Source organism: Clostridium sp. CTA-17 (genome assembly GCF_054767895.1).
Window position 1 is genome coordinate 1 of sequence record NZ_BAAABF010000010.1, and the last position, 57,671, is coordinate 57,671.

Consider the following 57,671-nt stretch of genomic DNA (forward strand, 5'->3'; position numbering starts at 1 on the left):
GTGTGGGAGAGTAGGTGGTCGCCAGGTTTTTCTTTTATGGCTCGATAGCTCAGTCGGTAGAGCAGAGGACTGAAAATCCTCGTGTCGCTGGTTCGATTCCTGCTCGAGCCACCAAAAGCTTAGTGAATAATTCACTAAGCTTTTTTTATAAAATTAAATTATGATTTTAAATAATATATTAATTATAAATAGTATAATATGATTATAATTTAAATTAATATTTAGGTTAAAAAAGTAAAAGGAATATTTATAAAATTTATTTATATAAATAAATTTTATAAATATTCCTTTTTAATTTTAAATCCACAATAAGTAGTTTCTTAGTTCCTAAAAACAAAAGGGGAAGTGATTAAGGATATATTATTGGGGAAGTATCGTTAATTATTTTAAAACTAAGAATTATTCTACTTATTAAGTGTGGATATTTTAATTATGGACAAATATCAGATTAATATACATAAATTGTAAAAAATAAATGAGAATAAATAAATATATAAATTAATATCATTTAATAAGTGAATTAATATTATGATTTAATCAATAAAATAGTTTTAATATAGATCTTTAAATAATTAATGAGGTGTTTAAATGAAGGATATTGTTATAATTGGAACTGAAAACATAGGAAAAGAGGTTGTTAAAATAATAGAGGCTATAAATTTAAAAAGAAATACATGGAATGTATTAGGATTTATAAGTCGCAAAAAAGATGAAGAAGGAAGTAGTGTTGAAGGATATAGCGTTCTTGGATCTATAGATTCAATGTTCAGTTATTTTGAAGGTAGAAAAAAAGATAAATTTTATTTTTTTAAGAAATTAGAAAGTCAAAATGAATTATTTACGATTATAGCAATAGATAACTGTCAATTAAAAAAAGAAATAGAAAATAAGTTAAAAAACAAAATAAAATTTGCTACGATTATTCATCCAGATGTTAATTTTATTAATAAACAAGAAGTTGGAGAGGGGACTGTAATATATCCAGGATTAATTAATGTAGGAAAATTTAAGTTAGGCAAACATATTATTTTAAAACAAAAATGTTCTTTAGGGAATAATGTTGAGATAGGTGATTATTCTTTTATATCTTTTAATAGTAATATTGACAGTAACGTAGTTATTAAAGACGAAGCTTATATTGAAGCTAACACTACAATCTTAGCAAAGAATAATATAGATAAAAATACGTATATAAAAGAAGGTACAATATTGTATTAGAATTATTATATTTTAATAAATATTTTGGAGAGAAGATTTATATTAGATTTTAATGTAAATCTTCTTTTATTTGAATATCATCTTTATACTTATTAAAGATGATATACTTTATGTTTCTTAATTTGAGTATGATTTATGAATAATTTTATTAATTAAATGTTAAATTTGTTAACAAAATATTCAAAAAATATATTGACATTAGGAACGTGGAAGAGTATTATATAATTACAGACACCCAGTGGGGGTTGTATGTGAAATATATAGGGAGCGATGAGCATGAATTCAGAAAAAAAGAAAGCATTACAGTGCTTAAAGACAGCAAAAGGACAAATTGAAGGAATAATTAGAATGATTGAAGATGAGAGATATTGTATAGATATTTCAAATCAAATAATGGCTTCCCAAGCATTATTAAAGAAGGCCAATAAATTGATATTACAGCAACATATGCATAATTGTGTCAAGAGTGCTTTCGATAATAATGAATCTAAAGACGAAAAGATTGAAGAAATATTAAGTGTACTAAATAAGCTAATAGATAAATAAAATATATAATTTTCTAATGGTGTATTTAATTTTATTATAATATAAGGTAATTTAAATCTGTTGTTTTTAGAGATTCAATTTATTTTTATTGAATAGTTAAAAGCAAATTTAGAATGTTTTATATTGCTATATTATTCTAATGATTTATTTAACTTTATTAATGTAAAATTATTTAGATCTGTTGTTTTTGGAAACTCAAAGCTTATATTTGAGTGGCTTAAAGCGAATTTAGAATAATTAATTTAATATTTTTAGCTTATAGAATATAAATATAATATTGGTCTAATGATGTGAATTATTTTATAAAGAATATAAAATAATTTGGATCTATTGTTTTGAAGGGTTTAAATTAATTTACATCTTTAAGCAATTCAAAGTGATTTTAGGGCAATAAGAGATAAATTTTTATATATTAATCATTTTAAATACATAAGTAATTTTGTAGAAAATATAAAATAATTTATATTTATTTGTTTATAAGTTCAAAGTTCATAAAGAAATTTAAAGAGATTTATAAGAATATATACTTTTATTATAAAAATCGAAATTCTAATGATGTTTATAGTTTTATAGAAAATATAAGATTATTTAGATCTGTTGTTTTTTAGGATTCAAAATCTAATTTTTGAATAATTTAAAGCGAATTTAGAATTAAATGAAGTTTTAAGCTTAGAGAATATAACTTCATTTGTAGTTTAAATTATAGTAAAGAGAAATTAATATTAATTTATGATAAAAATAATATTAATTTAAAACAAATATGATAGAATTAGATTATTATATAAAAATAATACTAAAGAAGAAATGTTTAAAGTAAAAGGGATGATTTTTACATCATATAGGTTTAGATATTAAAAAGATTTATTTAGTAAGGCTTGAAAGAGTAAACTTGTAAAGGTAAATCTTGTTTTATATACTTTAAATGTTGAACTTAATATAAATAGGATTTTCTTTGAGGATATTAATAATAAAGTTAATAAATTAGAATTTAAACTTGATAAATTAGAATATAGACTTAAAGAGGATAAAATAATTTGACTTATAAGATAGAAGGAATGATATTTGCATTCTGTGCAGCAGCCATTGAAAAAGAGTTAAATAAAATGGACGGTGTAGAGAATGTAAGTGTAATTTTTGAGATTTAAAAGGTTACCTTCAACTATGATTCTAATAGGGTTGAAATAAGAGAAATTAGAGAGAAATTTAGAAGTTAGGACATAAATTTATAAGTCAAATAAGAAATATTAAGATAAATAATTAAGAGAAGTTGTATCAAATTACTATATTTTTGATACAACTTCTTTTTTATTATTTATGTAAAATATTTACAATTAAATTCAAAATGAAAGAAAATGAGATTTAATTTTATCTAATTTGAATAAATGGGCTAAAATACGATTTTATTTTTGGAGTAAAAACGTATATACTAATTATATGGTAAATATTTACAAAAAGAGTCGAAAATATAAATAATATATAAGTGAAAAATAATAAAATATAACTAATAATTAAAAGTATAACATTGATATTTATGAAGTCTAGTTAATAGAAATATAGTTATAACTAATAAAATAATAAGGATATTTGAATGTATAGAATATGTCAGTTTTGATAAGAGTATGGTTTTTATTAGTTAAGTTGAAAATGTGCATAATACCAGCAATATGTTAAGTTGTTATTAAAAGTAGCGTAACTATTAGTAAAATTTAGGGGGATTTAAAATGGAGAATTTATTAAAGGATTATTCCAATGAAGAGGTTTTAAAAGCGCTTAAGATAGTAACTGAGTTGAAGTTAGAAAGAGAACAAGGGGGCTTACCTGAATTTATTAGGGGGAGGGTTTCTGAGGTTTCTGAAGAGGATTTTGATTTAATACAAGCATACAATTATTATATGAGAGAATTGAGAAGGGGATCAGTTCTTTTAAGTGAGGAAGAGACAGAGAAATGCGGATTTAGTAGTAGGTTAGCCATAGATGTTGAGTTAAAGGATTTAATAATCTTTTTAAATACTCAGCCTAATATAAAAACTTTATATTCTTGTTCTGGACATCAATTTGTAAGGGGACAAATAACCTTTGAAGGACTTTTAAAATTCCCTCAAGTAGATGATTTTAAAATTGAATATGCAGATGAAAGAGATGAGACTAAAGTAAGTTTTGATATACCAGAAAGAAGTTATGATTATTTAAATAAGCTAAGAAAGTTATACAATTATTTTTATTTAATTAATTATAATAATTTAAAAACACTAACCAGAGATGAGGTTAGTGCAATTAAGATAAAAGAGAATTGTACTGCATAAAAAAGATTACCCCGTTAAGTAGAGTTTAAACAGTCTTGTATACTGTATTTACTTAATGGGGATTACTTTAATATGATACAGCTTTTAAATTTATAACAAATAAATTATTTTAAAAAAGTTATTTTCATAAATATTTTATTAATGCACCTCATAAATATCAGAAAGCTCTAATTCTATGTTTTTATCATCTGTTATATAATCAACTAAATTATTACTTTCTTCTATGTAGTTTAATTTTACATTTGGTAACCATACTATAAATTCTGATCCTTTTATTCCATCACTTATGAGTTCAATTTTTCCATCATGTAAATCTGTAATAGATTTTACAATACTAAGGCCTATTCCACTACCTTCATTTCTTCTTTTTAAGGATTTATCAGCTTGAACAAATCTGTCAAAAATTGATGCTTGCATTTCTTTAGGTATACCAATTCCATTATCTTTTATACTTATTTTAACCCAATCTTTTGAAATGTTTAAATCTACAAATATTTCACCAGCATTTGGTGTGAATTTTATTGCGTTTGAAAGTAAATTAAGAATCAATCTTTCTATTTTTATAGGATCACATTTTATTATGTTTTCTTCAACATTAGTATCAAAGATTATATTAATATTTTTATTCTCAGAATGAGGAATGACTAAAGATACTATGTTTTCTACAAGAAATACTATATCTCGATTAGTAAAATCAGCTTTTAAAAATCCAACTTCAATTTTACTAACATCAATAAGATTATTTATAAGTCTAAGCATTCTATAACAATTTATCTTAAGCCCTTGTTTATATTTATCATAGAAATTAGTAAAGTCTTTAGGATCATTTTCATGCTTAGAATTTAATAACTGTATTGTAGAATATATAATGTTAAGTGGTGTTCTAAGCTCATGTGATATGTTGGCGAAAAATTCATTTCTTACTTGTTCATAAGCCTTGGCTTCTTTAAATTTTATAGCTAAGTTTTCAAGACGCTTTTTAGAAGTTAAGTTTTTTGCAACTATAACTTTTCCATAAGGAATTTCATTATTATCTTTTAAGGTTCTAATTATAGATTCTACATATACAAAGGAATGTTTACCAACAAGTTTACATTTAATACTATCTTCCTCATCTTCTAGTTTTAATTGATTTAATATTTCATCATTTTTTCCTAAGAGATTTATTATAGGCATTCCTAAAACTTCACTATATGTATAATTTAATGTTTTTAACACAGAATCATTAACATATGTAATTAAACCATTATTATCAACACTTATTATTAAATCTTGTATATTATTATTTATACAGCTTAATAATTGTTCATTTCTTTTAATATTTTTTGTCAGTGTATATTCTTCAGTTATATCTTTTAAATTCATAGCAAAATAATTTTTATTTTCAACATTTAATATTTGTATATATGCACTTACTATTTTTCCGTTTTTTAAAATAAGTTTACCTTCCCAGTTGCCCTTATCAAAAAGTGATTTAGTAGCATTTTTTTCAGTGTCATCTATAAAAATTGAATCTACAAATAATTTTTCTACTTCCTTAAGTTGATCTTTCAATTTAATTGATTTGCAGTAGCGTTCTCTTAGTGTCTTGTTTGTATATATAACTTTCTTTTTATTATCATATAAAATTATAGAACTACTAGTATTAAATTCAACTAAATGATAAAAAACTTGAAGTTCATTTTGTAATAAGGTACTTCGTTTATTTTTGGTTGTAATTTCATTAAAAACTCCACTTATAGCCAATAAAAATGATAATATTGTAAAAAGAAGAACAACATTATTTGTTTTTAAAAGAGTTAGGTTTGGAAGAAGTACTTCACAAATCCAATATAAGCCTCTAAGGGCTATTAGGAGAATGCTAGCAATTATAAATGAATATATCAATTCACAATCATCTAAACATTTTTTTGATAAGAATATACAAGTAATTATATAAAGAATAATAATTATAGTCATTAAAGCAGCATAAAAATAAATATCTTTAGTAAATAAATTGTTAGAAAAAATTCTATAGTTAATCATAGGTGTTATTATAGAAAATAAAAAAACTATTATTGATGTAATTATTTTATGTTTAGTAATAAGAGGAGATATTCCTTTCTTATTAAATGCCACATAAAAAAGCAAAACTATTCTAAATATTGAGTGAATAAAAATAAATTTATCAAATATTATTAGGTTATGTCCTTTAGTAATTAAAAGCTCTACGGATAAATTCATATATATTAAAGAGATTATAAAGAAATCATCTTTTTTTGTGCTTGAATAGTATATTAATGAGCTTATGTATGCCATTGTTCCTAATATTAATGATAAACTTAATGAGAAACTTGGCATAGAATTACCAGGAATAAACTCTATATTTTTTCTAATAAGCACTTTATATACTAAATCTATTATTAGTATGGAAAATATAGAGAAAACTATAAAGATGGAAAGTTTTATTGTCCTTTGAGTTTCTAATTTATTTTTATCATTATTAAAAATATGAAAAAATATCTGATTATCCATGTTTTAAATCTCCTTAATATAAGAGTTATTAAAGTTCTATTTTATAGCATATATTAGATTTTAACATACATATATGTATATATTCACAAAAAAGTTAAAAATATAAAGTTAAAAATACAATATAATTAAAAATAGTATAATATTAGGTTGTTTTTAATTGTAAGATTTATATATTTAATTATAAATTTATATTGAGTTTAAACTTAATTTAAAATATAGAAGTATTATATTAAGTATATATAAAGATTAATATATGATTTTTAGATTATAATTTTTAGGATATATTCATATTTATATAAATTATGGGAAATATAAATATGTGGTAATATCTATATTAGACTAATGATTAAAGTAGGAGAAATAATATGAATACTGTTTTAAAACAAAAGAAAAGATTAGATTATTTAGATGTTGCAAAAGGCCTTCTTATAATAAGTGTTGTATTATGTCATGCGCCTTTTGAAAATGCTCAATATCTTTATTGGTTTCATATGCCAGCTTTTTTTATAATAAGTGGTATGTTATATAAAAGAGGAATGAACATAAAAGAACAAGCATTAAAATTTTTTATTCCTTATGCTATATTTTCACTAATAGATATAAGCTTTAATTATATTATGTATTACCATGGAAATTTTTCCTTAAATGATTTAATACATGAAATACTTAAGTATGCATATAGTGGAAAGGCAACATGGGGAGTATTTTGGTTTATACCTGTAATGTTTGTTACAAAGGTAGTATTTGATCAATTAAATAAGAGATTAACATCTAAGAAGTTAGTTTTTGTATGTATATTAAGTTATATATTAGCTCATGTATATTCTACTAGTTTTATACCATCAAGTATAACTGAGATAACTGAAAATCAATTTGTATTTTGGAATTTAGATACTGTTTTAATAACATTACCATATTATGCATTAGGATATTACATAACTAATTTTAATATCCAAAAGGTGTTTGGAAAAATCTCTACATTAATTCTATCAAGTATAGGGGTAATAGCTTTATTTATACTAAATAATAAAATGGGAATTTATTATTATTTAAATATAAAATATTCTTATTATAAGGATCCTATTTTTGATATATTAATGCCAGTTACCATAACATTTTTTGTACTTTCTTTAAGTTATCAGATTAGCAAATTTAAGTATAAAAAATTATTTACTATAATTGGAGCTAATTCTCTTGTAATAATGTATTTACATAAGCAGATCGCCACTTTATTTATGGATATATTTAATTATGGATATATAATGTTTACTGTAATTGGAGTGTGTTTACCACTTCTTATGATAGTACTAATAAATAAAAGTATTGTTAGCAAATTTTTATTTAGTGGAGATCTTACTTTCTATAGAAAGATTAAAGATATTAGGGATATAGAACCAAAGGATATAATTATGGAGAATAAATAGTTATTTAAGACTTAGAAAAGTTTTTTTCTAAGTCTTTTTTGTAATATTTAATATTAATGAATAATATAATCTTAAAACAAGAAATATATAATGGAGGGTTATATATGCTAAGAAGAGAAAAAGCATGTATTAAGGAGTTTTATCTAGACAATAGAAGAGGTTTAGTAGATACTAATGGTTGTGTGTATTTAGATGGTAGATACGCAGGAATTTTAAAACCCAGTGGAGTTATATATGTAGAAGGAAGAAGAGGGTTCATAAAGAAAAATGGAGATATATATTTAGATGGTATATTAATTGGAACTTTAAATAATTATAGTATTGTATATTAATGTTTAAAAGTTATGAGATATGTAATTATTTCATAACTTTTTTATATTCTAAATGTTTTAACCTAAAAATTAAAGGTATATAATATAATAAGGAATTCACAAAATATTTATAAAATAAGTGTGAATGGAGGTGTTGCCATGATAGCGGAAAGAAAAAATTTTAATAATTATAAGGAAGTATCCCTATTAATAATGTTAATTCCAATGCTGTTTATTTTAATAGATACCTTAGGTAGAATGAATTCTAAAATAAATAATAAAAATTTATTTGAAATTATATTTAATGAGATATTTTTATATAGAGAAGTTATAGTTAAGTTTATAATGGTCATAGTTGTGATATTTGTTATATCAAAGATAAAAATTATCAAAGAGAAATTTATACTTGGCGACTTTAAAATAATAATAGGTTATACCACACTGGGAGTAATAAGTTATAAATTTTTTGGAAGTGAATATGGACTTTCTAAATCATTAGATGTATATGTTATGTGTATAATATCTATGATTTTTATATTGTCAGGAATAAGAGAGATTATGTCATCTATAGACAATATAAATGTTAATATTGAGGAGAAAAGTAACTTTGAAAGGTTAGTATATACAAGGGTTAAGTATTTAGGAATAATTTATTTTATAATATTTGCAATATTAATAGCTATAGAAAATTTAAATGGTATAATGTCTAGTGATTTTATAGTAGATTTAATTAGCAATTATAATCAGCATTATAATAATATGGCTAGAGTGATTTCGGTATTAGGTGTGGTTTTAATAGTGGCTCTAATACTTATAATTAAAAAATCATTTTCTAACTTAAATTTATGTTATGAAGAATATATTTACATAATAAAACATAAAACTGTTACTGAAGAGATTAAAAAAGATATAGACTTTGTTAATCTTAAAGTTGAGGCTAATAAAAAATACATTAATAATAAATTTAAAAAACTTGAAGACAAAAAAGCTCAAGTATTATTAAAAGGTATTTTTGATTTATTTAAAGATAACAAGCATTAAACAGTATATATGCTTAGAGGGGAAAGTATGGAGAGTAAAAAAAGTACAAATTTTGATTTTATATTAAAAACAAGTGTTGAAGGCTATTATGATTTATTAAAAAATGCTGAAAAGGCATGGGAGACCCATGCCGCTTTAACATATATCGCATTAAGAATGGTTGTGGAAGACTTATTAATTAAGTTAGAAGAAAAGTATGAAATAAAGAGAGATAAGGAATCTAATTTTAAGAGCACCTTAAATAATTTAAAAGAATATGTTCCAAGTTGGATAATTGAGTATGGTGAATATGTAAGAATTAAAGGTGAGAAAAGTGCTAATAAAGAAATAGATAGTAATTTAGAAGAAAATAGTACATTATTAGCACTAAAGAAAGTGCATGAAATTTTAATATGGTACTTAAAAAATGTAACTAAAGAGATTAGCTTAGATGCCGATTATAGTTTCATTACTCCAGAAAGCATAAAAGAGAGTGAATGTGACTTAGCAATAGATAAAAAGGTTCTTGAAAATAAGGAAAAGTTTATTATAAGCTTAGAAAAACAAATAAAAACTAATAGGGATGATGAAAAAAAGCAGGAAGAGCTTGAGGAACTTTTAAGAAATGTTAAGGAAGAAAAGAAAGAGCTTACAGAAAAACTAGAGAAAAAAGAGGCAGAGCTTCAGGAGGTTTTAAATAGTTTTAAAGAGCTTCAAGTTAAACTTACAACTTACATGGAGAAGGATCAATTCATTGAGGGAGGCAATAATAAGTATCCAGATTTTTATAAGGGATTTTTATCATTACAAGGATATGAACTTAGGGTTGCTTATGCCTTTTTGAAGAGTTTAAGTTTAGGTAGTATTTTCTTAAATAAATCTAAAAGTATATTTTTAAAATCTCAAAGGAAAGAATTTTTAAAGTTTATTGAAAAAGAGGTAGAGGACTTAAAAAAATATTCTGACGGGATTTTAAAATTAAAGTTATATTATATTTTATTAAAGCTTACTAATACTCCAGTGGCCTCAGTTTCAGATAAGGAAACCTTTGATAAATCTTTAGATAGTATAGTTGAGAAGGCTTATTTTATAATTGAAAGCCGTAATGGATTTAATGGGAAGGTAGATAAATTAGAGGCTATAATAAATTATTACTTAATAGTAATAATGAATAGTTTGTCCTCTGAAATAAATCATGAGGAAGATAACAAAGACAAGATTTCTAATATAATTTATGAAGTTCTAAGAACAATACCTTTAGATGAAAGAAAGATAATATTAAATAAGATGAACTTTACAGATATATCTGAAGGAGCAATTAAGGAAAATATAAGACTAAATCAAGTAGAATTTTTAAAAGCTGCCTTAGATTGTGGAGTAAGTGAGAGTTCTGAATTTGTCATAAGATCAGTTTTTTCAATTTATGTGGCCTTTCAAAAAGATTTTGATTTTTATGAATTTAGAACTAGACATGACATGTTAAGAGCTTATATAGGACCATTATTACTATTAATTCTTTTAAAGGAATTTAAAATTTCAAGAGAAATTTTAGTACCTATTTTTGTAATGGAAATAAGTATATCAAATAAGATATTAAAAAAAGAAAGAAGAGAAAAAATATACTATAATCAGTTAGTTCAAGTTTGGTTAGAAGAAAAAGAGAAATATGATAAAATACTTTCAGAAAAAAATAATTTAGAAAAAAACCTTAAGGAAGTGCAAGAGGCAAGGGAGTTATTATTAACGAACGAAAGAAAATTCGTAGCTGAAAAAGATAATACTGAAAATGCTATCAAATCTCAATGGGACATGTTTAGAGAAAAAGTTCTTCAGTCTGAAGAGATTAAATCATTTAATTCTTATGAAGAGTATAGAAGAGCTGTTAACCAAAAAAATCTTATAGAGGTGTCAGAAGAGCATAGTCTTAAGGATAGGGGTATCATTAAAAACTTCTTTTCATTAGATACATGGAAGTATAAGTTAAATAAATTAGAAATAAATAAAAATATAAAATTGTTAGAGCAAAAACTTATTGATGAATCAAAAGAATCTGGAATATTTGAAAATGAGCTTTTAACCATAAGAGAGTTGGAAAAGATATTAGCAGATAAAGAGAGTGGATTAGAAGATATAAGAGTTGATTTAAAAGAAAATTCAGCTGAAAATGAAAAATTAGATAGATTAATAAATAACAGCAATAAACTTATGGAGAAGTTTAAAGAAGATAACTTTGATTTTGCTAGATAAAAAAAAGCTGGTATAAGATACCAGCTTTAAATTTATAAATTATGCTAATTTTTCGATATTATATTATTATTTGGACAAATAAATTTTGTTACAATTCTCATAAAGGTGAAAAAGAACAATTTTTGATACTTTTTAGACTAATTAGCATTATCTATAAATTTTACTTAATTATAACACAAAATTAGTTATAAAAATATAACTTCTTTTTTATATAATAAACTTTGTAAATATATACAATAAATAGCTAATTGGGGTTAATATAAGAATAATATTTGCAGTTGAATAAGTGTTTTGACATAGTTTAGGTTAATATTGTTTAATATAAATTACCTTAATTTACATAATAAGAATAATAATACCGTTGAAAGTAGTTATATAGAATATTATAATAAAATTTTAAGATTTAAAGAAACTAAGGGGTTAAAAAACAATATAAAGATACAAAATAGATAAGTGAGGGATAAAGATGAAAAGATTCCTAGCTATAGGAATAATAGGTGTTTTAGTTGCTGGAATATCAGTGATTGGAATAGAGGAATTTAAGCATAAGAAAGTTAAAAAATTAGAGGCTAAGGTGTTTCAGGCCAAAACTTATATTAATCATGGTGATCTAGGAAATGCAGAGATTATGCTTAACATAATAAAAGAAGAAAACGATGATTTAAAAGATAAAAATGTTCAAGAAGATATAGTAGAAATAGAAAATAGTATATCTTTAAATAAGAATGAAAATAATCTTAGTGATAAGTCAAGAAAGAATTTAGAGGACTTAAGTACAGAGCAAAAAAAAGTAGAACTATTAAATCTTTATTTGGAGAATAATGAAGTTTCACCAGATGTTCGTAGTATTGAGTCAGCAGGTAAGGAATACTATAGCCAGTTTAGAAAAACTAAAAATCTTCCTTATGATGAGAGTAAGGATTTTAGTAATAAAAAAGGGTATATTTTAAAACCTATAAGAATCTCAAAAAGATTTTTTGAAGATACTTGCTTAATATTCGATGTTGAAAAACCATATTATATAAATAAAAATATATATTATAAGTTTGTTGAAATGCCTGTAAGTAGTTATTTTGGTGAAGAAGATAAAGAGATATGGTACTTTGCTGATCTGAACTTTAACATAATTAGCAAAGAAAATTTAAAGTTTTATATGGATAATAAAGAGGTTTTTGATAGTAATAATAATGTTTTAAATAATTATAATTTAACTAATTATATAAAAGATGAATATTTATATTAAAAATATTTAAAATAATTTTTGTCAATATTTTGAAAAAATATATTGACAAAACTCTTTGAAAACGTTATTATAAAATTAAGATAATTATTTAAGATTTAGTGTGGTAGGATTGATAAAAGCCTAAATTAAATGTTCTTATATGTTCATTTAATTTAGGCTTTTTATTGTTCTATTATATTTTATTTAGTTAAAGTTACATCCAGTTGAGGATATGGAATAGTTATATTTTCATCATCAAATCTTAATTTAACTTCTTCTAATAAGTTAAAATGAACCTTCCAATAATCTTCTTGCTTAGTCCAAACTCTAACAGTAAAATCTATAGAGCTTGCAGCATGTTGGCTTATACCTACAAAAGCTTCAGGTGTTTTTAAAATTAAATCATTTTTATTTATAATATCCCAAAGAACATTTTTTACCTTTATTATGTCATCATCATATCCAACGCTAAATACTAAGTCAACTCTTCTAGTATCCTTTGATGAATAGTTTATAAGGCTTCCATTAGCTAGTGTACCATTTGGAATAAGTATTTCCTTATTATCTGGCGTTACTAGATGAGTGTAGAATACAGTTATTCTTTCAACTGTTCCAGCATATCCTGATGCTTCTATGAAATCATTAACTCTAAAAGGTCTTAATAGAAGAATTATTACTCCACCAGCAAAGTTAGATAGACTTCCTTGTAAGGCAAGTCCAACTGCTAAACCTGCTGATGCTATAAGAGCTGCTAATCCAGCTATATCAAATCCAACATAACTCATTAAAGTTATAACTAGAAGAATTTTTAAAGACACTTCTGAAAAAGCTTCTGCAAATGATGTTAGGGTAGGATCTACATTTCTATTTTTTAGTATGTTAGCTAAAATCTTAATTACTTTATTAATAAGTTTCCATCCAACATAAAGTAGAATTAAACCAATCACTAATTTAAATCCATTAGTTGTAATCCAAGATAAAAGCTTCTCATACATCTTACTAAGATCAAACTTCATTAATAAACCTCCTATAAATTATTACTTATTACTAAAGCAAAATATATTATAAAATTTCTTTCTATAAATATCAACTAAAAAGAAAAAATGTCCATAGATAATAATTTATGCTTTGGTAATATATACTATTCTTAAAAACATATTTTTTAGTAAATAAATTAACTATTAAAAATATAAATAAGTTTATGTTTATAAATTTTAAAATTAGGGAATTATATAAGGTGAAAAGACCTTATAAAAAACATAGTTTATGGGCAGAACTATGGCATTACTAGGGGAAGAGCTATGGATTATCCATAGCTCTAATTTTATATAATATTTAGATTAAAAGAAATATGAAATTAAAGGATAAACTCATATAAAAAAGGGGTTATATCAAAGTAACTTAGTAACAAAACTTATAAAAGTATCTAAAGAATTTTTATGATTTAAGCTATTCCATAGTGTATTTAACATTGGGAGTAAGCACTATAGATTTTAAATTTAATAATTCTCAAGATATTTATAAGTTTTATATTTAAGTTTTTAATACAATCCCTTTTTATAATATATTTTTAGGAGTATAAATTATCTATTAAATCTTATAAAGTCTAATTCATTTGAAATTGCTATGTTATAAACGTAAGAATTAGCAACTTCATTTATGAATCTTTCTTTCATTTCTTCATTTAATTCAATATTGTTAAGTTTATTATGATAGTTCATAACAAAACCTTTCATTTCAGGTCCATCACTTAAAGTATCATATTTGTAGTAATTTAATCCTTCTTCATCTATTTTATATAAATCTTTCACCATTCCATAAATTGTTCTTCCACCAAATAAATCAGCAAGATATCTAGTATAAGCATGAGCTACTAAAAGTTCGGGAGCAGCTTCACCTATGTCATTTATTCTAGCAACATAAGCTCTTGTAGAAGCTAAGGGTTTAATTGTATTTAAATTTTCTCCTAATAAGAATTTTAAATCTTTAAGTATAGCTTCAGCACGATAAATTTCAGGAAGTACAAAGTCTTTAACTACTTTGTTATCTTTACATTTTTCTAAGTTAACTTCTATTGCGTTATAAACTTCGTAAAGATTATAAAGATATTCAGCGTAGCTTTCAGTAGAAGCTTTTCCTTCTAATAATCTTTTTAAGAATCCTGTTTTTTCAGCTACAGCATGTAAATCGTTACTGTTATTTTTTATATCCATCATAAATGAGTTCATTAAAATCACCTCTTAAATCTATTAAAAATTTTAATATATTAAAGTTTTCAAAATCTTTTTTATAACTTTAATATACTCTTTAAAAATATCATCATCAAATAGGATATTTTACGAATTATGTTCATAAAATAATTCTTTTTTATACAATTTAATAATAAAATATATATTTTTTTGAAAGTTCAGCTAATAATTATTTGAGAATAATTATTATTAATAAAAACACTAGAATATTATAAAAAATTAAATTAAAAATAATAGTTTATACTATAAAATATTTAGCAAAATCTTATTAAATATAAATTGGGTTTAGTATAATATTTATAACAGTTAAATTAGAAATAATATTATTAAAAGAAAAGTTTCTATTAGGGATAAGCATTGATTTTTAGATAGTCATTAAAAGAAAACTAAAAATCACCATTAATTTTAAATAGATGTGCAGGAAAAAAGAAAATAGTATAAGCAGATACTATAGGATTAGGTATGTTTTATTAGAAGATAATTTTTAGCTACAAGAATAGTAATGGATTTAATAGATAGTTAGATAAAACATGGCCTAAAATTTAAAAAAGGTGTTAGGAGAGATGTGGGATGAGGATACTTCACACTGCTGATTGGCATTTAGGAAAAAATTTAGAAGGATTAAGTCGTATGGATGAGCAAGAACGATTTTTAGAGGATTTTGTTCACATAGTAAAAGATAATAATATAGATTTAGTTATTATAGCAGGGGATGTATATGATTCTAGTAATCCTCCAGCTAGGGCAGAAAAAATGTTTTATGATACCTTAAAAAAGATATCAGCTAATGGAGAGAGGATGACTTTAGTTATTTCAGGGAACCATGATAATCCAGAAAGATTAGTGGCTGCAGGGCCCTTAGCAAGAGAACATGGAATAATCATGGTTGGAACTCCTAAGAGTATAGTTGAAGTAGGGGAATATGGAAGAAATAAAGTTTTAAATTCAGGAGAAGGATTTATTGAATTAGATATAAATGGAGAAAAGTCTGTAATATTAACTGTTCCATATCCAAGTGAAAAGAGATTAAATGAAGTTTTATATGGTGCAATGGATGAAACTGAAGACAGAATAAAAAGTTATAGTGATAGAATAAAGCTTTTATTTGATTCCCTTAAAGGAAATTTTAAAGAAGATACAATTAACCTAGTAGTATCTCATCTTTTTGCAACAGGAGCAGAAAATACTGGTTCAGAGAGAAATATAGAGCTAGGAGGAAGTTTCATTGTTGATAAGGAATGTTTTCCAAAAGAAGCCCAATATATTGCCTTAGGGCATATACACAAGCCTATGATTCTACCAGGAACTAATAAAAAGATAAGATATGCAGGTTCACCACTTCAATATAATAAAAAAGAAATAAGCTTTGAAAAAAAGTGTTTCATTGTAGATGTTAAAGCAAATGAGGAAGCAAATATAGATGAAATAAAATTTGATGTGTACAAGCCTATAGAAGTTTGGAAGTGTGATAGCATAGATGAAGCCATTTACAAATGTGAAGAAAATAAAGATAGAGAATGTTGGGTTTATTTAGAAATAAAAACAGATAGATATATAAGAGAAGATGAAATAAAGGCTATGAAGAAGCTTAAAGGGGATATTATTGAAATTATTCCTAAGATAACACTAGATGAAGAGGAGAATGATGAAAGAAGTTTTTCAGAAAAATCTTTTCAGGAATTATTCACTGACTTTTATGAAAAGGAAAGAGGAGTTAAGCCTCAAGATGATTTATTAGAGCTTTTACTTAATATAGTTAAAGAGGAAGGGGATGAAGAAAATGAAACCAATTAAGCTAGAGGTTAAGGGATTAAATAGTTTTATAGATAAGCAAGTTGTTGAATTTGATAAGTTAACAGAGAGAGGGCTTTTTGGTATTTTTGGACCTACTGGAAGTGGAAAATCTACAATTCTAGATGGAATAACCCTTGCTTTATATGGCGATATTGCAAGAAAAAGCTCAAACTATATAAATACTAACTGTGATGGTGTTTATGTAAGTTATGAGTTTCAAATAACAGGTAATGAAGTAAAAAGGTATAGAGTTGATAGAGAATTTAAAAGAGATAATAAAAGTGGTGGAATAAGAAATAAAAGTTCGAAAATAATTGATATAACAGGCGGAGTTGAAAATGTACTAGAGGAAAAGGCAAAGGCTGTAACTTCAAAGTGTGAGGAAATTATAGGGCTAAAATTAGATGATTTTATGAGGACTGTTGTTCTGCCACAAGGGAAATTTAGTGAGTTTCTTAAGCTAGAAGGAAAAGAGAGAAGAAATATGCTTGAGAGATTATTTAATCTTAGAAAATATGGTGATGATCTTTCTAGTAAGCTTAGTTTTGAAATAAGAAAAGAAAAAGATAAGATGAATGTCTTAGAAGGACAATTAAAGGGGTATGAAGGAGTTAGTGAAGAAGCTTTAAAAGCAAAGGAAGAAGAAATTAAGGAAATTAATTTAAATATTAAAAGTAAAGAAGAGTTATTAAATAAGATAAAAAAAGAATTTGAGGAAGCGGAAAAAGTTTGGAATACTCAAAAAGAACTTTATGATAAAAGAATTGAAGAAGAGAGTTTAGTAAGTAGAAGTGAGGAAATAAAATCTTTTAAAGAAAGGGTTGAAATTTCAAATAAGGCAGATAAGGTAATAGTATTTATAAATAATCTTGAAGACATTTTAAAGGAAATAAATAAAGAGAATTTAAAATTTAATGAGTTAAATAAGAAATTAGAGGAACTTATAAATTTAAGAGAAGAAAATAAGCTAAAGTTTGAAGAGGTTGTTAAAAAGAAGGAAGAAAAATTACCTGACTTAAGATTAAAGAAGGAAAAATTATTAGAAAGCCAAAAGGAAAGAGAGATACTTTTTCAAATAAAGGCTGATGGGGTTAAATTAAAGGAATCTTGTAAGAATATTTTTGAGGAAAAAAGTAAATGTGATAATAAATTAAATTCTATAGAAGAAAATGAAAAGAGATTAAATAAAGAATTAAAAGAGAAGGAAGAGAGAAAAGAAGAGCTTTTTGTCCATGAAGAATTTAAAAATAAGATTAATAGTGGATTATTTATTTTAAATTCTTATGAAGGCTTAGATAAACAATTTAATGAGATAAAGAGTGAAGAAGTTGAATTAAAGAAATCTATAAAAAATCTTACAGAGGATAAAGAAAAGTCAGAGAAGGATTTAAAAGTTAAGATAGAAAGCCTAAGTAAGACAAGGGACAAACTAGAAAGTCTTTTAAAGGAAACACCAGGGGATAGTAATTCTATTTTAGAAAAACAAATAAAACTTGGAGAGTATAGAGAGAAGCTTAATAAATATAAAGAGATAAAAAATTCTTTAGAAGAATCCTTAAAGAGTAAAAATAATTTTGAAGAAAAACTTAAAGCTTTTGAAAATCAAAAATTATTATTAGAAAAAGAGGTAAGAGCGCTTAAGGAGTATATAAATAAGGTTAAGGTTGAAGAGTTAGCTCATAAACTTAGAGAGAATTTAGTAGACGGGGAGTGTTGTCCAGTTTGTGGATCAACTCACCATGAACTTAATAAGGTTGAGAAAATTAATTTAGAGGAATCAAATGAAAAAACAACTTTATTAGAAAGTAAGGAAGAAAAATTAAAAGAGCTTATTTTAGAGTTCTCAAAAATAGAAGCTACTTTAGAATATGAAAATAAGAAAATTGAGGAATTAAATATTTCCATAGAAGAAGTAGGAGAAGTTAATGAGGAAAGATTAAAATCCTTAGAAGAAGAGTTTAATACCTTAAAAGATAAAATAGAGGAGTTTAATCTTAAAAAAGAAAATCTAGAAAAAAATTTAGAAAAATTAAAGGAAGAGAAAAATAATTTAGAAAATATCTTCAATAAGGCTGAGGTTATTTTATGTGAAAAAATAGTTAGAGAAAAAGAAATAGCTTCAAAGGTAAAAGAATTAGATAAGGAGTTAAAATTAAAAAATTCTGAGCTTAATTCCATAAAGAATGAACTAAAGATTGAGGATATTAAGTTAGAGAATGATTTAATATTAAAAAAAGAGAAAGAAAAAAATCTATTAGAGAAAGAGATTAAAATCTTAAGAACTCAGCTAGAAGAATCAAATAAGATAAAGGATGAATTAAGAGAAAAAAGAGATGCATTAAAGGAGGATTACTTAAGTCAAAAATCCTTATTAGATGGTAAAGTAGAAGTTTATAGAGAAAAGGAAAGAATGATTAAAGGATCTTTAAAGGGCTTAATTAATGAAGCTTTACCTATTGAAAAAATAGATATAAAAGGCTTATTAGAAGATTTACAATTAGAGATTGATTATATAGAAAAGTCTTATTTAAATCTAAGTGAGGAAAAAGAAAAACTAGAAAAAGCCTTTAATAATATGAATCAAGAGATGGCGGTTACTAAGGAAAGAGTAAATTCATTAAAGCTTAGAAAAGAAAATGAGGAGAAAAAAGTAAACTTAGCTTTAGAGGAAGAAGGATTTAAGACAATATTAGAGGTTAAAGAGGGTATTTTATCTAAGGATGAAAAGGAAAAATTAAAAATATTAATTGAAGAATACCATAATAACTTGATTAAGGTTAGGGCAAATATAGAATTATTAATTAAAAAGTTAAATGGAAAGAGTTTAACAGAAGAAGAATGGACAAGGGTTCTTCAGGAGAAAAATAATACTGAAAAAGAATTAAAGGAAGTTGAAGAATTAAAAATTAGACTTGTTACTGAAAGTGAGTCTATAAAGAAAAAACTTGAAGAGCAAAGGGATATACTTGAGATTAAATCTAAACAAGAACATAAATTGGCTCTTTTAAGTGATTTAGAAAAATTATTTAAAGGAAAGAAGTTTGTAGAATTTATTGCAGCAAATCAGCTAAAATATATATCCATAGAGGCCTCTAAAAAGCTTAAGGATATAACTAATGGAGTTTATGGATTAGAGGTTGATGAAAATGGTAAGTTTATAATAAGAGATTATAAAAATGGAGGAGCAGAGAGAGATGCTTCAACCCTTTCGGGGGGAGAAACCTTCCTAGCTTCCTTAGCCTTAGCATTATCACTTTCATCACAAATTCAGTTAAAAGGAACAGCACCTTTAGAATTATTTTTCTTAGATGAGGGATTTGGAACTTTAGATGATAATCTTTTAGATGTTGTTATGAGTTCCTTAGAAAGACTTCATAATGAAAGATTATCTGTAGGTATAATAAGTCACGTTGAATCTATAAAAAATAGAGTGCCAGTTAAATTGATATTAACACCGGCAGAAGCAGGTTTAGGTGGAAGCAAGGTTAAAATAGAAAGAAGTTAAATTAAAATCAAAAGAGCTTATTTAAGCTCTTTTGATTTTTTATGATAAAATATTTACAAAATTTTTTTATGTTTAAGGTTGAAATATATTAAATTAGAATATAAAATTTATCTTAAGATTGGCGTGGGTTAAAGGTTTAAATTAATTTAAATGAGATTAGGAGGGGTCTAAAAGTGAAAATACTTATAATTAATTGTGGAAGTTCATCATTAAAATATAAATTAATTGATATGGTTAATGAAAAGGATATCATAGGGGGTATTGTTGAAAGAATAGGACTTGATCAATCTAGATTAGTTCAAAAAAATGAAGTTGGAGAAAAATATATAGTAGAAAAAGAGATAAAAGATCATAAAGAGGCTATAGATATAGTTTTAAACACTTTAGTAGATTCAAAGGTTGGGGTTATTAAATCTATTGATGAAATATCAGCAGTAGGTCATAGAGTAGTTCATGGAGGAGAAAGATATTCTTCTTCAATAATTATAAATGAAGAAGTTATTGAATATTTAGAAGAGTGTAGTAAATTAGCTCCACTGCATAATCCAGCAAATATAATTGGGATAAGAGCATGTCAAAGCCTTATGCCAAATAAAGAAATGGTAGCTGTATTTGATACAGCATTTCATGGAACATTGCCAGAAAAAGCTTATATATATGCAATAGATTATGCATTATATAAAAATCATAAAATTAGAAAATATGGATTCCATGGAACCTCACATAAATATGTATCTCATAAGGTTGCAGAATCTATGGGAAAAGATATAAAAGATTTAAAAATAATTACATGCCACCTAGGAAATGGTGCAAGTATATCAGCAATTAAAGGTGGGGAGTGTATAGATACAACTATGGGATTCACTCCACTTGCTGGAATTCCAATGGGAACTAGATCAGGTAATATAGACCCATCAATAATTCCTTTTTTAGTTCAGGAATGTGGATATACTATAGAAGAGGTTTCTGAATCCTTAAATAAAAAATCAGGAGTTTTAGGAATATCAGGAGTTAGTTCAGATTTTAGAGATATAGAAGATGCCGCTTCAAATGGGGACAAGCGTGCACAATTAGCATTAGACATATTCCACTATAGAATAAGAGCTGAAATAGGTTCATTTATAGTAAATATGGGTGGTGTAGACGTAATAGTATTTACTGCTGGTGTAGGTGAAAATTCACCTGAAACTAGAGAAGAGTGTTTAAAAGATCTAGAATTCTTAGGATTAACTTTAGATAAAGAAAAAAATAAAGTTAGAGGAAAACTTGCAGAAATATCACAAGCTGATTCAAAAATTAAAGCATATGTTGTTCCAACAAATGAGGAATTAATGATAGCTAAGGAAACTGTGGAACTAATAGATAAATAATTTATATCCATTATGGCTACAAAAATCTTAATATAGAACTAAAAATCAATAAATTAGTAAATATATTATATAAAGATTTTAAATGAAATATTATAAATAAAAAGGTTTGTAAACTTTAAAGAGTTTACGAACCTTTTTTATATATTGATTCTCTGTATTTCAATGGTGTTAAGCCAGTGAATTTTTTAAATACTGTGCAATAGTAGCTTTGATTACTAAATCCAACCTTATGTGCAATATCTAAAAGTGATAAATCAAGATCCTTAAGTAAGTCCTTACTCTTTTCGATTCTGTAATTATTTAAAAAGTTTATAAATGTTTGTCCAGTTTCATTTTTAAATAAGTTACAGAAGTAGGACTTATTTATTTTAAATTCTGTGCAAAGAGAGTCTATAGTGATTTCTTTTGAGTAATTTTTTTCTATAAAATCTATGGCTCTACACACATAAGGAGAATATGAAATTGAAAAATTATCTTTGAGTTTTTCATCTAAGATTATTTTTAATAGGGAATTATAATATTTAAGGCAACTTTTAGTTTTTAAAGGTATTTTATAAAGTTCTAAATCATCCTTAGAATTTTTTAAATCCTCTTTTAAATATAATGGTCCTATTATAAAAATTAAGTCTTTATCAATTGCTTTATAATTAAATAATGAATAAAAAGATATATTATTTTCAAAGGTAATTATTAGTGAGTCATTATGATCATGTTTTAAATATGAGCGTTCAAACTTGCTATTTAAGTTCAAGTCATTAAATATGTAATCATAAAAAGAAGAGTAACCCACCTCAGAAAGAATATTCATATTATTATCTACAGCTCTTATTGGAATTTCGCAGCAGTTATAAAAATCTATAAGAACTGATTTTAAAAAAATCACACAAAATCCTCCTTTTTAAACTTAATATATTAGAAAAAATCTAAATATAGAGAAAAACAATTATAAAAATTTATGATAATATAAGTATATTAACATTATTGATAATCATTTTCAATAGAAAAAGAAAGTCAAAAGGGGGATTAACTTTGGGAAGAAAGAAAATTAATAAAATTTTAGGTTATGCACTTGTAACATCTATGTTAGTTGGGGTAGGAGCGGATACTGTATATGCAGCCACTAATATTAATAGTGGAACTGCAATTGTGCGTTCAGAAGGACTTAGGGATGGAATATATGAAGCTAATAATGTAACGTCATATGTTGAAGAAGGAAATTCTACAGGGGAAAATATGGCAAGAAATGCTGTAAAAGAAAAAACAAAGTTTAAGATTGAAAATGGAAAAACATTAATGACTGTTTATTTTAATAGTAGTTTATATGGATTTATGAACAATATTGAAGTTAGCACTGGAGGAGAAGCTTTAAAGGTAGAAGAAAATAAAGATGATAAATCAATAACATTTGAGGTACCATCACCTGATACAAAGGTAAAAATAGGCTTATTCATAACAATGATGGGAAGAAAGGTTGAGCTTTTCTTAGTTAATGATATGAATACTGTTAACTTATTAGATGAAGCACCTACTATAAATAATGCTAAGGATATTAGTGTTACTCAAGGTGATGCTATTGATTTATTATCTGGAGTTATTGGAACTGATAAGGAAGATTCTAATTTAAAAGTTGAGATAAGTGGAGATACATCATTTATAAAAGATGGAAAAGCTGAGATTCCTGGAGTATATCCAATAACTTATAAAGTTACAGATTCATCAGGGCAATTTGATGAAAAAACAGTAAATGTTACAGTTAATAAAAAAACAACTTTAGGGAATGGAAGTTATACCCTTAAGAATACAGTTCAATATGTTGGACAAGGAAACATGGAAACAGGAAATTCCATGGCTAGAAAAGTGTTATCAGATGATTCAAGAATTGATATATCAAATGGAAAAAATACAGTTACATTAACTTTTAATAGTGAATTATATGCTTTCTTAAAGAATTTCAATGTAACAGTTGATGGAGAAAAAGTAGAAGCAGAAGTAAATAAAGATAATAGAACTATAAAGTTTAATATACCTGATTTAAATTCAGATATTGTTGTATCTACACTAGTTAGTATGATGGGGAAAGAAGTTAGTTTTAAAACTACTTTAAATTATGATACAGCTAAGAAATTAGAAGATAATTTAGAAGAAAATAATAAGCCTGGTAATGCAGATAATGAGAATATTCCAGATGAAAATGAGAATAATGGAAATCAAGATAATTCAGGAAATACTAACTCAGGAAGCAATGGAAGTGCAAATGAAGATAAAGAAAATGAAAGTGAAGGAAGTTCAGGAGAAATAGTAGATGCAAATCAATTAAAGAATGGTATCTATAACATAAAAAATGATGTTTCATACATTGGTGATGGAAATCAAGATGTGGGAAATGATATGGCAAGAAAAGCTTTATCTAAGAATAGTAAATTAGAAGTAAAAGATGATAAAAAGATTCTTACACTAAAGTTTAATGAAGAACAGTTCTCATTCTTTAAGGACTTTAGAATAACTGTAAATGGTAAAGATGTGGTAGCAACGCCAAATGAGGTTGATAGAACAATATCTTTTGAGATACCAAGTCTTGATGCTGATATAGTTGTTACAGCCTTTGTAAGTGTAATGGGTAGAGATGTAAGTTTTAAAACAATACTTAATAAGGGAACTTTAGAATTAGTCAGTGGAGAGGACAAACCTGCCATAGAAGAAGAAAATAAATCAGAAGAAAGTAACGGTACAAGCTCTTCTAATAATGGAAGCTCAGCTAACGAAGGAAACAGTACAGTTACAGAAAATAAAGTTACTAAGGGAAAACTTTACACAATAGAAAACAAAGTTGTTCATGAAAGTCAGACTGGTGTTGATATGGCAAGAAAATATTTAAACAAAATATCTGACTTAGAAGAAATTGATGGAAAAACTTATTTAACATTAACATTTACTGGTCAAGAGTTTATGAAAGACCACAAGATAACTGTAAATGGTAAAGATGCTAACTATAAAGTTGTATCTAAGAATGGTGATTCAATTAAATTAAGATTTGAAATTCCTAATTTAGATGCAGATATTAAAGTAAGTTTATATGTAATACCAATGGGAAGAAATGTTGAGTTTAATGTAGAACTTTTAAAAGATACTAAAAAGTTTGTAAAAGACTTTACTGTATCAAGCTTACCACAGACTGGTTCACCAATAGGAGGAAACTCAGTTGCATTATTAGGAATGGCAATGATGGGAGCTTCTATGTTTATTAGAAAAAGAGAAGAGTAAAAGCAATTTAGTTTGAGAGGATTTCCTCTCAAACTATTTTTAAACAAATGGAGGGAAATTAGATGAGATTTTTAAAACCTGTTTTATTAGTTATGTTGACACTTTTTATTTCCTTAACAGGAGTTTTTGGAAGTGTTGATGTACTAGCAAATGAAAACTTAGAAAATGGAATATATGATGTTAAAAATGATGTTTATCATGATTCAGATATAGGGATGTCAATGTCTAGAAGCTATTTAAATGACACTATGCAGCTTAAAATTTTAGGGGATGAAACAGAATATACTATAGGTTTTTCAGGAACAGAATATATGGAAAACTTCAGAATCTTAGTAGATGGTAATGAGGGAAATGCTGAGATTGTTGAGGAAGATAAAGAGAATGGAACTATAAAACTAAAAGTTAAGGTTCCTAATAAGGATTCAGAGCTAGAGGCGAAAATATATGTAGGACCTATGGAAAGAGATGTTCAATTTAAGGTAATTCCAAAGTTTGATACTTTAACTCTTGTTGAGAAGTTAGAAGCACCTAAAGTAGAAAACAAGGAAAGTAGTAACGAAAATCTTTCTAATGAAACTGGAAAAAGTGAAGATGCTATAAGCGAAGCAACAGGTTTAGCAAATAATAAGAATATGGTCATTTATATTGGTGGCGGAGTTATAATAGTTGCTTTAATAGTTGGATTAGTAATAGCTAAAAGGAAGAAGTAACATGAGAAATAAACTAGCTAAAGGATTATTTATTTTAGGTTTAGTTATAGTTTCTACAGTTCTTATAGGAAAACTTTATAAAAGTAGTATTGAGAAAAAAACTTTAGAAGAGTTTAAGGAAAAGTTTAATTATTCAGAAGAAGAGAAGAAAAAGACTTTAGAAGAAATAAAAAATGGAGATGGAATAGCTTTAATAGATATAGAAAAAATAGGTGTACATACAGTTATTGCTGAGGGGAGTACCTTAGATGTGTTAGAAAATAACATTGGTCACTTTGAAAATACTGCTATGCCAGGCGAAAATGGAAATTTTGGTATTGCAGGACATAGAAATACTATAAATAATGAGGTCTTTAGAAATATAGACAAGCTTCAAGTAGGAGATGAAATAAAAATCACAACTTTAACTGATATATTTCAGTATGAAATTAATGAGATTTTTGTCACATCACCTAGTGATACTGATGTTTTGAATCAAAATTTAGATGAGAAAACAATGACCATAGTTACATGTACAAATAGAGGAAAAGACAGATATATAGTTAAAGCAAAATTAATAGGTTAGTGGAGGGAAAATAGTGTTTTTAAAAAAGGGTATAGCTTTAAGTTTAATATGCCTTTTAGGCTTTGGAGTTATGGGATGTTCAAATAACTCTGGAGAATCAAAGGAAAGTTTAAAAAAAGAAAATGGAGAAGAGATTGTTGTGGCAACCTCTGTTGCTGTAACAGAAATATTAGATGAATTAGGAGTAAAGGTAAGTGGAGTTCCAACTAGTTCTTATGATTTGCCTGAAAGTACTAAATATGCGGTTAAGGTTGGTAATCCCATGAATCCAGATTTAGAAATAATAAAATCTTTAAATCCAGATGTTGTAGTATCTGTAGATACCTTAGGAGAAGATTATAAAAAACTATTTACTGATAACAATATACCTAGTGAATTTATAGATTTAACTACATTAGAAGGATTAAAAACAAGTATATCAACTTTAGGTGAAAGATTTAATAAGACAGAAAAAGCAAATGAAATATTAAATGAGCTTAAAGTTAAGGAAGATGAGTTTGTAAACTTATCTAAAGAGGAGAAAAAGGATGTTTTATTAGTATTTGCAGCACCAGGAAGCATGATGATTGCTACGCCTTCATCTTACATAGGAAATTTAGTTGATAAGGTGGGAGCAAATAACATAGTTAAAGATGATAAAAAGCCATTTGTTTCATATAGCAATGAAGAAATAGTAAAGCTAAATCCAGATATGATATTAGTTATGACTCATGGGATGCCTGAACAAGCTAAAAAAATGGCTGAAGAAAAATTTGCTTCAGATCCAGCGTGGAGCAGAATTGAAGCTGTTAAAGAAGGAAAGGTCTATTACTTAGAAAATGGGTACTTTGGTATGAGTGCAAACCTAAAAGTAACAGAATCTTTAGATAAGTTAGGTGAAATAATATATGGTGAAAAATAATAAGTTAAAAAGCTTATATATAGGTTTATCAATATTAATAGTTTTAATTTTAATGATAGTTTCTTTAAAGCTAGGAAGTATTGATATAAGTTTTGGTGAACTAATAAAAGGTCTTTTAAGTGGAAGTAATGAAGGAAATATAGGAATAATAAAAGATTTAAGGATGCCGAGAGTTATTATAGCTACTTTAGTTGGAGGAAATCTTGCCTTGGCAGGGGTATTGCTTCAGGCAGTAATAAGAAATCCCTTGGCTGATCCTCAAGTAACAGGAATATCTTCTGGAGCATGCTTAGTATCATTAATATTTATAATATTTATGCCAGCTTCAGGATCAATAAGACCAATAGTAGGTTTCTTTGGAGGGCTTGTTTCTTGTATAGTTGTATATTTAATGGCTTATAAAAAAGAGTTAGATACTATGAGAATTGTCCTTGCAGGGGCTGCTATAAATGCTCTTTTAGGAGGGTTATCACAAATATTAACTATAGGTAGTGGTATAGGTGCAGGGAATATACAATCGTGGATAAGTGGAAGCTTAGCTGCCACTTCATGGGATGAAGTTAAAATTTTATTTTTATATTCAATAATAGGAATGGGTTTTGCATTAATTTTAGCTAAATCATGTAATGTTATAGTTTTAGGAAATAAAAATGCAAAAAGTTTAGGTTTTAATTCAGATTTGCAAATGATTCTTATAACAGTGGTAGCTGTATTTTTAGGGAGTGTATCAACGGCTATTGTAGGTATTATTTCCTTTGTTGGATTAGTTGTACCACATATTTGTAGAATATTAATTGGCTCTGATCATAGATATTTGATTCCTTTTTCAATATTTGTTGGAGGAGCATTAGTCTTACTTGCAGATACAATAGGAAGAATGCTAGTAAAGCCATATGAAATACCAGCAGGAATAATTATGGCAGTTATTGGAGCACCGTTCTTCTTATATCTACTAAGAAGGAGTGATATGTAGATGATTAGAGGGGAAAAATTATCATTCAATTACAAGGGAGAAAAAAATATCATTAATGATTTAAATATAGATATAAAAGAGGGAGAAATAACAACTATTATTGGCCCTAATGGAAGTGGAAAATCAACTTTGCTAAGTCTATTATGTGCTTTAAATAAAAGTAAAACTGGACATGTTTATTTGGGGGATATAAACATGAACAATCTTAAATATAAGGATATAGCAAAGATTTTAGCAACTGTCCATCAACAAAATAGTGTGCCAAAGGATATAAAGGTTGAAGAACTTGTTGCCTATGGTAGATATCCTCACAAAGGATATTTTAAAAGTAATAACAAGGAAGATAAAAACATAATTAAATGGGCTTTAGAATGTACAGGACTTGATGATTTAAAACATAAGGGAGTTATGAATTTATCAGGTGGAGAAAGACAAAGAGCTTTTATATCAATGGCTTTAGCTCAAAAGCCTAAAATTTTATTTTTAGATGAGCCAACAACTTATTTAGATATTTTTCATCAAATAGAAATATTAGAGATTGTAAAAAAGTTAAATAAGGATAATGGGCTAACTGTTGTTATGGTTTTACATGATATAAATCAAGCAATTAAATATAGTCATAATATTGTTGTCATGAAAGATGGAAAAATTGTAAAAGAGGGAAAATCAGAGAATGTAATAGATGAAAATTTATTAAAGGAAGTTTATAAGGTTAATGGTGTTATTAACAAATGTAAGGAAACTGGAGAGATTTATTTTATACCAAAAACTATTTGTTAAATAAATTTTATAAACTTCAGAAAGATGGTGTAGGAATTATGATGATAGACAAGAGGCTTTTAAACTTGTGCAAGGAATCTAAGAAATACATAGGTTTAACTGTTTTAATGAATTGGATTTCTGTAATTTGTAATCTAATGACAATAATAGTTATTGGATTTAGCATTCAGGAACTTTTTAGTTTAGGGAATATTGAAAACTTAAATAAAAAAATATTAATTTTAGCTGCTCTTTTAGGGGTAAGATTTTGTGTGAATTTATTAAGTGGACACTTCTCATATAAATCTTCAGAGATGGTTAAGATTACTCTTAGAGATAAGATATATGAGAAGCTTTTAAAACTTGGAATGAGATATGATAAGGTGGATTCTACATCTTCAATTGTTCAAATGGCAGTTGAAGGGGTAGAGGCTTTAGAGGTTTATTTTAGTAAATACTTACCTCAGTTAATATATTCTATTTTAGCTCCTTTAACTTTATTTTTTGCTTTAGCTTTTATTTCATTTAAAGCAGCTTTAGTATTTATACTTTGTCTGCCTTTAATACCAATATCAATAATATTAATAATGAAAATAGCAAAGAAAATATTAAAGGAATATTGGGGACAGTATTCAGATTTAGGAAACACATTCTTAGAAAACCTTCAAGGGCTTACAACATTAAAGGTTTTTGATGTGGATAATGAAAGACATGAACTTATGAATGAAGAGGCTGAAAGCTTTAGAAAGATAACTATGAAAGTTTTAAGTATGCAATTAAACTCAATAAATGTTATGGATTTAATTGCTTTTGGAGGAGCTGCCCTTGGAAGTATAGTGGCTTTATTACAATTTAGAGCTGGAACAGTAAGTCTTGGAGGAATGATAGTAATTTTATTAATATCAGCAGAATTTTTCATACCTCTTAGATTATTAGGATCATATTTCCACATTGCTATGAATGGAATAGCTGCTGCAGATAGAATCTTTAAGGTTTTAGAAGCTGATGAAAGTAAGGTTTCTTCAGATAGTAATCTTAATGAAATATCAAATATCTCTCTTTGTAATGTAAGTTTCTCTTATGATGGAAAAAGAGAAGTTTTAAAAGATATATCTTTATCAATAAATAAAGGAGACTATGTAGCAATAGTTGGTGAAAGTGGAAGTGGAAAAAGTACTATAGCTTCATTGATTTTAAATAACTATAAGGCTTCAAAAGGAAAGATAACTTTAAATGGAGCTGATATAAATAATATAGATTTTTCAAAGCTTTATAATAGGGTATCCATAATATCAACTAACAGTTATATATTTAATGGAACAGTTAGGGATAACTTATTAATAGCTAAGAAGGATGCAACTTTAGAAGAGATAAATTATGCTTTAAAAAAGGCTAACCTGTTAGATTTTGTGAATTCTAAAAAGGAAAAATTAGATTTAGAAGTTGGTGAAGGTGGATCAAAGCTTTCAGGAGGACAAAAGCAAAGACTTGCTTTAGCTAGAACTATATTAGCAAATAGAGAAGCAATAATCTTTGATGAAGCAACTTCAAATATTGATGTTGAAAGTGAAAATATGATTTGGAAATCTATAAATGAAATATCAAAAGAGAAAACAGTAATAGTTATTTCTCATAGACTTGCTAATGTTAAAAATGCAGATAGAATTTATATGCTAGATAAAGGAGTTCTAGTTGAAGAGGGAAGCCATAAGGATCTTATGGAAAGAAAGAACAAGTATTATGGTATGGTAAATTATCAAAATGAATTAGAAGTAGGAGGTGTTATATAAATGAGAAAATCAGGTTTTTCAATAATGAAAAGGCTTATAGTAGAGCTTAAGCCTCTTGCCCCTGTAATGTTTATAACAGTATTTATGGGAGTTTTAGGATTTTTAGCAGCTATAGGAATAACTGTATTTGGAAGTGTAGCAATATCAAGTTTAATAGATAGTACTATAAGTTTTTCATTTAAAACAGCTCTTATTTTGATGATAGTACTTGGAATATTAAGAGGACCTTTAAGATATGGAGAACAATTAAGTGGACACTATATAGCTTTTAAAATATTAGTTATATTAAGAGACAAAGTGTTTTCAGCTCTTAGAAAACTTGCGCCAGCTAAATTAGAAGGAATGGAAAAGGGAAATTTAATTTCTATGATAACTTCTGATATTGAGCTTTTAGAAGTTTTTTACGCTCATACTATAGCACCAATAAGTATAGCAATTATAACTAACACCATAATGGGATTAATACTATTAAGTATAAATGTAAAGGTAGGTATAGTTGGAATAATTGGTTATATATTAATAGGATTTGGAGTTCCTTATATTAGTAGTAGCTTTGGAAAAGAAGCTGGTGTTCAATATAGAGAAGCCTTTGGAAAAACAAATTCTTATATTTTAGATTCTCTTAGAGGAATTAAAGAGGTTTTAATTTTCAACAATGGTAATGAAAGAAGAGGGAATATAAAAAAATTCTCTGAAGAATTAAATGAGAAGCAAAAGGTTATAAAAAAACATGAGGGAATAATAAGAGCCTTTAGTGATTTAATTATAATGTTAACAATACTTATTGCTTTATATGTTGCTTATTTAGAGGTTTTAAAAGGAACTATGACAATAGGAGAGTTAATAATTGTGGTTACTTTAATAGCATCTTCCTTTGGACCTGTTGTAGCCTTAAGTAATCTATCTAACAATCTTCTTTTAACTTTTGCTTCAGCTCAAAGAATTTTTAATATTTTAGATGAAAAGCCTTCTGTAGAAGAAGTTTTAGGAGAAGGAATGAAAGTTGGAAACAACATAGAGTATAAGGATGTTTCTTTTGCATATAAAGGAAAAGAAAATGTATTAAAAGATATAAATATAGATATAAAATTAGGTGACAAGATTGCTGTAATTGGAGAAAGTGGAACTGGAAAGAGTACTTTTGTAAAATTACTTATGAGATTCTGGGATGTTACAAAGGGTGAAATTAGCCTAGGAAATAAGAATGTAAAAGAGATTCAGACAAAAGAGTTAAGAAAGAAAATGGCCTTAATGGGACAAGAAACAAGTCTATTTAATATGAGTATTGAAGACAATATTAAAATAGGAAAGCTAGATGCAACTTTAGATGAAGTAAAAGAAGCTGCAAAGAAAGCGGGAATACATGAGTTTATTATGGGCTTAGAGGATGGATATAAAACAAAAGTAGGAGAATTAGGAGGAAACTTATCTTCAGGAGAAAAACAAAGAATTGGACTAGCTAGAGTGTTCTTAAGAGAAAGTGAAATAGTAATTCTAGATGAACCTACAAGTAACTTAGATACTTTAAATGAAGGAATAATCTTAAAGTCTATAAGAACATATTTAAAAGATAAAACACTTATACTTATAACTCATAGAAAGTCTACAACTAGGGTATGTGAAAAGGTATTTAGAATTAATAAGGGAAATTTAATTCAATGTGAAGAGGTGAAACATGAGCTTGCTTAAGATATTTTATGTTATTTTAGGTTTTATTTCCTTAGGATTAGGGTTAATAGGAATAATCTTACCTATATTACCTACTACACCATTTTTATTATTAACAGCATTCTGTTTTGTTAAAGGATCAGAGAAGTTTGATAAGTGGTTCAAAGGGACAAAGATATATAAAAATCATTTAGAAAGCTTTGAAAAAAATAGGGCTATGACTTTAAAAACTAAATTAACTATACTGCTTACAGCTGATATTATGTTATTATTTCCATTGATATTATCAAAGAGTATTCATCTAAAAATATTTATAGTAATATTAATGATGTTTAAATTCTATTATTTTATCTTTAGAATTAAAACCGTAAAAGTAGGTGAGGTTGTTGAACAGAATAGATAAAGAAAAAGAGATAATAACATTAATGATAAAGCTTTATTGCAAGAAGAAACATGGAGGTTCAAATGGGGAACTTTGTAATGAATGTAGAGAGTTAGAAGAATATGCTCATAAAAGATTAACTTATTGTAAGTTTGGAAATGAAAAAAGTTCTTGTAAAAAGTGTACTATTCATTGTTATAAAAAAGATATGAGAGAAAAAGTTAAAGAGGTAATGAAGTTTTCAGGGCCTAGAATACTTATATATAATCCAAAGGAATATATAAGACATATATTTAAATAGTTTTGTAAAAGGGGATGTATCTAAAGTAATAAAAAAATTCTTTGGGTATATCCTTTTTCTTTTATTTATATATTGGATGGTTATGTGGTAAGCTAAAAATATATTTTTAGCTTAAGGAGATGTTTAGAATGGGTAATATAGATAAAGATAGAATTGTATGTAGATGCAAAAAGGTATCAGAAGGAACAATAATAGAAGCAATAAAAAATGGAGCGGATACCTATGAAAAAGTAAAAAAAGAGACAGGAGCCAATACTTATGGGTGTTTTGCTTGTAGATTAGAAGTAAAAAAATTATTAGAGGAAAATAAATAGGATAAAATTAAAGGGTTATATCGAAATCTGTATATAAAATTTATAACTATATTATTTATATGTTTTATTTTAAGTTTTGATATAATCTTTTTTTAAAATTTAAGAAAGTATTTAATATATATAATTATTATAAGAGGATTGTATTTTTGGGGTGTAAAATTTGATAGGAAGATATTAATTAGAGATATTTTAAAAGTGGGCTTTGTTTAAAAGGAGCCTAAAAATAATAAATAAATATGTAAAAATAGACAATCTACATTTTAAAATGAAAAAGTTATAATATATTTAAATTGGTATAAATGAAGAGAAAAATTGGGAGGAGATTAAATATGAAACCAAATATTGTTTTAATGATGGTTGACCAGATGAGAGGAGATTGTCTAGGGGTTAATGGAAATGAATTTATAGAAACTCCAAACTTAGATATGATGGCCACTGAAGGATATAATTTTGAAAATGCTTATACAGCAGTTCCAAGTTGCATTGCATCTAGGGCATCTATTTTAACAGGTATGAGCCAAAAATCTCATGGAAGAGTTGGATATGAAGATGGAGTTTCATGGAATTATAAAAATACCATAGCTTCAGAATTTTCAAAAGCTGGTTATCATACTCAATGTATTGGGAAAATGCATGTTTATCCAGAGAGAAATCTTTGTGGATTTCATAATATTATGTTACATGATGGGTATTTACACTTTGCCAGAAATAAAGAAGGAAAGGCATCTACTCAAATTGAGCAATGTGATGATTATTTAAAGTGGTTTAGAGAAAAGAAAGGGCATAATGTTGATTTAATAGATATAGGACTTGATTGTAATTCATGGGTATCTAGACATTGGGGATATGAGGAAAACTTACATCCTACTAATTGGGTGGTTAATGAATCAATAGATTTCTTAAGAAGAAGAGATACAAGTAAGCCATTCTTTTTAAAGATGTCCTTTGTTAGACCACATTCCCCTTTAGATCCACCAAAGTTTTATTTTGATATGTATAATGATGAGGATTTACCAGAACCTTTAATGGGAGATTGGGCTAATAAAGAGGATAAAGAAAATAGAGGAAAAGATATAAATTGTGTAAAGGGAATAATCAACAAGAAGGCATTAAAAAGAGCTAAAGCTGCTTATTATGGGTCAATAACTCATATTGATCATCAAATAGGGAGATTTTTAATAGCTTTATCAGAGTATGGAGAATTAAATAATACAATATTCTTATTTGTTTCTGATCATGGAGATATGATGGGAGATCATAATTGGTTTAGAAAGGGAATTCCTTATGAAGGAAGTGCAAGAGTTCCATTTTTTATTTATGACCCAGGAAACTTATTAAAAGGAAAAAAGGGAAAAGTATTTGATGAAGTTTTAGAGCTAAGAGATATTATGCCAACTTTATTAGACTTTGCTCATATTTCTATACCTGATTCAGTAGAAGGATTAAGCCTTAAGGATTTAATAGAAGAAAGAGATTATACTTGGAGAGAATATATTCATGGAGAACATTCCTTTGGTGAGGATTCTAATCACTACATTGTAACAAAGAAAGATAAGTTTTTATGGTTTTCTCAAAGAGGGGAAGAGCAATATTTTGATTTAGAGAAGGATCCAAAGGAGCTTACTAATCTTATAAATTCAGAAGAGTATAAGGAGAGAATAGATTACTTAAGAAAAATATTAATTAAAGAGCTTGAAGGAAGAGAAGAAGGATATACTGATGGAAATAAACTTTTAAAAGGACATCCAGTAAGCACTTTAAAACATATAAAATAATAAACTTTATATATTTTCAGATAAAATCAGTGATTCTCTAAAAATATTTATAAGTGTTAATTTCTATAATAAAAAAGGAAACTAGAAAGGGGGAGCCTCCTAGTTTCCTTTATCTGATTTATATATGTATATATTTAGTTATATTGTGATTAAAATATTAAGCTATATTATCTTCAACTTGTGGATTTTTCTTTATCTTTAAAGTTAAAGCTAAAAGAAGTAATGCAATGAATGCACCTACTATGATAAATATGAATGCACCGTTCCATCCAAAGCTATCAGCTATCATACCTAAAACGAAGTCAGCCATGAATTCACCAAGAAGGTATCCGCAAAGTCCTGAGAAACCTGTAGCAGAACCAACAGCGAAGTTAGGTACAACGTCTATTAAGTTCATTCCTATTAATAATTGAGGTCCGTATATAAAGCATCCTATAAATGCAACAGAAATCATTGTTACTAATGTACTGCTTGTTTGCCAGTAAGCTACTGTAGCAAATATAACACCGATCATACATAAGATACTAAGTGGAGCACGCTTTCCTTTGAATACAACGTCTGAAAGCCATCCAAGTAATATTGATGCTGGTATTGCAGCATATTCAAATAAGAACATTGCCCAGTTTGCATTAGCAGCAGAGAATCCTTTTGATTCTTTTAAGTATATAGGAATCCAGTTAACAACACCTTGTCTTATTAAATAAACAAAGATATTAGCTAGTGCTAAGTACCAAACATATTTATTTTTAAGAACATATTTAACCATTATTTCTTTTGAAGATAAAGTTGTTGGGTTAACCTCAGCCTTAACTTCAGGATAATCATTTCTATATTCTTCAACTGGAGGTAATCCAACAGATTCTGGTGTGTCAGCTCCAATTACATAACAGAATAAAGCTACTATTGTACATATTATTGCAGGAACAAAAAATATTGATTGGAAATGATTTTGTCCAAATATTAATAAACATAAAGTTGCTATAGGTGCTATTAAACCTCCACCTATATTATGAGAAGTATTCCATATTCCCATTTTAAGTCCTCTTTCTTTTTGAGAGAACCATTTACCTAATACTATTGAACATGGTGGAGCTCCCATACCTTGGAAGAATCCGTTAAATACCATAAGTATTAAGAATATTGGAACTGTACGAGCAAATCCCATTAGAACACTTAATACTGATGATGCAATAAGTCCAAAACATATAAATTTCTTTACGTTTGATTTGTCTGATAAATTTCCTAAAATGAACTTACTTAAACCGTAAGATACAGCAAGTCCCATACTTATAAGTCCGATTTGTGTTTTTGAAAATCCATAGTTATCAATTAAATATGGTGATGCTACAGCAAAGTTTTTTCTAACTAAGTAGTAACCTGTATATCCAATAAATATCATAAGGAACATACGGATACGATATGCTTTGTATGCTGATGATACCTTATCTTTTGGAAGTCTAGGTATTGCTGGAGCTGGGTTAAAAAATCCAAACATTCTATAATCCTCCTAGTTATATGTGTTATACGTGTTAATGTTTTCAAGAAACAGTTTACTTATTAATAATAAAATAAGAATTAAACAACAAAATCTCTTAAATGTTTCATAAATGTAACATTTAGGAGATTTTAATTAAATTTAATCCTATTATATTTATTATATAAATTTGAGTTATAGATAAGTTATTATTATTTTAATTAATCCTTATTCTTATAGAGTATTTGCATTATTTTTTCTCTATCCTCAGCAGCAAGATAGAAATTATACTTATCATATATTTTGAATTGACTTGTATCAAATTTCTTAGTAGAAATAGCCTTAGAGAATTTTGATAAGTCATTTGAAGTTTCCTTTGATAATACAAAGTCTATAAAATTTTTAGCTATTTTTGCATGCTTAGAATTCTTTATTAAAGCTATAGAGTCCACATTCCAACCAGCATTTTCAGGAACTATACTAATTATATTGTCTGAAGATTTATTAGCTATTAATTGGTCACTTAGAAAGTTAACCGTTAGAAGATATTCACCAGAGGCAACTCTTTGAATTGAGTTAAATCCACTTATTGTTGAGGAGGATACATTATCATTAAGCTTATCTATAAATGTTTCAAATTTTTCTTTCCCTAACTCTTGGTAAAGTGATGCCATTAAGGTATATCCTGTACCAGAGGTTTGAGGATTAGGTAGTATTATTTTGTCCTTAAATTCTGGGTTTAATAAGTCCTTAATTTTCCTAGGATATGGAACAGAATCTCCAAAATATTTTTGCCATAGAGATTTATTTATTCCTATTGATAGTGGAGTTATTTGAAAACCAGTCCAATATCCTCTTAAATCCTTGTATTTTGCAGGAATATTATTAGCATATGGAGAGTTATATTCTTCTAAGGCATCATACTTTTTCAAAATTTCATATCCATCACAGCTTCCTCCTATAAAAATATCTCCTTGAGGATTATCCTTTGTGTCTAATATTCTTTGAACAGCTTCTTCCGTTGGAAGCTTTATATATTCATAAGTACAATCATATTCATTTTTAAATTTTTCAAGAAGATATTTTCCTTCTTCTTCTCTAAGAGAGCCATAAACAACTATATGGTTCATGTTAGATGTACTTAAAGCTTTTTCTTTTTTTATAATATGTAATTTGGCTATTAATAATAGAATGATAATTGTTAGTATTATGGTGATTTTTTTATTTAAAAATTTCTTCATTTAAATTCCCCTTTAAATAAATATTTTTACCATTTTCATCACCTAGATATTGTATGATCACGTAGTCCTTATAAACATCTATATAAAAAGTATTATTGGAGATATCTCCTTCTTTAGCATATCTATATAAATTTAAATGATGTTTAGGTATTTCACTTAAATCAGTTTTTAAAAAATCCTTATTATCATTCATAAGTCTTAAGGACTTAAAGTCCTCTAATAAAAGAGACTTAGAAGATTTTGAGAGTTTTTTCATACTTCCATCCTCTTTATAGGTTATTAGATTATCCGGGCTTGATAATATGGATTCAAGGTTGTTAACAGTATAAAATGCGTCCTTTAGATTATTTCTAAGCATATTTATTAAAGAGGAGTTATTAGAATAACTTTCACCATCTAATTTTAATATGTTTGATATTTCAAAGGGAGTTTTATCTCCATTTAAATAATAAATTTCACCAGATATAAATAAGGTATTTTCTAGAGGTAAAGCATTTTCATTAGTTGAATTAGTAATACATATTTTATTGAAATATTGAAGTAATTCATTTAATTCAGATTTATTTGATATTACTGTAGTTCCTAAATAAGGGTTTGAAAGTGTTATTTTATCAGGTATTTTAATATTTAAATCTCCCTTATTCTCTTGTGAACTTTTAACAACTGTTAATGAGTCATATATATTACTAGAATAATAGATATAGGTAGCAAGTATTATTACTATGAAAAATAAGTAAATAGCAAGTGTGTTTTTAAAATTTTTACTCATTAAAATCCTCCTCCTTAATCTCATTATTTTTACCAATAGAGAAGGAGAGGGTAACCTTGGTACCAACATCTAATTCACTTTCTATATTGAAACCATAGTTTTGACTTTGCATTATATCTTTACATATTTTTATGCCAAGCCCGTTTCCTTTAGGATTAATATATTCATCTTTAATTATGAAACCTGTACCATCATCCTCTATAATGACCTCCATTTTATCTGAACATCTCTTTGTTGATATATTAAGAGATTCACAACCACTATATTTTATGGCGTTATCTATTATATTGATGAAGACTTGTTTTGTTTTATCATGGTCTCCATATATGAAAAAGGATTCATAATTTCTATAAACTTTGATATCGTAATTATCAAGCTTTATTTTTAATATTTTCAGGCAGTCATCTATTAAGGATTTAACATCTATATAGGTATACTCAATTTCAAAGGTACTCTTGTTACTTTTAGCTAGAAGAAGTATTTCTTCTACTAAATTTAAAAGTCTCTTTCCTTCTTTTTCTATAAGTGCTGAACTTTGAATTATTTTTTCCTTATCATTTAACTTAGGAATTATTTCAGAGAAACCAATTATTGCAGTAAGCGGAGTTTTAAACTCATGGGATACATTATCAAAAAACTTTTTTTGGTGAAGTTTAGACGATTTTATTTCATTTATGTATTTATCAAGGTTTTCACTCATTATGTTAAAGGTATTTGCTAAGTCTTCAACTTCGTCTCCACTTGTTATATGCAATTCTTCTTTGAATTTCCCTTCAGAAATATTTTTAGATTTTTGCTTTAGAATAATTAAAGGGCTAACCAGTTCTTTAGCAAAAGTATTTATTAAAAATATAGCAATTATTATTGCTATTAAGCCACTTATAAAAAATATTGTCAATGTATTTCTTAAGATTTCATATGCTTCTGTATTTATCAATATTAGCCTAATTGCACCATATTCTTTCCCTTTGTAAAATATTGGGCTAGAAAGGAATATAGTAGGTATGTTATCTATTTTTTCCACTATGCAAGAAGTCTGTCCTTCAAGTGCTTTATTTATATCAGAACCAAATAATGAAACCTCATCTGAGGAAGAATCATATATTATTTGGGCAGAGTTACTAACTATCTGTATTCTCACATTATATTTTTCACTAAGTGTTGAAGCTATAAAAGGAGCATTGTCTCTAATAATATCTTCTTTATCTTCAGAATCATTTGAAGAAAGTAGATTAAGTATATATGATTCTGTTGTTCTGCTCTTATCAAGTAAATATTCAATAGAATTATTTATTAAATTTTTACTTAAAGCGTTATACGTTATTATAAAGATAAAAATTATTATAGGAGCTAATATTAATAAATTAGTTAAAATAATTTTTTGTTTTAGATTTAAGTTCATTTGCTTTTTATTATTTTTCATCTAATTTATAACCAGCCTTATACAAGGTTTTTATGTAATTTTGACATGGACCTAATTTTTTTCTAAGTCTTTGAATTAGAATATCTACAGCCCTAGTTGTTCCTTCAAAATCATATCCCCAAACTTTATTTAGAAGTTCTTCTCTTGAAAAAACTTTATTTTTATTTTGGCAAAGGCATCTTAATACTTCAAATTCTTTAAAGGTTAAGTTTATATATTCAGATTTAATAAGAGCTTTTCTTTCATCTAGTAATAGAGTTAAATCTCCAACGATTAAATCCTTTACTTTTTTCTTAGAATCACTTGAAATATGTTTGCCAACTATATTTATTCTTAAAATTAGTTCAGTGCTATTAAATGGTTTTGTTATGTAATCATCAGCACCTAATTGTAACCCCAAAAGCTTATCATTTATATCACTTTTTGCAGTTAGCATTATTATAGGTATATCATCAATATTTTTTATTTTAGGGATTAAATTAAACCCACTTACATCAGGTAACATAGCATCTAAAATTATTATGTCTGGCTTTTCCTTTATTACTAATTCTAATGCATCTAAAGCATTCTCAGCCGTTATAGGAACATGACCTTCTATTTCTAAGTTCATTTTTATGAGTTGTAAAATACTTACTTCATCATCTACAACTAAAATTTTCATAACTGTTTATTCCCCCTTTATTAGAATTTAGCAGCAATTTTAATTTTAGCATAAAAGGTTACTTATTAATTGTACTATATTAATTTTATTGTTAAAGAGTAAATTTCATATTTTTGCTTATTAGAAATAAGTAAGGTCAAATTAGTCCTATTAATAATATAAATAATTTAGGGTGTATTAATACTTATATAAAATCAATATATATTAAAGTGTATTTATATATTAAACAATTTAACTATAAAAATAATTGAAAAAATTACAAATTAAAACTATAATTGGAATTAATGCATATTTTAAATAGGGAGGGTTTGTAATGCTATCTTATGAGTTTTTATTTGACTTAGCACTTATTCTTATTAGTACTAAACTATTTGGATTAATAACTAAAAAGGTTAAAATGCCACAGGTTGTTGGGGCTTTGTTAGCTGGAGTAATTTTAGGACCTGCTGTCTTAAATGTTTTATCTGAGACGGAATTTATTCAAAAACTTGCAGAATTAGGTGTTATAGTATTAATGTTTACAGCTGGCTTAGAAACTGACATTAACCAATTAAAGAAAACAGGCAAAGCATCATTTATAATAGCTGTACTTGGAGTAATAATTCCTCTTGCAGGAGGATTTTTTATTGCAAGTATATTTAATAAGGGAAATGATGTGAACACTATATTGCAAAATGTATTTATAGGAATTATATTAACAGCCACTTCAGTTAGTATTACTGTAGAGACTTTAAAGGAAATGGGTAAATTAAGTACAAGGGCAGGAAATGCAATATTAGGGGCAGCTATTATTGATGACATCTTAGGAATAATAGCATTAACCATAACAACTAGTTTAGCAGATCCATCAATTAATGTAATAATAGTTTTAGCGAAAATAGTTATGTTCTTTATTTTTGCTGGTCTTTCAGGATATCTATTCCACTGGGCATTTATAAAATTAGATGAAAGATATCATAGAGATTTAAGAAGATTTGTAATAATAGCTTTTGTATTTTGCTTATTATTATCTTTTTCTGCTGAAGAGTTCTTTGGAGTTGCAGATATAACAGGAGCTTTTATAGCAGGCTTAGTAATATCTGATTCAAATAGAAGTAAATATTTAAATTCAAGATTTGAAACATTGTCATATATGTTATTATCACCTATATTTTTTGCTAGCATAGGAATAAAAGTCGAATTAACAGCTATGACAAAAACTATTTTCATATTTGCAATATTATTACTTCTAGTAGCTATATTAAGTAAGGTTATTGGATGCGGTTTAGGAGCTAAACTATGTAAGTATAGTAATAGAGAAGCTATTCAAATAGGAACAGGAATGATATCAAGGGGAGAGGTGGCACTTATAGTTGCAAATAAAGGAATTGCAATGGGACTTATGCTACCAGAATTTTTAGCACCAGTAGTAATAGTGGTTGTGGTTACAACTATAGTAACCCCTATTTTATTGAAAGTTGTTTTTAATAATAAATCTAAAAGTGTAGATTTAAATGTAAAGGCTAATGTTTAGAACTTAAAAATAATTTAAGAAAGCTTATTTATTATTAAAATATTTTTAAGAGTACCAATTGAAAATATAAAAAAAGTAAGATTTTTAATGACTAAAATAGAGAGATTAATAACTAGTGATTATAATCCTTTAAAAGAAATAGTCTTAGTATTATTATAATTAATAAATAATTATATAAATACTAAGGCTTGAGTGTAGAGAGAATCTACATTGAAACTATAGTATTTGTATTTATCTTAGGAGGTAATACAAATGAGTAAAGAAATAATAGATATTGAAGTAGAAGAATTTATACCATTTAATGATGCAGCAGATATGAAAGAATTTAGAAAATTTCTTAAACAATATGGAATAGAAGATGCCTTAGAGGATACTACATTAGATTATACTAAAAAGAAATTAGAGATGTTACTTGCTTTAGCTGAAGATAGTGAGGATGAAGAGTTAGCAGAACATAAAAATATATTAAAAAAATTATTAAATAACTTAAAAGGTGAAAAAGTTAAAAGAGAAGCTATGAAAGCTTTATATGAAGTTTATAGAGAATATGAGGATCTAACTGGTAAGGAATGCGAAGATTTAATTGATTCTAAAGAATTAGATAAAAAAATAAAAGAGGCTTTAAAAGAGTATAAGAAATATGAGCATTTTAAAACTCATGAGGAACAAATAGCTGAAAAATGGATAAGAGAATTAAAGAAAGAGGCTATAGAATACAAAAAACAATACAAGGAATTAAAAAAAGATATTAGAAGAGATTTAAAAAGATTAGAAAAATAAAATATAGTTAGATTTAAAAAATAAGCTATATCAAAACTTTATTTTAATAATTTGTTTTGATATAGCTTTTTTAGACATATATTATAATAAAAATAAAAAAGGTTCTGTTTTACAGAACCTTTTGTGGTTGCGGGAGCAGGACTTGAACCTACGACCTTCGGGTTATGAGCCCGACGAGCTACCAGCTGCTCCATCCCGCGTCATTAAATTGTATCTACTACTCTTTAACTATACGTTAATATATAATTAAAGTCAAGGAAATTAAATATTTATTATATTTAAATTGTTATAAGTACTTAGAACTTTCTCTTTTGTGATATATAATAAATATAGGGACGTATATTAGTTTTAATTTTTTATTCAGGAGGAGAAATGTTTACCAAAGGTTTTGACGAGGCATATAATAGGGCTTTAGAACTTCAGAAATTATTTTATGGTGAAAAAGAAAAATATAATGAAGAGTTAAAGAATGAAAATAGGGACATAAAGCACTTAGTTAACAAAATAAACGAAGAAAAAATATATATATTAGAAACACTAGTACCTAAATATGCTAAGAATATGAGTATTTTAGAAAGACAAAGTATAAAAGCTACTTTAGGAGAAGAAGTCAGTAGTGAATATATAATAAATGATTATAATATACGACCTATTAAAGAACTGCTACTGATAGATTATGATGAAAAGTTTATTATAAAAAATATAAAGAATCCTTTTATTAAGGTCTTTAAGATAAACAAAATAAATAAAAATTTAGATGAAGAAACTATGGAAATACAATCTGCAATAGATGAAATGAAAAAGATATCACAATGTGCACAGGATGATAAGCTTAAATTAATAAGAATTTATAAATTAATATGTTCTGCAACTAATTTAGGAGAAGCAATAGAGGAAAGGTTTAGAGATTTCATACCTATGATACAAAGCAGTAGGCTAATATATGGGGATTGCAATATAGAGAAGCGTAGCTATAGGATAGGAAATGTTATGAAATGTTATGATGGAATAATGCAGTTTTTAGTAAAGATATGTGAAACTAAATATAGAAGTGCAGAGGGAAAGCGAGTTAAGTACATAAAAGATTCTTTAATTGATGAGCATTTAGAAGAATTAGATTTATGGAAACAGAGCTTTAATGAAATATAAATTTATTTAATTTTTAAAGTTAAGGTAAGAGAAATGGGCATGTTTTTATGATTTATTATGGTGTTACAGCCAGTTTATTCAATAAAATGATAAAAATTTTTAAAGAATAGAGAAAAATATGTAGATTTTATTGAATTTTTAACCAGAATATGATACTGTCTACATATAGTAAATACTTATAGCGTGTTAGTATTTATTTTGGATTTGGTTGGAGAATAATTTCTTCAGCCTTTATTCTTTATATAGATAGTTTATAGTTTAAGAAATATTTAAAATTAAGTCTTATGAAATCAAGGGTAACTTGAGTATTCATAAGGCTTTTTTATTTTATTTATTATGGAAATTCATTATAAAAATCTATTTGTAATCATATATTTCATATAAAGATTAATTAATAGGGGAGGAGAATTTTTTATAATGAGTACAATAAGCAACATATTAAAATCTTTTTTAACTCAAAATATTCTAGGGTATATTGGGGTTACATTAATTTTAATAGTTATATTCCTAGGATTTATCTACAATATGAGGGTTAAGAAAAAGTATGAGAATCTTTTAAATGATTTTAATGAGAGTGAGTGGATTAATGTTTCAAATAATGAAGATCAAAAGGAACTTAAATTTCTTAATTCAGAGTTAAAGGCAATGGCAGATGATTTTAGAAAGAGTGCTATTAAAGGAACATATAATATCAACACAGAGGTAATAATTCAAAAGAATATAGAAAAGAGAATATTAAAAGAAGAAAATATTGCAAATATACTGCCATCTATTTCAATAGCCTTAGGTCTTATAGGTACATTTTTAGGACTTACTGTGGCTATTATGACAACAACAGGTATATTATCTTCTGGAACACAAAGCATGGCTGACTTCTCAAGAAGTATGAATATGCCTCTAGGAAGTATGTCTAGTGCCTTTTGGACAAGTATTGTAGGGGTAATAGGTTCTATCATCTTAAATTGTCTAAACATTAATTTAAAGAGAGCTAAAGAGGATTTTTATGATGTTTTTGAAGACTATTTAGATAACATATTATTTTCTATTTATATAAAATCAGATAAAGATGTACTTACTGATTTTATGAATAAAGCTTTAGGAAGTTTTTCAATAAAGTTAGATGAATTATTTAACAAGGGAATAAATAATTTAGTTGAAGGCATAAATAAAAACACCGTAGATATGACAAGCACCTTTGATGGAATGAATAAACATATAAGTGATTTGGAGAATATTGTATCATATTTTAGAGTTTCAGTTATGGGAATAAAAACACCTATAAAAAGCTTTGGTGAAGATTTAGAAAAGTTTAGTAGGGTAAGTGCAGAGTTTTGTAATTCTGTAAATTCAACAAATAATAAATTTCTTAATAAATCTACTAGACTTGAGGAAAGTGTAAATGAACTATCAAAGGCTATAAATGATAATAAGAGAGAAATAAATAAACTTTGTATGAGATTAGAGGTTCAAAGTAATGAGGTGAGAAGAGGATACAATACCTTTAATGATGTATTTAATATTATAAAAGATGAGCAAAGCAGAAATAATAAAATTATTTCAAATCAAATTTCAAAATTAAATGATGGATATAGAGAATTTGAAAGAGGAATAAATAAATTTTCAAGCAATGTTTCAAATATGAAAAATGAAGTTGCAAATGGTATATACTATGCTCTTCAAAGAGAAACTCAAGAACTTTCATCAAATATAGTTGATAAATTAAATGCTCCTCTAAGGGATATTAGTCTAGCAACTGAGGAGTTAAGCAGAAGTACTAATAGGAATAGGAAAATTGGAAAGGCAGATTCAGGGTGGAAAAAAGATAGCAAAGAGATTGGTAGGTGTTAAAAATGAAGGTTAGGAGAAGAAAGTATAAGACAGAACAAGAAGTACCTTCTTATTGGCCTTCCTTTGTTGACATAATGACTACTGTTACCTTAGTTTTTTTCTTTATCTTACTTACTTCAATAGGAATTTCAAGTATTTTTGTAGATAATATAGCTGTAGAAAGAGAAACTGTATATGACAAAATTCAAGGAGAATTAAATCAATACTCAGTTAATGAAGAGGTAATGAATTTTAACAGAGAAGAAGGAAAAATTGATATAAAAACAGAAACTTTTTTTGATAGTGATAGTTCAGTTTTAAAGGAAGATGGAAAGAAATTAGCTTCTGAACTTGGAGATATATTTTTTAAGTTACTATCTAATGAGGATATAAAAGAAAAAATAGATTATATAGAGATTGTAGGGCATACAGATTTTGCAGGAAGCACAATTCATGGAAGAGAGCTATCCACTGAAAGAGCAATAAGCTTTTTAAATGAAATGATGCCAGAGGATAGTGAACTTGAAAATTTACATGGAGAAAAGTTTAAAGCTTCAGGGATGTCTGAGTTTGAAAACTATGCTTCTAAAGAGGAAAGAGATAGGGGATATGATGAATATAATATAGAAGAAACCAAGAAAGATAGAAGAATTGAAGTGCGTATGGTATTTAGTAATGAAGATTTAGAAAAAGCAATAAAGGAAAGAAAAAATTAAATTTTTTTAGGAAGATTTGTGTAAAACAAATCTTCCTATAGTTTTTAAATACTCATATTAATAATAAAAATTATAATTATTTAAGTTAAGTAAGATTATACAAAAAATTCCCCATATTAATATTAAATAGATTAATTGTTTATCTTTAAGCACTAAATCAGTAGGGCTTTCTCCTTCACTACTGGAATACATTAAATAATAGTATCTTATTGTTCCCCAGATTACCAAGATGTCTGTAAAAATAAAAAATCTTATTGATGTACCTAAAATACAATATATAGAATAAAAGACTATTGTACAAGTTAGTGATATATTAATTACTTTATCTAAAAATTCTAAATTATATTTTGATAAATTTTTTCTATGAGTACTTGCATTTTCACCTAAAAAAATAACTTCATTTCTTCTTTTACCAAAACCTAAAAATAAAGATAAAAATAATGTACATAAAATTATCCAATCTGATGCAAGGACACCAGTAGCAAAGCTACCAGCTAATACTCTAAAAATAAATCCTAATGCTATTGAGAAGACATCTATAATAACTAAATTTTTAATTTTAAATGAGTAAAATATATTATTTATTAAATAAACAATTATTATAAATAATATAGAAATTTTTAAGCTAAAGGCTATAGCTAAAGAGGTTACGCAAAGAATTATGCCAATTAATATTGCTAATGGAATACTAACTTTCCCGCTAGCTATAGGTCTTTTACATTTGTTTGGGTGCTTTCTATCATTTTCTACATCTACAATATCGTTCATTATGTAGACTGTGGAAGATATAAAGCAAAATGCTATAAAGGTAAGTATATTATTTTTTAGAATATCAATATTTAAAAATTTATTTGAAAAAATTATTGGGCCAAATATAAATAGATTCTTTATCCATTGATTTGGTCTAAGTAGTTTGATTATGTATTTAATCATAATCTAACGCCTCCTCATTTCCTTTGAAATTAAATTTTATAGAATTTTCTAAATTGGCTATCATATAGCTATTAGTATAGAACCTAAAATTATTAATATTGTACCTATAATTTTATTACTAGTTATTTTTTCACCTAAGGCTATTTTAGCTAAGATCATAGTCCATATATAAGTCATAGCAGTAAGTGGTAGTACAATGCTATAAGGTAGATATTTAAGTACAAATATATTTAAAATAGCAGCTGTTACATAGAAAAAACCACCTATGTAAATTTTGAAATTAACTATGAGAGATAAGAAGTTATCTACATTTTCTGCACCTTTTTTAAAAAAGAATCCACCTAATGCACCGAAGAATGTCATTATGGGAAAAACTAAGTATATATTATTCATAAGATTTACCTCTTGCTATAAAAATAACTCCAGTAATAATAACTATAATTCCTAATAATTGAACTAATGATATATGTTCTTTTAGAAATAAGCTGCCATTAATTAATGCAAATATATAACTTGTGCACATTAAAGGGTGTATTATTGAAAGATCTCCAAATTTTAATGCTAATATCATACTAAGAGCTCCTATGCCATATAGGACAAAACCTATAATTAATAGAAAGAGATTAGAATCAACCCCTATTTTCCAAAATAATTGTCCGAAAGAAGTACAGAGTGCGGAGAAAAATATTAAAATTATTCCTTTATTTAAATTTTTATTCTTCAAGTTTGTTACCTACTTCCATTTTAATATTTCATATTCATGATTTGAATTTTTGCTATTAATAAGATATGCATTCTTAACTAAGCTAAACATTGGTGCATCTGATAAAGAATCAGAATAAGCAACAGAATTTTCTTTATCGATTATCAAATCATGTTCTTGTAAAAATGTATTTATTCTTGAAACTTTTTCTTCACCCTTACAGTTTAGTCCACTTATTTTGTTTATAAATCTGCCATTTATAAATTCGAATTTAGTTCCTATTACACCATCTATAAAATCTTCATCCTCAAAATATTTCAAGTAGCATTCTGGAGATGCTGAAATCAATAATATATAATATCCTTTACTTTTTAAATCTTTAATTTTAGTCAAAGCATCTTTATAAATCTTAGGTTTTATCATTGTATTAAAAAAGTCGCTCAAATCACCTTCACAGAGATAATTTAAGGTATAAAACATAGATTCTTTTGCTTTCACAGTAGTTATTATTTTAGCCTTATATCCTAATAATTTTATAAATAATATAGGTAAATGAAAGGACAAATAAGGTTTTTTCTTTATTGTGTATTTAAGTAAATAAAACATGGAATCACCATGTATTAATGTTTTATCTACGTCAAACAAAGCTATTTTAGTAGTTTTCATATTATTGCTCCTAAGTTATTTAAAATTTAATCATATAACCTAAATGATTATAATTTTTGAAAATATAAAGAATGTTTTGTGGCACTTTATAATTGTAATTAGAGAGAAGCTGATAGTAGTGATAACATTAACTACAATAATTTCAGTTTCTTGTTAATTTTACCATATGTAATTGAGATTTCAAGATATATTAAAGCTTAGGATATTCCATAAAAGTTAATTTAGAATTTAAGTAAGTAGTGTAATTTTGGTTACTACAATTGAAAAAATTAGAATTTAAATTTTATCTAAAATTGAGATTTATCTCCATAGTCTGAACGATATACACCATTTAAACCAGCATACTTACCTATCTCAGATAACTCTCTTATTATATTCTCTTCATTAGAGGAAAAAGTCAGTTTTTTTGTGTAAGCTGTAAAATATATATAGTTAACTAATCTATTTATTAAAGGAATATTTTTCTTATCATATAAATCTAGTTTGGTATAAACTTTTAATAATACTTCTTTAATATCATCAAATTTATTTGTTTTTGATTTCGAAAGACTATTATATAAAGAATGCACTAAATCTTTAGATCTATTCATTAATTCAATATTTTTCATTCACAATACCTCCTAAATATAATCATAAATAAATTATATTATTTTTATGAATGTAATTCTACAAATATTTACAATTAATACATTAAAATATTTAATTAACATTGAAATGGAAATGATTATGAAAAGGAAAAAGAATGGAGAATTAAATTAAAAAGTCAAAAGAAAAAATAATTTTAGGAGTTATAAGTTGTATAGGTTGGTTTATTCCATTAATAGAGATAATTATTAGTATAGTAGGAATAGGTATATCTGCTAAAAAGATAAAAGAACTTAGTTATAAAGCGTATAAGATAGAATTAGCTTTAAATATTATAGGATTAGTGTTAACTATTATATACTTTGTTATATCATATAAGAAACTATTAGCTTAGAGGAGATTGTATATGAATATCAAAAAAGGATATTATAAAAAACTATAATATCCTTTTCTTTTTTATCCAAATATGAAAAGCTTAATTAGCTACTAGCCTATTTTGTTATTAATATTAACTTTTATATAATCTATTATTTCAGATTTTGTTAATGGTTTAGAAAAATAATATCCTTGAACAATATCAAATCCTAAACTACTAAAGAGTTTAAAGTCTTCATAAGTTTCTACACCTTCAATAACTGAAGTTACTTTTAGTTTTTTGGCTAACAAGGATATTGCTTCAATAACAGCTAATTTACTAGGAGTTCTTGCATCAATTACAAACTCTCTTGGAATCTTTAATTCATCAAAATATAGATTAGATATTTGGCTAAGAGATGAGTACCCAGTGCCAAAATCATCTATGGATATACAAATTCCCTTTTCCCTAAGAAGATTAATATAAGAAATTGTTTTAGTATTATTATTTAGTGATACATTTTCTAATATTTCTGCTGTTATTAAATGTTTTGGGATTTTATATTCTTTATAAATATTTAGAATTTCATTAATTTTTTCATAGGATTTTAAGGTATTTAATGATAAATTTACACTACACTTTAATTTTATACCCTTATCTATTAAGTATCTTTGAAATTCACAGGATTTTTTAAAAACATATAAATCAAGGGAAGAAATTTCTCCTAAGTTTTCAGCTATAGGTACAAACTTGCAGGGAGAAATTACACCTAGTTTATCATGTTTCCAACGCAGTAAAGTTTCAAAACCAACTATTTTTAATGTTTTTACACAAACTTTAGGTTGGAAAACTAAATGAAATTTATCAGATAAAAGATCATTTTTAAAATCCTTTTTTAGTATATTGATATGTTCTAAATCTGTTTTTAAATTATCATCGTACATAAGTATAGCGTTGTTAGGTACTTTAAGCTTTTTAGCTCTCATTAGTGCATAATCTGTTTCTTGAATTAGTAAATCTAAGTTAGTGTTTGAATCATTTAATGAGTAGCCAATATTAAAGTTTATATGTATTAAATCAGAGTTATGTTGAATATTTATATTTTCAAAGTCTTTAAAGAAATTTAATATCAAATCAACTTGATCTAATCTAGATATTAGTGCAAATTCATTTCCACTATATCTACAGTAAAAAACATTTTTACCTAGAAGTAGTTTAAGTTCTTTAAATTTATTTGCAACTTCTACTAATACCTTATCACCAACAACATGTCCAAAAATGTTATTAATATCTTTGAAACTTTTTATATCTATAAAGAAGAGTGCATAATCAGTAGTTATGGTTTCAAGTTTCTTTAAAAAGTAATTCCTACTATACATATTAGTTAAAAAATCCACTTCATTAGCACGTTTAACGCTTGCAATTAATCTTAGGTTATCTTTTCTTAATATAATATCTCTAGATACTAATAAAATCATGATAATAAGTATAATTATTAAACTTTCTACACCATTAAAATCTCCATTTACTATGGAGGATGAAATTATACCTATAGCAGCGAAGGATACAGGAAAAATTCCAATGGTAATACTAATCCATGAATTGTTTATATTCATATATGAGTCATCAAATAGTACCTGATTTAGGTCTTTTTCTTGTTCTATAATTGAAAAATATATAGAAAACATTAATAAAAGTGGACAAATAAAGTAGATTCCAATACCTTGATACAAGCAATTGGGAAAAAATACCTTATCGTTAAAATACGACATCACATAACAATTAAGATTTAAAAGATAAAAGTTTATTAATAATAGAAAGCTACTTTTTTTATTCCCTCTTAGGTAAATAGTTTTTACAAAAATCAATATAATAAGAAAACCCTGTAAAAAAATTCTTAAGCTATTTATGTTTAGTAAAAATAAGCTATATATTGAATCATCTAAGAAATAAATAGATGATATAAAATATTTAGAATTTTCATAAATAATAAGGGCAAAAGGTATAAATGTGAAAAATGAATCACGAATAATGTAATCCCTTAAAACACTATATTTAAGCATATCTTTTATAAGTTTATAAATCATAACAATTAATATAAATGATAATATTATAAATTGAAAATTTTTCAATAAAATTATTTTAAAAATTGAAAGATTAAATATACCAAATAGATTAGTTGATAAACTTACTAATATTTGTATGCATTCAATTAATATAAAGCCTAATTTTATGGTATTTAACGAATTTTTAGAACGCCTATATTTAAATGCAAATAATGTGCTAATTCCACATTGAAAAATCCAAAACGAAAAGGCCATTGCCCATAGTAGATAGTCTGATAAATATGATGGTACTACCAATACAGAGATTAGTGTTCCTAACAAGACTACAAAACTTAATATGATTTGAACTATAAAAAAAAGTTTTATTTTATTGCACATAGGGCTATGCGACATATAAACCTCCGAAAAGTTGTTAATATAATTTTTGAATTATTAGTTATTTTTATCAAATAATTCATTAACATTTTATTAATATAAGTAATTTATGTCAAATAAAAATAAAGATAATTATAAGTAAAAATATACTTATAATCGAGAGTATTCTAAGTTTTATAAATAAAATAAGCTTACTAATGAATATTATTAGTTTTACTGAAATAAAGTTATGGTATAGAGATATATCGTTAATTAATTTTAGGAGGATATATATGATCGATTATTTTAAAGAATTAAATATTCAGATAGATGCCTCTGATAATGAAGTTAAAAATGCTTATTTTAATATGACTAAAAAATATCCACCAGAAAAGTTTCCAAAGGAATATAGGGTTATAAGAGATGCATATGAAACTTTAATAGATAAATCTAAAAGGGATGCATACATTTTAGATACTTTTGATATTGAAATAAGAAATATACTTAATGAGGGTATTGATTTAGCTAAAAGCGAAGAGTATGATTTAGCAGTTGTAAATTTCGAAAAGGTTCTGCAAAGGTACCCTGATAATTTAAAGGTAAAGAAAGACTTAGCAGTATGCTTAATGAGAGGGAGAAATTATAAAAAAAGTTCTAAAATACTAAAAGAATTAGTTATAAGAGAACCTAATAATATAGAATACTACAAGCTTCTAATAAATGCTTATGGAGAAAACTATGATATTAAAAATCTAGAAAGCGTTCTTAAAAAGAGTTTGAAATTAAAAAATGTAGAAGTAGATTTTTATTTAAAGTTATTTGAAATTTACAATGAAAGCGAATTAAGAGATTATACAAAGGCTATTAAGGTTTTAAAAGATGGCTTAGAAAATAGAAATATAAACTCTCAGAAGTATAAGCTATATCTTAAGTTTTTAGATTTATCTGATAGATTAGATTGCAAAGACGATTTTAATAAGGGATGTGAAGCTTTAAGTGAAATTATCTTAAGAGATAATTATGAAGAAGTAAAAATTTCAATATTAAACTTATTGAATAGAATTTTAAAAGAGTTTCATTTTAAAAATGGAGTTAGGCTTACATCAACAGCTTTGGTTTTAATAGATGAAAAAAAGGATGTGGAAACCTTAGAAAAAATAATGAGCTTAAGGCGTAGTTTTTTAGAACTATCTAGGCTTTATGAGGATAAGAGTATAAATGAAGATTTTAAAAAGATAGTATTTTATAATGCTGTAAGCAAATTTTTAAAGGATGATATTGAATTTAATAGGGATTTTGAAATAATAAATCAAAACTTTTTTAATAACTTTAACTTTGAAAATGATGAATTAGTAAAATCCATTGGGAAGTTAAAAAATGATTATAGGAATGTTTATTTAGAAACAAGAAAGTTAAGTGATAAGGTCTTGGGTAGATATAGCAAAGTTCAGAAAATAAAAGAGGAAAAGAATGTACCTAAGGAATTTTATTCTAATAGGAGAGAGGGGAATCCCGTAAAAATTTTATTTAGAAAAGTAATAAATAGTTTTAGAGATAAATAAAATAAGGGGGTACTGATTTGAATTATGAAGAGGCTTTAAAGGATATTTGTGAAGAAAAAAAGTATATAGATTTATTTGAAGAGGATAGAGGATTAAAAGAAATAAAAAATTCTATAAAAAAAATAGCCATACAAAATGAAAATATGAATCAAGGATATATTGAAGAGGTCTATAAAATAGCTAGTAGCCTTGAAGGGATTACAACTTATATAAGTAAAAAGAGTGAGGAAGAGGAGCTTAGAAGTAAAAGAATAAACAAAGAATTAGAAATAAGAGAAAAGAGATTAGTTAAAAGCATAATAAGTATAGTGGACAATATAAAATATATTTATGATTTTAGCCAAAAATCTAACAATGAAGTATTAAATGAGGCTATGAATAATCTATTAAACACAGTAAAAAAAGCAATGGTGAATGTAGATATCCTTCTTATTGATGGAAAAGAAACTTTTTTTGATGAAAGCTTACATGAGTGTGTTAGTACTATTTGGAATGACGAAAGAAAAGATTATGAGATAAACGAGGTTTTAAAGTTTGGATACATATACAAGGGAAAAGTTGAGAGAACAGCTCAAGTAGTAGTAGTTAAAAATAAGGAGGATATAGAATGGGAAGAATAATAGGAATTGATTTAGGGACAACAACTTCAGAAATAGCTTATGTAAAAGATGGTAAGCCATGTATAATAAGAAATATTGAAGAAGGGGATGAGCATGCTATTCCATCAGTGGTTTCCATAGAAGGAGATGAAATAAAGGTTGGAAAGAAAGCTAAAAATCAAATTTTGCTAAAGCCTGAATTAACAGTTGCTGAGGTAAAGAGAGTAATGGGAACAGAAAATATTATACAAATTCAAGGGAAAGAATACAGACCAGAAGAAATTTCAGCACTAATTTTAAAAAAATTAAAAGAAGTAGCTGAATATTTTTTAGGGGAAGAAGTAGAAGAAGCCGTAATAACTGTCCCTGCAAACTTTAATGATATACAAAGAAAAGCTACAAAAAATGCTGGGGAAATAGCCGGTTTTAAAGTAGAGAGAATAATAAATGAACCTACTGCTGCAGCAATGGCTTATGGAGTAGACAACCTAGATAAAAATGGGAATATTCTAGTTTATGACTTTGGAGGGGGAACCTTTGACGTAACTATATTAGAAATGTTTAATGGAGTTTTAGATGTAAAGGTAAGTAGAGGAAATAATTATTTAGGTGGAAAAGATATTGATAATAAATTAATAGACCATGTGGTAAATGAATTTAATAAATCAACAGGTGTAAAATTAGATACCTCAGATAGTAGAATTTTGGCTAGACTTAAGGAAGGTGTAGAGGAAGCTAAAAAAACATTATCCACATCTAAGATGGCTGAAATAGTACTTCCTTATATTAGTGCTGACAAAGATAATAATCCAATAAACTTAGAAATGGTATTAACTAGGGAAGAATTTGAGTTTAATGTTAAAGAAATAATAGACTCTACTGAGGATATAGTAAATGAGGCTTTAGAGGATGCAAATATTACTGATAATGAAATAGATACAGTATTATTAGTTGGTGGTTCTAGTAGAATACCTTATGTAAGAAATATGCTTGAAAAAAGATTTAAAGGAAAAATAGCAAGAGGAGTAAATCCAGATGAGGCTGTGGCTTTAGGGGCTTCAGTACAAGCTGCTATTAAAAATGATATTCCAGTTGGCGATTCAGGTACAATAATAGTTACTGATACATGTAACTATACTTTAGGAGTAGCATTAAAGGGAGGAATATTTGATCCTATAATTGATAGAGATTCAAAATTACCTGCAAATGTAACAAAGAGATATTGTACAGTTATGGATAATCAAACAGAAGTATTAGTAAGTGTTTATGAAGGTGAAAGTAGATATGTTAGTGATAATACCTTAATAGATGAGTTCATATTATCAGGAATACCAAAGGCCGATACTGGTAAAGAAAAAATAGATATTACATTTACCTATGATTTAAATGGAATTTTAAATGTTTCAGCAGAAATTCTTTCTACTGGAGATGAAATTTCAAAAATAATGTCTACTAAAGGCATTTCAAAAGAAGAGATTCAGGATCTTAAAGAAGTAGTTTCAAGTAATGAGAATAATAATGAACTTGTACCTTGGAAATCAGCCAATTTATTTAAATTAGTAGAGCCTAATTTTAGGTTAGCAGAAAGAAAAATTCCTATGTTACCAAGTGCTGATAGAGAAAAGCTTCAAGAGATTATGAGTGACATGAAGGATGCTATAGTAGATAATGATAAAATGGCACTTATGAAATTAGATGAAGAACTTACAGATTTTTTATTTGATTTCGTAAATTAATAGTGGGAGCATTTCTTATGAAAAATAGTAAAGAATCTTTAGAAGGTGCTTATAATAATGCTTTAGATTTAATCTTAAATAAAAGATTGAAAGAGGGAGAAAAGCTCTTAGAAAAAATTTATGGCTCTGGAAATATAAATATAGATATTTTAAATCTTTTAGGAATAATAAAATATATGTATTGCGATTTTTATGGAGCTAAGAAATATTGGAATGAGAGTTTGAAAGTTTCATGTGAAGATAATAAGGCTTCTGAATTTATAGAAGATATAGAAAGTGATGATTTTAAACTAATAAGTGAAAAATATATATATTCACTAAACTTAATAGAAGATAAAAATTATTCACAAGCAATAGAGGTTTTAGAGGAAATTAATAAAGGAAGAAGTGAATTAATAGAAGTTAAAATCATTTTAGCATTATTATATATGATAATAGATGAGAAAAATAAGGCCTTTAAAAATATAGAAAGGGCTTTATCATATGATATATCAAATTATAAGATAAAAGAGATATATAATGAAATAAAATGTGATTTAGCAAAGGATGAAGAAAAAGAGGAAAGTGAAGAATTAACTTTTTCTGAGTCTATTCTAAATTTAATAATGATTTTGAATTATAGGATAAACTCTTTTTATGAAGAGGAATTAAAGTATAGAAATGAAGAAATAAAATCCTTATATGAAGAAATCAAAACTATGAATTTAGAAATTGAATCTTTAAATACGAAAAAAGAAAAATTGAGTTTATAAATTAATTTAGCTGTATTAATTATATTCTAAAAAATAAATTTCTTAGAATATAATTTTGATACAGCTATTTGTTTTTATGAAGATAATATTTCCTATGAAATATAGGTATGTATAATATATTATTTGGTTTTGTATTATGGTAAAATATTCATGTGAAAAATAGAAAATTAAGAGTAGATTAGTAAAGGGTTTTATATTATAGTAAAAATTATTTAAACCCTATAGAGGAAGATACATTTCCTTTTAGGTATTTATTTTAAGGAGGAAAATAATGATAGACATACATTCACATATAATACCTAATATAGATGATGGTTCAAAAAGTTTAGAAATGTCCTTAGAAATGTTAAAAAGAGCAGAAGAATCAGGAACTAAAAAAATAATAGCAACTCCTCACTTCTTTAAGGGATATTGGACAGAAAACTATAACAGTGTAAAAGATAAAGTTAAAGAGTTAAATAAGCTAGCTAAGGAAAATAATTTAAATATTGAAATTTATCCAGGACAAGAAGTATTCTTTAATAATTACATATTAGAGGATTTTAAGCTTGGAGATATTGGTACCTTAGGAGAATCAAGATATATGCTTATAGAATTCCCTATGGATAAAATATATTTTCAAAAAGTAATAGATGAAATATATGAACTTAAAATAAAAGGAATAACTCCAGTAATTGCTCATCCA

At 26.1% G+C, this 57,671-nt stretch carries 49 protein-coding genes and 2 tRNA genes (1 of these 51 running past the window's edge); 35 read left to right on the forward strand and 16 right to left on the reverse strand.

Annotated features, from left to right (window positions below; translation table 11 throughout):
* Window positions 1-38 precede the first annotated feature (38 nt).
* From ACYUCG_RS13275 to ACYUCG_RS13295, 5 genes are all read left to right on the forward strand, one after another.
* Window positions 39-114: transfer RNA gene (locus ACYUCG_RS13275), tRNA-Phe, on the forward strand.
* Window positions 115-588: 474 nt separating this feature from the next.
* Window positions 589-1,218, forward strand: a complete 630-nt coding sequence (locus ACYUCG_RS13280) for an LbetaH domain-containing protein (RefSeq protein ID WP_415320012.1) — start codon at window positions 589-591, stop codon at window positions 1,216-1,218.
* Window positions 1,219-1,494: 276 nt separating this feature from the next.
* The gene (locus ACYUCG_RS13285; protein WP_060797070.1) at window positions 1,495-1,764 is read left to right on the forward strand and encodes a metal-sensing transcriptional repressor; all 270 of its coding nucleotides are present in this window, start codon (window positions 1,495-1,497) and stop codon (window positions 1,762-1,764) included.
* Between the two features lie 1,034 nt (window positions 1,765-2,798).
* Window positions 2,799-2,909 carry a heavy-metal-associated domain-containing protein gene (locus tag ACYUCG_RS13290; RefSeq protein WP_275890572.1) on the forward strand — a complete coding sequence of 37 codons (111 nt, stop codon included), beginning with the start codon at window positions 2,799-2,801 and terminating at the stop codon, window positions 2,907-2,909.
* A 576-nt stretch (window positions 2,910-3,485) separates the two neighbouring features.
* Window positions 3,486-4,067: a hypothetical protein gene (locus ACYUCG_RS13295; RefSeq protein ID WP_139932588.1), complete on the forward strand. Its 582-nt coding sequence runs from the start codon at window positions 3,486-3,488 to the stop codon at window positions 4,065-4,067.
* Between the two features lie 138 nt (window positions 4,068-4,205).
* Here the strand turns inward: ACYUCG_RS13295 and ACYUCG_RS13300 are convergent, their stop codons facing one another.
* Window positions 4,206-6,581, reverse strand: a complete 2,376-nt coding sequence (locus ACYUCG_RS13300) for a sensor histidine kinase (protein WP_460268750.1) — start codon at window positions 6,579-6,581, stop codon at window positions 4,206-4,208.
* A gap of 365 nt (window positions 6,582-6,946) precedes the next feature.
* Here ACYUCG_RS13300 and ACYUCG_RS13305 point away from each other — a divergent pair, with 365 nt between their 5' ends.
* The 5 genes from ACYUCG_RS13305 to ACYUCG_RS13325 all read left to right on the forward strand — a co-directional run bounded on the left by ACYUCG_RS13305 (window position 6,947) and on the right by ACYUCG_RS13325 (window position 12,826).
* A complete protein-coding gene (locus ACYUCG_RS13305) occupies window positions 6,947-8,005 on the forward strand; it encodes an acyltransferase family protein (RefSeq protein WP_460268751.1) in 1,059 nt (352 codons plus the stop codon).
* Between the two features lie 104 nt (window positions 8,006-8,109).
* Window positions 8,110-8,337 (forward strand): hypothetical protein, encoded by a 228-nt coding sequence (locus ACYUCG_RS13310; RefSeq protein ID WP_060797073.1) that lies wholly within the window; start codon window positions 8,110-8,112, stop codon window positions 8,335-8,337.
* Window positions 8,338-8,475: 138 nt separating this feature from the next.
* Window positions 8,476-9,357 carry a hypothetical protein gene (locus ACYUCG_RS13315; protein WP_283681738.1) on the forward strand — a complete coding sequence of 294 codons (882 nt, stop codon included), beginning with the start codon at window positions 8,476-8,478 and terminating at the stop codon, window positions 9,355-9,357.
* Between the two features lie 27 nt (window positions 9,358-9,384).
* The gene (locus ACYUCG_RS13320; protein WP_415320014.1) at window positions 9,385-11,583 is read left to right on the forward strand and encodes a hypothetical protein; all 2,199 of its coding nucleotides are present in this window, start codon (window positions 9,385-9,387) and stop codon (window positions 11,581-11,583) included.
* A gap of 466 nt (window positions 11,584-12,049) precedes the next feature.
* Entirely contained in the window at window positions 12,050-12,826 is a 777-nt protein-coding gene (locus tag ACYUCG_RS13325; protein WP_240297465.1) for a hypothetical protein, read from the forward strand.
* 179 nt (window positions 12,827-13,005) lie between these two features.
* Here ACYUCG_RS13325 and ACYUCG_RS13330 read toward each other — a convergent pair whose 3' ends face one another.
* On the reverse strand, window positions 13,006-13,821 hold the full coding sequence (locus tag ACYUCG_RS13330; RefSeq protein ID WP_139932594.1) for a mechanosensitive ion channel family protein: 816 nt from the start codon (window positions 13,819-13,821) through the stop codon (window positions 13,006-13,008).
* 567 nt (window positions 13,822-14,388) lie between these two features.
* Window positions 14,389-15,033: a biliverdin-producing heme oxygenase gene (locus tag ACYUCG_RS13335; RefSeq protein ID WP_415319597.1), complete on the reverse strand. Its 645-nt coding sequence runs from the start codon at window positions 15,031-15,033 to the stop codon at window positions 14,389-14,391.
* A gap of 591 nt (window positions 15,034-15,624) precedes the next feature.
* On the opposite strand from ACYUCG_RS13335, the gene ACYUCG_RS13340 reads away from it, so the two are divergent.
* The 3 genes from ACYUCG_RS13340 (at window position 15,625) to ACYUCG_RS13350 (ending at window position 21,723) form a co-directional block, all read left to right on the forward strand.
* The gene (locus ACYUCG_RS13340) at window positions 15,625-16,848 is read left to right on the forward strand and encodes an exonuclease SbcCD subunit D (protein ID WP_283684753.1); all 1,224 of its coding nucleotides are present in this window, start codon (window positions 15,625-15,627) and stop codon (window positions 16,846-16,848) included.
* Window positions 16,835-20,353, forward strand: a complete 3,519-nt coding sequence (locus tag ACYUCG_RS13345) for an AAA family ATPase (RefSeq protein ID WP_460268756.1) — start codon at window positions 16,835-16,837, stop codon at window positions 20,351-20,353. Before ACYUCG_RS13340 ends, ACYUCG_RS13345 begins: the two co-directional genes overlap by 14 nt.
* A gap of 173 nt (window positions 20,354-20,526) precedes the next feature.
* Complete coding sequence (locus tag ACYUCG_RS13350) at window positions 20,527-21,723, forward strand: acetate kinase (protein ID WP_415319596.1); 1,197 nt, start codon at window positions 20,527-20,529, stop codon at window positions 21,721-21,723.
* 124 nt (window positions 21,724-21,847) lie between these two features.
* Here ACYUCG_RS13350 and ACYUCG_RS13355 read toward each other — a convergent pair whose 3' ends face one another.
* Window positions 21,848-22,606, reverse strand: a complete 759-nt coding sequence (locus tag ACYUCG_RS13355; RefSeq protein ID WP_415319595.1) for a helix-turn-helix domain-containing protein — start codon at window positions 22,604-22,606, stop codon at window positions 21,848-21,850.
* A 146-nt stretch (window positions 22,607-22,752) separates the two neighbouring features.
* Here ACYUCG_RS13355 and ACYUCG_RS13360 point away from each other — a divergent pair, with 146 nt between their 5' ends.
* From ACYUCG_RS13360 to ACYUCG_RS13415, 12 genes are all read left to right on the forward strand, one after another.
* Window positions 22,753-24,984, forward strand: coding sequence for an NEAT domain-containing protein (locus ACYUCG_RS13360; RefSeq protein ID WP_415319594.1), 2,232 nt, complete (start codon window positions 22,753-22,755; stop codon window positions 24,982-24,984).
* 62 nt (window positions 24,985-25,046) lie between these two features.
* Window positions 25,047-25,694: an NEAT domain-containing protein gene (locus ACYUCG_RS13365; protein WP_415319593.1), complete on the forward strand. Its 648-nt coding sequence runs from the start codon at window positions 25,047-25,049 to the stop codon at window positions 25,692-25,694.
* Between the two features lies 1 nt (window position 25,695).
* Window positions 25,696-26,259: a class D sortase gene (locus ACYUCG_RS13370; protein ID WP_415319592.1), complete on the forward strand. Its 564-nt coding sequence runs from the start codon at window positions 25,696-25,698 to the stop codon at window positions 26,257-26,259.
* 13 nt (window positions 26,260-26,272) lie between these two features.
* Entirely contained in the window at window positions 26,273-27,160 is an 888-nt protein-coding gene (isdE, locus tag ACYUCG_RS13375) for a heme ABC transporter substrate-binding protein IsdE (RefSeq protein WP_415319591.1), read from the forward strand.
* Window positions 27,147-28,133: a FecCD family ABC transporter permease gene (locus ACYUCG_RS13380; protein ID WP_415319590.1), complete on the forward strand. Its 987-nt coding sequence runs from the start codon at window positions 27,147-27,149 to the stop codon at window positions 28,131-28,133. Before isdE ends, ACYUCG_RS13380 begins: the two co-directional genes overlap by 14 nt.
* Window positions 28,134-28,913, forward strand: a complete 780-nt coding sequence (locus ACYUCG_RS13385) for an ABC transporter ATP-binding protein (protein WP_003458290.1) — start codon at window positions 28,134-28,136, stop codon at window positions 28,911-28,913. It abuts the gene before it with no gap.
* A 41-nt stretch (window positions 28,914-28,954) separates the two neighbouring features.
* On the forward strand, window positions 28,955-30,682 hold the full coding sequence (locus ACYUCG_RS13390) for an ABC transporter ATP-binding protein/permease (RefSeq protein ID WP_415319599.1): 1,728 nt from the start codon (window positions 28,955-28,957) through the stop codon (window positions 30,680-30,682).
* The gene (locus ACYUCG_RS13395) at window positions 30,683-32,371 is read left to right on the forward strand and encodes an ABC transporter ATP-binding protein (protein ID WP_003464240.1); all 1,689 of its coding nucleotides are present in this window, start codon (window positions 30,683-30,685) and stop codon (window positions 32,369-32,371) included. It begins immediately after the preceding gene.
* Window positions 32,358-32,753: a YbaN family protein gene (locus tag ACYUCG_RS13400; RefSeq protein WP_139932604.1), complete on the forward strand. Its 396-nt coding sequence runs from the start codon at window positions 32,358-32,360 to the stop codon at window positions 32,751-32,753. Before ACYUCG_RS13395 ends, ACYUCG_RS13400 begins: the two co-directional genes overlap by 14 nt.
* Window positions 32,737-33,033: a nitrous oxide-stimulated promoter family protein gene (locus tag ACYUCG_RS13405; RefSeq protein ID WP_139932605.1), complete on the forward strand. Its 297-nt coding sequence runs from the start codon at window positions 32,737-32,739 to the stop codon at window positions 33,031-33,033. The genes ACYUCG_RS13400 and ACYUCG_RS13405 overlap by 17 nt, the downstream gene beginning before the upstream one ends.
* Before the next feature lie 128 nt (window positions 33,034-33,161).
* Window positions 33,162-33,347 carry a (2Fe-2S)-binding protein gene (locus ACYUCG_RS13410; protein ID WP_139932606.1) on the forward strand — a complete coding sequence of 62 codons (186 nt, stop codon included), beginning with the start codon at window positions 33,162-33,164 and terminating at the stop codon, window positions 33,345-33,347.
* Window positions 33,348-33,676: 329 nt separating this feature from the next.
* Window positions 33,677-35,122, forward strand: coding sequence for an arylsulfatase (locus ACYUCG_RS13415; RefSeq protein ID WP_415319589.1), 1,446 nt, complete (start codon window positions 33,677-33,679; stop codon window positions 35,120-35,122).
* Window positions 35,123-35,279: 157 nt separating this feature from the next.
* Here ACYUCG_RS13415 and pgtP read toward each other — a convergent pair whose 3' ends face one another.
* The 5 genes from pgtP to ACYUCG_RS13440 all read right to left on the reverse strand — a co-directional run bounded on the left by pgtP (window position 35,280) and on the right by ACYUCG_RS13440 (window position 40,690).
* The gene (gene pgtP, locus ACYUCG_RS13420) at window positions 35,280-36,617 is read right to left on the reverse strand and encodes an MFS transporter (protein ID WP_139932608.1); all 1,338 of its coding nucleotides are present in this window, start codon (window positions 36,615-36,617) and stop codon (window positions 35,280-35,282) included.
* Window positions 36,618-36,817: 200 nt separating this feature from the next.
* Complete coding sequence (locus ACYUCG_RS13425) at window positions 36,818-37,837, reverse strand: ABC transporter substrate-binding protein (protein WP_139932609.1); 1,020 nt, start codon at window positions 37,835-37,837, stop codon at window positions 36,818-36,820.
* Window positions 37,818-38,606 (reverse strand): DUF3919 family protein, encoded by a 789-nt coding sequence (locus ACYUCG_RS13430; RefSeq protein WP_139932610.1) that lies wholly within the window; start codon window positions 38,604-38,606, stop codon window positions 37,818-37,820. Before ACYUCG_RS13430 ends, ACYUCG_RS13425 begins: the two co-directional genes overlap by 20 nt.
* Window positions 38,599-40,029 carry a sensor histidine kinase gene (locus tag ACYUCG_RS13435; protein WP_415319588.1) on the reverse strand — a complete coding sequence of 477 codons (1,431 nt, stop codon included), beginning with the start codon at window positions 40,027-40,029 and terminating at the stop codon, window positions 38,599-38,601. Before ACYUCG_RS13435 ends, ACYUCG_RS13430 begins: the two co-directional genes overlap by 8 nt.
* Complete coding sequence (locus ACYUCG_RS13440) at window positions 40,019-40,690, reverse strand: response regulator transcription factor (RefSeq protein ID WP_139932612.1); 672 nt, start codon at window positions 40,688-40,690, stop codon at window positions 40,019-40,021. Before ACYUCG_RS13440 ends, ACYUCG_RS13435 begins: the two co-directional genes overlap by 11 nt.
* A 313-nt stretch (window positions 40,691-41,003) precedes the next feature.
* On the opposite strand from ACYUCG_RS13440, the gene ACYUCG_RS13445 reads away from it, so the two are divergent.
* The gene (locus tag ACYUCG_RS13445; RefSeq protein WP_283703844.1) at window positions 41,004-42,203 is read left to right on the forward strand and encodes a cation:proton antiporter; all 1,200 of its coding nucleotides are present in this window, start codon (window positions 41,004-41,006) and stop codon (window positions 42,201-42,203) included.
* A gap of 252 nt (window positions 42,204-42,455) precedes the next feature.
* Window positions 42,456-42,983, forward strand: a complete 528-nt coding sequence (locus ACYUCG_RS13450) for a hypothetical protein (protein ID WP_460268752.1) — start codon at window positions 42,456-42,458, stop codon at window positions 42,981-42,983.
* Window positions 42,984-43,107: 124 nt separating this feature from the next.
* On the opposite strand, the gene ACYUCG_RS13455 is transcribed toward ACYUCG_RS13450, so the two are convergent.
* Window positions 43,108-43,183, reverse strand: a tRNA-Met gene (locus tag ACYUCG_RS13455).
* A 172-nt stretch (window positions 43,184-43,355) separates the two neighbouring features.
* On the opposite strand from ACYUCG_RS13455, the gene ACYUCG_RS13460 reads away from it, so the two are divergent.
* The 3 genes from ACYUCG_RS13460 to ACYUCG_RS13470 all read left to right on the forward strand — a co-directional run bounded on the left by ACYUCG_RS13460 (window position 43,356) and on the right by ACYUCG_RS13470 (window position 46,675).
* Window positions 43,356-44,132 (forward strand): hypothetical protein, encoded by a 777-nt coding sequence (locus tag ACYUCG_RS13460; protein WP_460268753.1) that lies wholly within the window; start codon window positions 43,356-43,358, stop codon window positions 44,130-44,132.
* Window positions 44,133-44,549: 417 nt separating this feature from the next.
* Window positions 44,550-45,980, forward strand: coding sequence for a hypothetical protein (locus tag ACYUCG_RS13465; RefSeq protein ID WP_415319586.1), 1,431 nt, complete (start codon window positions 44,550-44,552; stop codon window positions 45,978-45,980).
* 2 nt (window positions 45,981-45,982) lie between these two features.
* On the forward strand, window positions 45,983-46,675 hold the full coding sequence (locus ACYUCG_RS13470; RefSeq protein ID WP_004455906.1) for an OmpA/MotB family protein: 693 nt from the start codon (window positions 45,983-45,985) through the stop codon (window positions 46,673-46,675).
* Between the two features lie 57 nt (window positions 46,676-46,732).
* Here the strand turns inward: ACYUCG_RS13470 and ACYUCG_RS13475 are convergent, their stop codons facing one another.
* The 6 genes from ACYUCG_RS13475 to ACYUCG_RS13500 form a co-directional block, all read right to left on the reverse strand.
* Entirely contained in the window at window positions 46,733-47,608 is an 876-nt protein-coding gene (locus ACYUCG_RS13475) for a decaprenyl-phosphate phosphoribosyltransferase (protein ID WP_049039406.1), read from the reverse strand.
* 60 nt (window positions 47,609-47,668) lie between these two features.
* Window positions 47,669-48,001 (reverse strand): EamA family transporter, encoded by a 333-nt coding sequence (locus ACYUCG_RS13480; RefSeq protein ID WP_165473424.1) that lies wholly within the window; start codon window positions 47,999-48,001, stop codon window positions 47,669-47,671.
* Window positions 47,994-48,332 carry an EamA family transporter gene (locus tag ACYUCG_RS13485; protein ID WP_003479574.1) on the reverse strand — a complete coding sequence of 113 codons (339 nt, stop codon included), beginning with the start codon at window positions 48,330-48,332 and terminating at the stop codon, window positions 47,994-47,996. The genes ACYUCG_RS13480 and ACYUCG_RS13485 overlap by 8 nt, the downstream gene beginning before the upstream one ends.
* 9 nt (window positions 48,333-48,341) lie before the next feature.
* Entirely contained in the window at window positions 48,342-48,977 is a 636-nt protein-coding gene (locus ACYUCG_RS13490) for an HAD family hydrolase (RefSeq protein WP_240297487.1), read from the reverse strand.
* Window positions 48,978-49,264: 287 nt separating this feature from the next.
* On the reverse strand, window positions 49,265-49,585 hold the full coding sequence (locus tag ACYUCG_RS13495; protein ID WP_139932617.1) for a bacteriocin immunity protein: 321 nt from the start codon (window positions 49,583-49,585) through the stop codon (window positions 49,265-49,267).
* 463 nt (window positions 49,586-50,048) lie between these two features.
* A complete protein-coding gene (locus ACYUCG_RS13500) occupies window positions 50,049-52,376 on the reverse strand; it encodes a putative bifunctional diguanylate cyclase/phosphodiesterase (protein WP_306424349.1) in 2,328 nt (775 codons plus the stop codon).
* A gap of 254 nt (window positions 52,377-52,630) precedes the next feature.
* Between ACYUCG_RS13500 and ACYUCG_RS13505 the strand changes: the two genes are divergently transcribed.
* The 5 genes from ACYUCG_RS13505 to ACYUCG_RS13525 form a co-directional block, all read left to right on the forward strand.
* Window positions 52,631-53,899 carry a tetratricopeptide repeat protein gene (locus tag ACYUCG_RS13505; protein ID WP_283703848.1) on the forward strand — a complete coding sequence of 423 codons (1,269 nt, stop codon included), beginning with the start codon at window positions 52,631-52,633 and terminating at the stop codon, window positions 53,897-53,899.
* A 17-nt stretch (window positions 53,900-53,916) separates the two neighbouring features.
* Entirely contained in the window at window positions 53,917-54,519 is a 603-nt protein-coding gene (gene grpE, locus ACYUCG_RS13510; protein ID WP_003474604.1) for a nucleotide exchange factor GrpE, read from the forward strand.
* A complete protein-coding gene (locus tag ACYUCG_RS13515) occupies window positions 54,507-56,234 on the forward strand; it encodes an Hsp70 family protein (protein WP_415319585.1) in 1,728 nt (575 codons plus the stop codon). The genes grpE and ACYUCG_RS13515 overlap by 13 nt, the downstream gene beginning before the upstream one ends.
* Before the next feature lie 17 nt (window positions 56,235-56,251).
* The gene (locus ACYUCG_RS13520) at window positions 56,252-56,986 is read left to right on the forward strand and encodes a tetratricopeptide repeat protein (RefSeq protein ID WP_415319584.1); all 735 of its coding nucleotides are present in this window, start codon (window positions 56,252-56,254) and stop codon (window positions 56,984-56,986) included.
* Window positions 56,987-57,257: 271 nt separating this feature from the next.
* On the forward strand, window positions 57,258-57,671 hold the 5' portion of the coding sequence (locus tag ACYUCG_RS13525) for a tyrosine-protein phosphatase (protein WP_139932625.1). Its footprint extends 360 nt past the window's final position; only the first 414 of its 774 coding nucleotides appear in the window; it begins with the start codon at window positions 57,258-57,260; its stop codon lies off the right edge, out of view.

What these genes read in the sequence shown, in the direction of transcription:
- ACYUCG_RS13280 (WP_415320012.1), top strand. Translation starts at nt 589, where the DNA reads ATGAAGGATATTGTTATAATTGGAACTGAAAACATAGGAAAAGAGGTT.
- ACYUCG_RS13285 (WP_060797070.1), top strand. Translation starts at nt 1,495, where the DNA reads ATGAATTCAGAAAAAAAGAAAGCATTACAGTGCTTAAAGACAGCAAAA.
- ACYUCG_RS13295 (WP_139932588.1), top strand. Translation starts at nt 3,486, where the DNA reads ATGGAGAATTTATTAAAGGATTATTCCAATGAAGAGGTTTTAAAAGCG.
- ACYUCG_RS13300 (WP_460268750.1), bottom strand. Translation starts at nt 6,581, where the DNA reads ATGGATAATCAGATATTTTTTCATATTTTTAATAATGATAAAAATAAA.
- ACYUCG_RS13305 (WP_460268751.1), top strand. Translation starts at nt 6,947, where the DNA reads ATGAATACTGTTTTAAAACAAAAGAAAAGATTAGATTATTTAGATGTT.
- ACYUCG_RS13310 (WP_060797073.1), top strand. Translation starts at nt 8,110, where the DNA reads ATGCTAAGAAGAGAAAAAGCATGTATTAAGGAGTTTTATCTAGACAAT.
- ACYUCG_RS13315 (WP_283681738.1), top strand. Translation starts at nt 8,476, where the DNA reads ATGATAGCGGAAAGAAAAAATTTTAATAATTATAAGGAAGTATCCCTA.
- ACYUCG_RS13320 (WP_415320014.1), top strand. Translation starts at nt 9,385, where the DNA reads ATGGAGAGTAAAAAAAGTACAAATTTTGATTTTATATTAAAAACAAGT.
- ACYUCG_RS13325 (WP_240297465.1), top strand. Translation starts at nt 12,050, where the DNA reads ATGAAAAGATTCCTAGCTATAGGAATAATAGGTGTTTTAGTTGCTGGA.
- ACYUCG_RS13330 (WP_139932594.1), bottom strand. Translation starts at nt 13,821, where the DNA reads ATGAAGTTTGATCTTAGTAAGATGTATGAGAAGCTTTTATCTTGGATT.
- ACYUCG_RS13335 (WP_415319597.1), bottom strand. Translation starts at nt 15,033, where the DNA reads ATGAACTCATTTATGATGGATATAAAAAATAACAGTAACGATTTACAT.
- ACYUCG_RS13340 (WP_283684753.1), top strand. Translation starts at nt 15,625, where the DNA reads ATGAGGATACTTCACACTGCTGATTGGCATTTAGGAAAAAATTTAGAA.
- ACYUCG_RS13345 (WP_460268756.1), top strand. Translation starts at nt 16,835, where the DNA reads ATGAAACCAATTAAGCTAGAGGTTAAGGGATTAAATAGTTTTATAGAT.
- ACYUCG_RS13365 (WP_415319593.1), top strand. Translation starts at nt 25,047, where the DNA reads ATGAGATTTTTAAAACCTGTTTTATTAGTTATGTTGACACTTTTTATT.
- ACYUCG_RS13370 (WP_415319592.1), top strand. Translation starts at nt 25,696, where the DNA reads ATGAGAAATAAACTAGCTAAAGGATTATTTATTTTAGGTTTAGTTATA.
- ACYUCG_RS13380 (WP_415319590.1), top strand. Translation starts at nt 27,147, where the DNA reads ATGGTGAAAAATAATAAGTTAAAAAGCTTATATATAGGTTTATCAATA.
- ACYUCG_RS13385 (WP_003458290.1), top strand. Translation starts at nt 28,134, where the DNA reads ATGATTAGAGGGGAAAAATTATCATTCAATTACAAGGGAGAAAAAAAT.
- ACYUCG_RS13390 (WP_415319599.1), top strand. Translation starts at nt 28,955, where the DNA reads ATGATAGACAAGAGGCTTTTAAACTTGTGCAAGGAATCTAAGAAATAC.
- ACYUCG_RS13395 (WP_003464240.1), top strand. Translation starts at nt 30,683, where the DNA reads ATGAGAAAATCAGGTTTTTCAATAATGAAAAGGCTTATAGTAGAGCTT.
- ACYUCG_RS13400 (WP_139932604.1), top strand. Translation starts at nt 32,358, where the DNA reads ATGAGCTTGCTTAAGATATTTTATGTTATTTTAGGTTTTATTTCCTTA.
- ACYUCG_RS13410 (WP_139932606.1), top strand. Translation starts at nt 33,162, where the DNA reads ATGGGTAATATAGATAAAGATAGAATTGTATGTAGATGCAAAAAGGTA.
- ACYUCG_RS13415 (WP_415319589.1), top strand. Translation starts at nt 33,677, where the DNA reads ATGAAACCAAATATTGTTTTAATGATGGTTGACCAGATGAGAGGAGAT.
- pgtP (WP_139932608.1), bottom strand. Translation starts at nt 36,617, where the DNA reads ATGTTTGGATTTTTTAACCCAGCTCCAGCAATACCTAGACTTCCAAAA.
- ACYUCG_RS13425 (WP_139932609.1), bottom strand. Translation starts at nt 37,837, where the DNA reads ATGAAGAAATTTTTAAATAAAAAAATCACCATAATACTAACAATTATC.
- ACYUCG_RS13430 (WP_139932610.1), bottom strand. Translation starts at nt 38,606, where the DNA reads ATGAGTAAAAATTTTAAAAACACACTTGCTATTTACTTATTTTTCATA.
- ACYUCG_RS13435 (WP_415319588.1), bottom strand. Translation starts at nt 40,029, where the DNA reads ATGAAAAATAATAAAAAGCAAATGAACTTAAATCTAAAACAAAAAATT.
- ACYUCG_RS13440 (WP_139932612.1), bottom strand. Translation starts at nt 40,690, where the DNA reads ATGAAAATTTTAGTTGTAGATGATGAAGTAAGTATTTTACAACTCATA.
- ACYUCG_RS13445 (WP_283703844.1), top strand. Translation starts at nt 41,004, where the DNA reads ATGCTATCTTATGAGTTTTTATTTGACTTAGCACTTATTCTTATTAGT.
- ACYUCG_RS13450 (WP_460268752.1), top strand. Translation starts at nt 42,456, where the DNA reads ATGAGTAAAGAAATAATAGATATTGAAGTAGAAGAATTTATACCATTT.
- ACYUCG_RS13460 (WP_460268753.1), top strand. Translation starts at nt 43,356, where the DNA reads ATGTTTACCAAAGGTTTTGACGAGGCATATAATAGGGCTTTAGAACTT.
- ACYUCG_RS13465 (WP_415319586.1), top strand. Translation starts at nt 44,550, where the DNA reads ATGAGTACAATAAGCAACATATTAAAATCTTTTTTAACTCAAAATATT.
- ACYUCG_RS13470 (WP_004455906.1), top strand. Translation starts at nt 45,983, where the DNA reads ATGAAGGTTAGGAGAAGAAAGTATAAGACAGAACAAGAAGTACCTTCT.
- ACYUCG_RS13475 (WP_049039406.1), bottom strand. Translation starts at nt 47,608, where the DNA reads ATGATTAAATACATAATCAAACTACTTAGACCAAATCAATGGATAAAG.
- ACYUCG_RS13480 (WP_165473424.1), bottom strand. Translation starts at nt 48,001, where the DNA reads ATGAATAATATATACTTAGTTTTTCCCATAATGACATTCTTCGGTGCA.
- ACYUCG_RS13490 (WP_240297487.1), bottom strand. Translation starts at nt 48,977, where the DNA reads ATGAAAACTACTAAAATAGCTTTGTTTGACGTAGATAAAACATTAATA.
- ACYUCG_RS13495 (WP_139932617.1), bottom strand. Translation starts at nt 49,585, where the DNA reads ATGAAAAATATTGAATTAATGAATAGATCTAAAGATTTAGTGCATTCT.
- ACYUCG_RS13500 (WP_306424349.1), bottom strand. Translation starts at nt 52,376, where the DNA reads ATGTCGCATAGCCCTATGTGCAATAAAATAAAACTTTTTTTTATAGTT.
- ACYUCG_RS13505 (WP_283703848.1), top strand. Translation starts at nt 52,631, where the DNA reads ATGATCGATTATTTTAAAGAATTAAATATTCAGATAGATGCCTCTGAT.
- ACYUCG_RS13515 (WP_415319585.1), top strand. Translation starts at nt 54,507, where the DNA reads ATGGGAAGAATAATAGGAATTGATTTAGGGACAACAACTTCAGAAATA.
- ACYUCG_RS13520 (WP_415319584.1), top strand. Translation starts at nt 56,252, where the DNA reads ATGAAAAATAGTAAAGAATCTTTAGAAGGTGCTTATAATAATGCTTTA.